The organism is Pseudanabaena sp. PCC 6802 (assembly GCF_000332175.1).
Lineage (GTDB): Bacteria > Cyanobacteriota > Cyanobacteriia > Pseudanabaenales > Pseudanabaenaceae > PCC-6802.
Window position 1 is genome coordinate 2466 of the sequence record NZ_KB235914.1, and the last position, 57671, is coordinate 60136.

At 47.7% G+C, this 57671-nt stretch carries 54 protein-coding genes, 1 tRNA gene and 1 pseudogene (1 of these 56 only partly in view); 32 read left to right on the plus strand and 24 right to left on the minus strand.

The genetic code is table 11. The features are described 5' to 3' along the window. Positions 1 to 825 (minus strand): annotated as a pseudogene (locus PSE6802_RS0105240) (transposase); the annotation flags it as partial. Between the two features lie 58 nt (positions 826 to 883). Between PSE6802_RS0105240 and PSE6802_RS0105245 the strand changes: the two are divergent. The 6 genes from PSE6802_RS0105245 (at position 884) to PSE6802_RS33165 (ending at position 6307) form a co-directional block, all read left to right on the plus strand. Further along, on the plus strand, positions 884 to 1612 hold the full coding sequence (locus tag PSE6802_RS0105245; protein WP_019499008.1) for an ATP-binding protein: 729 nt from the start codon (positions 884 to 886) through the stop codon (positions 1610 to 1612). 3 nt (positions 1613 to 1615) lie between these two features. Further along, a complete protein-coding gene (locus PSE6802_RS0105250) occupies positions 1616 to 2971 on the plus strand; it encodes a DNA double-strand break repair nuclease NurA (protein ID WP_019499009.1) in 1356 nt (451 codons plus the stop codon). 13 nt (positions 2972 to 2984) lie between these two features. Then, positions 2985 to 4130: a DNA methyltransferase gene (locus tag PSE6802_RS0105255; protein WP_019499010.1), complete on the plus strand. Its 1146-nt coding sequence runs from the start codon at positions 2985 to 2987 to the stop codon at positions 4128 to 4130. A gap of 28 nt (positions 4131 to 4158) precedes the next feature. Next, positions 4159 to 5199, plus strand: a complete 1041-nt coding sequence (locus PSE6802_RS0105260; protein WP_019499011.1) for an IS630 family transposase — start codon at positions 4159 to 4161, stop codon at positions 5197 to 5199. 119 nt (positions 5200 to 5318) lie between these two features. Beyond that, a complete protein-coding gene (locus tag PSE6802_RS30800; protein WP_019499012.1) occupies positions 5319 to 6152 on the plus strand; it encodes a hypothetical protein in 834 nt (277 codons plus the stop codon). Beyond that, positions 6149 to 6307: a hypothetical protein gene (locus PSE6802_RS33165; protein ID WP_156815436.1), complete on the plus strand. Its 159-nt coding sequence runs from the start codon at positions 6149 to 6151 to the stop codon at positions 6305 to 6307. Before PSE6802_RS30800 ends, PSE6802_RS33165 begins: the two co-directional genes overlap by 4 nt. Positions 6308 to 6334: 27 nt before the next feature. Here the strand turns inward: PSE6802_RS33165 and PSE6802_RS0105270 are convergent, their stop codons facing one another. After that, on the minus strand, positions 6335 to 7483 hold the full coding sequence (locus PSE6802_RS0105270; RefSeq protein ID WP_026103057.1) for an RNA-guided endonuclease InsQ/TnpB family protein: 1149 nt from the start codon (positions 7481 to 7483) through the stop codon (positions 6335 to 6337). A 51-nt stretch (positions 7484 to 7534) separates the two neighbouring features. Here PSE6802_RS0105270 and tnpA point away from each other — a divergent pair, with 51 nt between their 5' ends. The 4 genes from tnpA to PSE6802_RS0105290 are packed head-to-tail and all read left to right on the plus strand — an operon-like array spanning position 7535 to position 9420. Beyond that, positions 7535 to 7933 (plus strand): IS200/IS605 family transposase, encoded by a 399-nt coding sequence (tnpA, locus tag PSE6802_RS0105275; protein ID WP_019498839.1) that lies wholly within the window; start codon positions 7535 to 7537, stop codon positions 7931 to 7933. Between the two features lie 11 nt (positions 7934 to 7944). After that, entirely contained in the window at positions 7945 to 8310 is a 366-nt protein-coding gene (locus PSE6802_RS0105280) for a hypothetical protein (protein ID WP_019499013.1), read from the plus strand. Then, positions 8310 to 9074 (plus strand): DNA cytosine methyltransferase, encoded by a 765-nt coding sequence (locus PSE6802_RS0105285; protein WP_019499014.1) that lies wholly within the window; start codon positions 8310 to 8312, stop codon positions 9072 to 9074. Before PSE6802_RS0105280 ends, PSE6802_RS0105285 begins: the two co-directional genes overlap by 1 nt. 19 nt (positions 9075 to 9093) lie before the next feature. Beyond that, entirely contained in the window at positions 9094 to 9420 is a 327-nt protein-coding gene (locus tag PSE6802_RS0105290; protein WP_019499015.1) for a hypothetical protein, read from the plus strand. 49 nt (positions 9421 to 9469) lie between these two features. On the opposite strand, the gene PSE6802_RS0105295 is transcribed toward PSE6802_RS0105290, so the two are convergent. The 3 genes from PSE6802_RS0105295 to psbZ all read right to left on the minus strand — a co-directional run bounded on the left by PSE6802_RS0105295 (position 9470) and on the right by psbZ (position 10604). Next, positions 9470 to 9541: transfer RNA gene (locus PSE6802_RS0105295), tRNA-Gly, on the minus strand. 96 nt (positions 9542 to 9637) lie between these two features. Then, positions 9638 to 10189: a 6,7-dimethyl-8-ribityllumazine synthase gene (gene ribH / locus PSE6802_RS0105305; RefSeq protein ID WP_019499016.1), complete on the minus strand. Its 552-nt coding sequence runs from the start codon at positions 10187 to 10189 to the stop codon at positions 9638 to 9640. A gap of 226 nt (positions 10190 to 10415) precedes the next feature. Next, on the minus strand, positions 10416 to 10604 hold the full coding sequence (gene psbZ / locus PSE6802_RS0105310; RefSeq protein WP_026103079.1) for a photosystem II reaction center protein PsbZ: 189 nt from the start codon (positions 10602 to 10604) through the stop codon (positions 10416 to 10418). Between the two features lie 278 nt (positions 10605 to 10882). Here psbZ and PSE6802_RS0105315 point away from each other — a divergent pair, with 278 nt between their 5' ends. Together PSE6802_RS0105315 and PSE6802_RS0105320 are read left to right on the plus strand one after the other, a co-directional pair. After that, positions 10883 to 13123 carry a transglycosylase domain-containing protein gene (locus PSE6802_RS0105315; RefSeq protein WP_019499018.1) on the plus strand — a complete coding sequence of 747 codons (2241 nt, stop codon included), beginning with the start codon at positions 10883 to 10885 and terminating at the stop codon, positions 13121 to 13123. A 127-nt stretch (positions 13124 to 13250) separates the two neighbouring features. Then, complete coding sequence (locus PSE6802_RS0105320; protein ID WP_019499019.1) at positions 13251 to 14237, plus strand: CorA family divalent cation transporter; 987 nt, start codon at positions 13251 to 13253, stop codon at positions 14235 to 14237. Here the strand turns inward: PSE6802_RS0105320 and PSE6802_RS0105325 are convergent. After that, entirely contained in the window at positions 14205 to 15275 is a 1071-nt protein-coding gene (locus PSE6802_RS0105325; RefSeq protein WP_019499020.1) for a tRNA dihydrouridine synthase, read from the minus strand. The two genes, PSE6802_RS0105320 and PSE6802_RS0105325, sit on opposite strands and share 33 nt — an antisense overlap. Before the next feature lie 135 nt (positions 15276 to 15410). Between PSE6802_RS0105325 and PSE6802_RS27865 the strand changes: the two genes are divergently transcribed. Genes PSE6802_RS27865 through PSE6802_RS0105340 form a run of 3 tightly spaced genes read left to right on the plus strand, consistent with a single transcriptional unit; the run spans position 15411 to position 17341 of the window. Next, positions 15411 to 15800, plus strand: a complete 390-nt coding sequence (locus PSE6802_RS27865) for a cupin domain-containing protein (protein ID WP_019499021.1) — start codon at positions 15411 to 15413, stop codon at positions 15798 to 15800. Beyond that, positions 15800 to 16468: a class I SAM-dependent methyltransferase gene (locus PSE6802_RS0105335; RefSeq protein ID WP_019499022.1), complete on the plus strand. Its 669-nt coding sequence runs from the start codon at positions 15800 to 15802 to the stop codon at positions 16466 to 16468. Before PSE6802_RS27865 ends, PSE6802_RS0105335 begins: the two co-directional genes overlap by 1 nt. Positions 16469 to 16474: 6 nt before the next feature. Then, positions 16475 to 17341: a sugar kinase gene (locus PSE6802_RS0105340; protein WP_019499023.1), complete on the plus strand. Its 867-nt coding sequence runs from the start codon at positions 16475 to 16477 to the stop codon at positions 17339 to 17341. 429 nt (positions 17342 to 17770) lie between these two features. Here the strand turns inward: PSE6802_RS0105340 and PSE6802_RS0105345 are convergent, their stop codons facing one another. Then, entirely contained in the window at positions 17771 to 18571 is an 801-nt protein-coding gene (locus PSE6802_RS0105345) for an IS5 family transposase (protein ID WP_019499024.1), read from the minus strand. A 153-nt stretch (positions 18572 to 18724) separates the two neighbouring features. On the opposite strand from PSE6802_RS0105345, the gene PSE6802_RS35615 reads away from it, so the two are divergent. The 5 genes from PSE6802_RS35615 to dut all read left to right on the plus strand — a co-directional run bounded on the left by PSE6802_RS35615 (position 18725) and on the right by dut (position 22819). Then, on the plus strand, positions 18725 to 19045 hold the full coding sequence (locus PSE6802_RS35615) for a hypothetical protein (protein WP_019499025.1): 321 nt from the start codon (positions 18725 to 18727) through the stop codon (positions 19043 to 19045). Positions 19046 to 19452: 407 nt separating this feature from the next. Further along, positions 19453 to 19815: a VOC family protein gene (locus PSE6802_RS0105355; RefSeq protein ID WP_026103081.1), complete on the plus strand. Its 363-nt coding sequence runs from the start codon at positions 19453 to 19455 to the stop codon at positions 19813 to 19815. 222 nt (positions 19816 to 20037) lie between these two features. Continuing rightward, the gene (gene accC, locus PSE6802_RS0105360) at positions 20038 to 21393 is read left to right on the plus strand and encodes an acetyl-CoA carboxylase biotin carboxylase subunit (RefSeq protein WP_019499027.1); all 1356 of its coding nucleotides are present in this window, start codon (positions 20038 to 20040) and stop codon (positions 21391 to 21393) included. Between the two features lie 114 nt (positions 21394 to 21507). Then, positions 21508 to 22341, plus strand: a complete 834-nt coding sequence (locus PSE6802_RS27875; protein WP_019499028.1) for a dCTP deaminase domain-containing protein — start codon at positions 21508 to 21510, stop codon at positions 22339 to 22341. A gap of 37 nt (positions 22342 to 22378) precedes the next feature. Continuing rightward, positions 22379 to 22819: a dUTP diphosphatase gene (gene dut / locus PSE6802_RS0105370; protein WP_019499029.1), complete on the plus strand. Its 441-nt coding sequence runs from the start codon at positions 22379 to 22381 to the stop codon at positions 22817 to 22819. A gap of 21 nt (positions 22820 to 22840) precedes the next feature. Here dut and PSE6802_RS31720 read toward each other — a convergent pair whose 3' ends face one another. Continuing rightward, on the minus strand, positions 22841 to 24523 hold the full coding sequence (locus PSE6802_RS31720) for an LAGLIDADG family homing endonuclease (RefSeq protein ID WP_019499030.1): 1683 nt from the start codon (positions 24521 to 24523) through the stop codon (positions 22841 to 22843). Positions 24524 to 24870: 347 nt separating this feature from the next. Here PSE6802_RS31720 and PSE6802_RS0105385 point away from each other — a divergent pair, with 347 nt between their 5' ends. Next, positions 24871 to 25827, plus strand: a complete 957-nt coding sequence (locus PSE6802_RS0105385) for a late competence development ComFB family protein (protein WP_019499031.1) — start codon at positions 24871 to 24873, stop codon at positions 25825 to 25827. Between the two features lie 84 nt (positions 25828 to 25911). Here the strand turns inward: PSE6802_RS0105385 and hisD are convergent, their stop codons facing one another. The 3 genes from hisD to bioB all read right to left on the minus strand — a co-directional run bounded on the left by hisD (position 25912) and on the right by bioB (position 29717). Next, entirely contained in the window at positions 25912 to 27210 is a 1299-nt protein-coding gene (hisD, locus tag PSE6802_RS0105390) for a histidinol dehydrogenase (protein WP_019499032.1), read from the minus strand. Positions 27211 to 27303: 93 nt separating this feature from the next. Next, entirely contained in the window at positions 27304 to 28626 is a 1323-nt protein-coding gene (locus tag PSE6802_RS27890; protein ID WP_071592327.1) for a hypothetical protein, read from the minus strand. A gap of 122 nt (positions 28627 to 28748) precedes the next feature. Then, positions 28749 to 29717, minus strand: coding sequence for a biotin synthase BioB (gene bioB, locus PSE6802_RS0105400; protein WP_019499034.1), 969 nt, complete (start codon positions 29715 to 29717; stop codon positions 28749 to 28751). 53 nt (positions 29718 to 29770) lie between these two features. Here bioB and PSE6802_RS0105405 point away from each other — a divergent pair, with 53 nt between their 5' ends. Beyond that, the gene (locus PSE6802_RS0105405; RefSeq protein WP_019499035.1) at positions 29771 to 30556 is read left to right on the plus strand and encodes a class I SAM-dependent methyltransferase; all 786 of its coding nucleotides are present in this window, start codon (positions 29771 to 29773) and stop codon (positions 30554 to 30556) included. Positions 30557 to 30620: 64 nt separating this feature from the next. Here PSE6802_RS0105405 and PSE6802_RS0105410 read toward each other — a convergent pair whose 3' ends face one another. Beyond that, entirely contained in the window at positions 30621 to 31190 is a 570-nt protein-coding gene (locus PSE6802_RS0105410) for a biotin transporter BioY (protein WP_156815437.1), read from the minus strand. 221 nt (positions 31191 to 31411) lie between these two features. Between PSE6802_RS0105410 and PSE6802_RS0105415 the strand changes: the two genes are divergently transcribed. Beyond that, positions 31412 to 33715, plus strand: coding sequence for a PAS domain-containing sensor histidine kinase (locus tag PSE6802_RS0105415; protein WP_019499037.1), 2304 nt, complete (start codon positions 31412 to 31414; stop codon positions 33713 to 33715). A gap of 117 nt (positions 33716 to 33832) precedes the next feature. Then, complete coding sequence (locus PSE6802_RS0105420) at positions 33833 to 34093, plus strand: hypothetical protein (RefSeq protein ID WP_019499038.1); 261 nt, start codon at positions 33833 to 33835, stop codon at positions 34091 to 34093. Here the strand turns inward: PSE6802_RS0105420 and PSE6802_RS0105425 are convergent. Together PSE6802_RS0105425 and PSE6802_RS0105430 are read right to left on the minus strand one after the other, a co-directional pair. Further along, positions 34090 to 35298 carry a lipid-A-disaccharide synthase-related protein gene (locus tag PSE6802_RS0105425; RefSeq protein ID WP_026103084.1) on the minus strand — a complete coding sequence of 403 codons (1209 nt, stop codon included), beginning with the start codon at positions 35296 to 35298 and terminating at the stop codon, positions 34090 to 34092. The genes PSE6802_RS0105420 and PSE6802_RS0105425 overlap by 4 nt on opposite strands. Before the next feature lie 30 nt (positions 35299 to 35328). Next, positions 35329 to 36222 (minus strand): S1 RNA-binding domain-containing protein, encoded by an 894-nt coding sequence (locus tag PSE6802_RS0105430; RefSeq protein ID WP_019499040.1) that lies wholly within the window; start codon positions 36220 to 36222, stop codon positions 35329 to 35331. Between the two features lie 342 nt (positions 36223 to 36564). On the opposite strand from PSE6802_RS0105430, the gene ftsH reads away from it, so the two are divergent. The 3 genes from ftsH to PSE6802_RS0105445 all read left to right on the plus strand — a co-directional run bounded on the left by ftsH (position 36565) and on the right by PSE6802_RS0105445 (position 41275). After that, positions 36565 to 38463, plus strand: a complete 1899-nt coding sequence (ftsH, locus tag PSE6802_RS27895) for an ATP-dependent zinc metalloprotease FtsH (RefSeq protein ID WP_019499041.1) — start codon at positions 36565 to 36567, stop codon at positions 38461 to 38463. A gap of 162 nt (positions 38464 to 38625) precedes the next feature. Further along, positions 38626 to 40476, plus strand: coding sequence for a protein kinase domain-containing protein (locus PSE6802_RS33170; RefSeq protein WP_019499042.1), 1851 nt, complete (start codon positions 38626 to 38628; stop codon positions 40474 to 40476). Between the two features lie 4 nt (positions 40477 to 40480). Continuing rightward, entirely contained in the window at positions 40481 to 41275 is a 795-nt protein-coding gene (locus tag PSE6802_RS0105445) for a M15 family metallopeptidase (RefSeq protein WP_019499043.1), read from the plus strand. A 194-nt stretch (positions 41276 to 41469) separates the two neighbouring features. Here PSE6802_RS0105445 and malQ read toward each other — a convergent pair whose 3' ends face one another. The 5 genes from malQ to PSE6802_RS0105465 form a co-directional block, all read right to left on the minus strand. Then, complete coding sequence (gene malQ / locus PSE6802_RS0105450; RefSeq protein WP_019499044.1) at positions 41470 to 42984, minus strand: 4-alpha-glucanotransferase; 1515 nt, start codon at positions 42982 to 42984, stop codon at positions 41470 to 41472. A 16-nt stretch (positions 42985 to 43000) separates the two neighbouring features. After that, the gene (locus PSE6802_RS33175; RefSeq protein ID WP_156815438.1) at positions 43001 to 43138 is read right to left on the minus strand and encodes a hypothetical protein; all 138 of its coding nucleotides are present in this window, start codon (positions 43136 to 43138) and stop codon (positions 43001 to 43003) included. A gap of 154 nt (positions 43139 to 43292) precedes the next feature. Beyond that, the gene (locus PSE6802_RS30810; RefSeq protein WP_019499045.1) at positions 43293 to 45575 is read right to left on the minus strand and encodes a hypothetical protein; all 2283 of its coding nucleotides are present in this window, start codon (positions 45573 to 45575) and stop codon (positions 43293 to 43295) included. A gap of 84 nt (positions 45576 to 45659) precedes the next feature. Then, positions 45660 to 46877, minus strand: a complete 1218-nt coding sequence (locus PSE6802_RS30815) for a pentapeptide repeat-containing protein (RefSeq protein ID WP_019499046.1) — start codon at positions 46875 to 46877, stop codon at positions 45660 to 45662. A 220-nt stretch (positions 46878 to 47097) separates the two neighbouring features. After that, positions 47098 to 47889: an IS5 family transposase gene (locus PSE6802_RS0105465; RefSeq protein ID WP_019498649.1), complete on the minus strand. Its 792-nt coding sequence runs from the start codon at positions 47887 to 47889 to the stop codon at positions 47098 to 47100. A gap of 44 nt (positions 47890 to 47933) precedes the next feature. On the opposite strand from PSE6802_RS0105465, the gene PSE6802_RS0105470 reads away from it, so the two are divergent. Together PSE6802_RS0105470 and PSE6802_RS0105475 are read left to right on the plus strand one after the other, a co-directional pair. Further along, positions 47934 to 49010, plus strand: a complete 1077-nt coding sequence (locus PSE6802_RS0105470) for a hypothetical protein (protein WP_019499047.1) — start codon at positions 47934 to 47936, stop codon at positions 49008 to 49010. Between the two features lie 124 nt (positions 49011 to 49134). After that, a complete protein-coding gene (locus tag PSE6802_RS0105475) occupies positions 49135 to 52164 on the plus strand; it encodes an AAA family ATPase (RefSeq protein WP_019499048.1) in 3030 nt (1009 codons plus the stop codon). Between the two features lie 85 nt (positions 52165 to 52249). On the opposite strand, the gene PSE6802_RS35220 is transcribed toward PSE6802_RS0105475, so the two are convergent. After that, positions 52250 to 52378, minus strand: a complete 129-nt coding sequence (locus PSE6802_RS35220; protein ID WP_263970314.1) for a hypothetical protein — start codon at positions 52376 to 52378, stop codon at positions 52250 to 52252. Positions 52379 to 52450: 72 nt separating this feature from the next. On the opposite strand from PSE6802_RS35220, the gene PSE6802_RS0105480 reads away from it, so the two are divergent. Further along, positions 52451 to 53458, plus strand: a complete 1008-nt coding sequence (locus tag PSE6802_RS0105480) for a glycosyltransferase (protein WP_019499049.1) — start codon at positions 52451 to 52453, stop codon at positions 53456 to 53458. Between the two features lie 5 nt (positions 53459 to 53463). After that, entirely contained in the window at positions 53464 to 54504 is a 1041-nt protein-coding gene (locus PSE6802_RS0105485; protein WP_019499050.1) for a glutathione S-transferase family protein, read from the plus strand. Positions 54505 to 54537: 33 nt separating this feature from the next. Here PSE6802_RS0105485 and PSE6802_RS0105490 read toward each other — a convergent pair whose 3' ends face one another. The 4 genes from PSE6802_RS0105490 to PSE6802_RS27915 form a co-directional block, all read right to left on the minus strand. Beyond that, on the minus strand, positions 54538 to 54969 hold the full coding sequence (locus tag PSE6802_RS0105490) for a YciI family protein (protein ID WP_019499051.1): 432 nt from the start codon (positions 54967 to 54969) through the stop codon (positions 54538 to 54540). 43 nt (positions 54970 to 55012) lie between these two features. After that, positions 55013 to 55531 carry a VOC family protein gene (locus PSE6802_RS0105495; RefSeq protein ID WP_019499052.1) on the minus strand — a complete coding sequence of 173 codons (519 nt, stop codon included), beginning with the start codon at positions 55529 to 55531 and terminating at the stop codon, positions 55013 to 55015. 34 nt (positions 55532 to 55565) lie between these two features. Then, positions 55566 to 55976 (minus strand): VOC family protein, encoded by a 411-nt coding sequence (locus PSE6802_RS0105500; protein ID WP_019499053.1) that lies wholly within the window; start codon positions 55974 to 55976, stop codon positions 55566 to 55568. A gap of 264 nt (positions 55977 to 56240) precedes the next feature. Beyond that, positions 56241 to 56501 (minus strand): hypothetical protein, encoded by a 261-nt coding sequence (locus PSE6802_RS27915; protein WP_156815439.1) that lies wholly within the window; start codon positions 56499 to 56501, stop codon positions 56241 to 56243. 153 nt (positions 56502 to 56654) lie between these two features. Between PSE6802_RS27915 and PSE6802_RS0105510 the strand changes: the two genes are divergently transcribed. After that, positions 56655 to 57671, plus strand: the 5' portion of a protein-coding gene (locus tag PSE6802_RS0105510; protein WP_019499055.1) for an ABC transporter ATP-binding protein. The gene runs 72 nt beyond the window's last position; only the first 1017 of its 1089 coding nucleotides appear in the window; it begins with the start codon at positions 56655 to 56657; its stop codon lies off the right edge, out of view.

Genomic DNA, 57671 nt, shown 5'->3' on the forward strand with positions numbered 1-57671 from the left:
CGACCAGAATGAGTGTAAAGGGATGGTCTGCGGCTTGCTTTAAGTGCAGGTTTGGCCATCGACGAATTTGCAATCGTCCCAGTTTAGGCTCTGCAATTGTGATGTCTGCTTGGGGAATAGACCAAGTGTCAGAGTCTTTGAGGCTAAATTTCTCTCCATGCTTATGGGGTCGCCCATGCCCCTCGTAATCCTTTGGGGCATGATACAGAACCCGGTTGGGCGTAGCCTGAGCAGCTTGATACACGGGATGTCTGCTGTTTGCTGCAAAAATGGTGCGCACCCATACTCGCCATCCCCCAGGAAAAGCACAGTCCCAGGAATTTCCGCACAAACCAAGCGTAACTGACTAGCGGCTTTCTGAATCGGGTTCTCGAAACTGGTGATCCGCTCATGCCGCAACGGTAAGGCAAAACTCCCTTCTGACTCTGGAATCCAGGCAATTGTGCTGTATCCTTGCCCCACCGTAACAGGTTTGCTTCCTACTCCCGGTTGAGGTTGATGTTCGTAGGTGCGTTCTTGTAATGTCACCGCATAGGGACGCGACCAGGCTGTATGGTCGCCCGCCAATATCGTCACCTCTGCTGCCGGCATTTGCTGTATGTATTGCTTCATCAAGTCTTCACGTGGAGGATGACTATCTTGCAGTGCTTCATAGATACTCGACCACTCCCTCCGAAATAATGGGCTTAACGAAAGTTCCACAAACGATGAAACACTCCGACTCGTCAGTACCGCATCCATCAAGTCGAACAGCGCATCTCTCCCGTTCCCTATAATTTCGTACGTGTACTTGCGAAATTGCTCAAGTTTATCCAAACTAATCATGATGAAGCTGTTGATTTTATAGTCTTTTCAGCTTCCATCATCAAGCGGTCAGTCTGCAATGGCTGGCTGCTTTTTACCACTTTTTAGTCTAAACTCCAGTACTAAGACATACAAAGAGTTTGAAACTTGGTATATCACAGAACGGCCTAAGGCATCAGGAGACCCTTGGGCAGATGAAGATCTGAAGAAGATTTTAGAGATGTTTGGTTACGCAAATGGGGCGAGACAGATTGGCAAAGTGCGAAATCAACATACTGCTAGCACGACAGTTGATTATGCAGTAGAAATTTACGAACATTTAAAGGCTGGAAAGCTAGTAATTATCGATCAATCTAGCGGTGATCCAGAAATTAACCAGTCTTCAGCAGATAGGATTATGGGTTACATTTTTGGATCTCAACAAAGCATATTCCGTCAAGGAGCAACATCTATCCCTGACATCTTAATTTATGTTGAAGAAGCCCATAACCTTTTGCCAGCAGGTTCGGACATGGATTTAAAAAACATATGGGTACGTACAGCAAAAGAAGGAGCCAAATACAACATCGGCATGGTCTACACCACGCAAGAAGTGAGCAGCATTCAGAAAAATATTTTAAAGAATACTGCGAACTGGCTGATTGGCCATTTAAATAATACAGATGAAACAAGGGAACTCAAGAAATACTACGACTTTGAGGATTTCGAGCAGTCAATTCGCCGAGCCCAAGATAAAGGCTTTCTGAGGGTCAAAACCCTAAGTAATCTCTTTGTCATTCCTGTTCAAGTCAAAAAGTTTGAGGTGTAGCTTATGCCTTACGAAGGAGAATTTGCTGGTTATAGTCCCCTGCGAAGAATCGTTGAGAGCGAACGAGTAAAGAAGCTGTTAGGAAGTTACAAAGTTCGCAATGCCCCCGACAGTTCAGGCTTGTTGCAAATTCTGGAACCTATAAATATTCAGCCTAGTGATTGGATTCCTAAACGGCTAATTGCTATAGATGGCAGTCACGCTGAGGTTAGTATAAAAAATGGGTTTCCTGGTGCTGAAGCTTCTTACATTACTGTTGCATCGGTTATCCTTGACATTGCCAAGATGAAAGAACTCGATCAGCAACGTCCTGCCGATCCGAAAGAGTTTAGGAAAACTCAGACAGCAGAATCGATAGACTGCGCTTTACCTGGATGTAACATCATCATTGAAGGTGAAACATCAGCCGAAGCCTCTCTCAGAAAAGCAGTTTTTGAGGTTTTTGATGCAAGTAGAATGTCTGCCGATGGTGAGTCACTACTTGATACCTATGAATCTCTACCTCACTACAAGCCTAACACTGAGCGAACCCAAAAATGTCCTTATGAAGACTGTCCAACAGAGGAAGAGTACCAACGTGGCAAAAAACAGTATGCCTGTTCGTGCAATCTCTCACGCGCTCTTTATTCGACCGATGCTCTACGTTTTCATGAAAGGATGAATCCTGCGGGGACAAATGGAGCTATCTTCTCTGAAATCATGCAGGTACTTGAACGAGTCTGGGTTATTCATATCCTACGCACAATGGAAGCAAAGAGATGGCTTTCAAGTTTGCGTAGACTAGCAATTGTACTTGATGGACTCCTTGCCGTTTTTGGTCAGCCAGCATGGATCAGTCAGACAATTATCAAGGAGCTATGTAGGCTGAATAGGGAAGTACGCAAAGCTACTGGAGGCAAAGATATTCTCTTGATTGGGGTTGAGAAAACTGGAACATTTGTACAACATTTTGAAGATATTGACCGTAGTGCGGACGGCTCTACTGGTTTATTTCCTGCTCAAGCAGTTGGATTACTCACTGATTCTTACATTAAGCAAAATGTGATTTTTTCTGATAGTACAAGAGTATATGGCGACGCAACCTACTTCGGACGAAAATTTTTCTACAAAACAAAATCTGGAGCACGTTTGGTAGCTACTCTTCCATTTTTAGAAGAAGATCATAAAGACTTGACTCGTGCTGAACAATCCCAATATCCTCGCCTTACCGATGCAATTGGACTTCTCGATCAGCTCGTATCTTCAAGATTCCCTAATGCTTTTACGCCATTAGTCTTAGCAAATTCAGAAGCTGCTATTCCACTAAGTCTTGGCAGTAAAGTCTTAGAGAGTTTAGCAAGGGAGCTTATCGCTGAATGATGAGATGTAGAATATGACACACGAACTCTTGAAACTCAGCACAGCTACAGGTAGATGGTCTGGAGTAGGCCCCTATTATGCAATGTTCCCAAGAGAGTTTGCTTTTGATGTGGTTGAGCAATACTCAGAAACGGGACAATATATTCTTGACCCCTTTGCAGGACGTGCAACAAGTATTTATGCTGCTGCTGCTTTACAAAGATATGGTTATGGTATCGAGATCAATCCTGTTGGGTGGCTCTACGGTCGGGTAAAACTCGATCCTGCTCCTAAAGATAGAGTATTGTCGCGTAATAATAAACTTGGAGAGATTGCAAATAATATTTTAAAAGATGAGTTAACTACCCTTCCGGAATTCTTTTTTTCCTGCTACACCGAAGAAGTCTTGCGCTATCTTGTTGCAGCTAGAAAAGTTCTTAGCTGGAGAAGGAGCCCAACCGATGCAACAATCATGGCAATTATTTTAGTTCATCTACATGGTAAAAGAGAAACTTCTTTTTCCAATCAAATGAGACAAGGCAAGGCAATGCATCCTGACTACTCAATTCGCTGGTGGCAAGAGCGAAATATGCTTCCCCCTGATATTAATCCTGTGGAGTTCATGGAAAAGCGTATTGATTGGCGATATGCCAAAGGAATGCCCAAGTTAGAAAATAGTAAGGTTATATTTGGTGATAGCACTCTTAAACTTAGAGAAATCATAAAAATGGTTCTTTCTGGGGAGACACAACCTTTTAATCTTTTGTTTACATCCCCCCCTTATTATGGGATAACAAACTACTATTACGATCAATGGTTGCGCTTGTGGATGTTGGGAGGAAATGATAGACCAACTTGGACAGGAGAAAAGTGGAAAGGTAAGTTTGAATCAAAAGAAGATTATCATAGCCTGTTAAGCATTATTTTCCAAAAATGCGCTGAAGTAATGGCTAATGATGCAATCGTTTATGTCAGGACTGATGCGAGACCATTTACTCTTGAAACAACTAAAAAAGTCCTGGCTCGTATTTTCCCAAATAAGTCTATGGAAATGTTAGCACGCCCATTCGAGAAAGAAACACAGACTGCGCTCTATGGAGACAAAGCTGTTAAACCTGGAGAAGTTGATATCATCATGTATCCTTATTGCTTTGGCAATGAAAAAGAAAGCATAGGATAATAGAAGTAAAGGCACAAGGAGGTTTGACATGGATAAACCCGATGGCCGACACCTATCGATAGAGACGCAAAATTACCTTCGTCAGCAAGCGATCCGACTGCGAGAGCAAGGGAAACGAGTATGTGATATCAGTGAGTACCTGGGGATTCATCGTAACACGATTAGCGAGTGGTGGTGGGCGTATCAAGATTATGGAGAAGCAGCCCTGTTTCAGCAGAGACGAGGACGAGAGGTGGGGGAAGGGCGAACTTTAAGTGCGGCAGAGGAAGCAACCATTGCGGCGATGCTGCAGGGGCATAGTCCAGAGGATTACCAGATCGAGAGCGCCTTGTGGACTAGACGAGCCGTGCAAACACTAATCGAGCAAGAATTAGGAGTGGAGATGCCGATACGCACAGTGGGGGAATATCTCCAACGATGGGGCTACAGCCCTCAGAAGCCCATCGAACGTGCTTACGAGCAAGACCCCGCCGCCGTGAAACGCTGGTTACAGGAAGAATATCCCGCGATTGAGCGCCAAGCGCAAGCAGAAGGTGCCGACATCGAGTGGGGAGATGAATCGGGACTCAGTTCTGATGAGTATGGGGGGCGAGGCTACGCCCCCAAGGGACATCCGCCTGAAATTCGTCCCAGTAAACGCGAACGGACAAGGTTGAATTTCATTGCTAGCATCAACCATCAAGGTACGATTCAATTTATGCTTTACACCTGTACCTTGACGGCTCCAGTATTTATTGAATTTCTGCAACGGTTGATTGACAAGCGCTCAGCCAAACTGTTTTGGATCGTGGATCGTCATCCCGTCCACCGAGAGCGCCCCGTCCAGCAATGGTTAGAGCAGCACTCCCAGGAGATCGAGTTATTTTATTTACCTTCCTATTCACCGCAGTTGAATCCAGTAGAGTACCTCAATGGTGATGTTAAACAGCGAGTTCATGCCAAACCTTTGACGCGAAACCTGAGTCAATTAAAACATAGAGTGCTATCTCAACTGCAGAAATTGCAGAGATTGCCTGCCCACATTAGGAGTTACTTTAAGCATCCATCTATTATTTATGCTGCGCTATAGATTGCATTCTATTTTATTGCCAAGGCAATAACATTATGGTGATTTCCTAAGTTTGTCTCTCCATTCATCACTGGGATCGCTTTACTCAAATTGAAAATAACTTTTAGCGCGACGATCGCTTGTCCTTCCGCGCCCACGGCCTGCATACCTACCTACTCAGCTTCCCTCCAGACTGGCATTTCGATCTCAACTGGATCGCCGATCGCGTTAAAGATGGCATCTCTGCTATTCGCACCGCTATCAACGAGTTAATTAGTTTTGGTTACGTGCGCCGCGTCATCAGGCGATCGCCGTCGGGACAATTTTCATCCTGGGACTACGAAGTTTACGAACGTCCTTTGCCCATCGATCCTTTTCCCAAAGATCGAAAAATTCAGGAGCCTGAGCCAGTCGAGCAACTGAGCCTAGCACCTGCTACAGAACCACCTCAGCCACTTTCAGGTTTACCACAAATGGGCGAGCCATTTATGGGCGATCGCACGCATATAAATAATGAATTCCACGAAGAAGAATTTAAAAAAGATCTCTCTCTGTCTGCGCCAACAAAAAATGAGGAGAGAGAGAATTTTGAAAATTTTTCCAATCACTCAGAGAGTCCTGCCAAAACCTCTGTGGAATCCAGAAATCAAAGTAAATCTCGCGGCGGCGGCGCTTGGGCAAATCTGGATGAAACCTTCAAAAACTTTTGCTGGCAGCAGGTAGGCAAGCTCCCCAACCGCCCCGCCGATCCGATTGCCTGGATACTCTCGCGCCTCGAACACCTGGAAGCCGAGTACCACAGGCTCTATCCGCAAACTGCCTCACCAGACAGCAGATACGCCGAGTGGGAAGCGATCCTCACCGATCCGTTTAAGGGCATGACACACCTGCTCACAGTCGGCATAGACCAAACTTCACCTGAATACGAGGAGCGCTACCAATTTGCCGTTGCCTATCAGAGGAGGCGCAGATGAGCAATGACTCTGACCTGGAAATGCTGGTAGCCATCCCCGCTACTCCTCGAAGCGATCGCGATGTCCGTCCTCACTGGAAGTGTTTCTGTTGCTGTGACAGTGGGCTGGTCGATAATCCCTACCTGAGCCAGCTTTTGACATACTCACCGGGCTGAAGCCACGGTGATTCTTGACACATCATCTCAACTTGCTACCGAAGTAGTCTTACGGTCGATCCGTGCCCGTTTAGAGTCGTGGCAATGCCCTATCCCGACTTTGTTTATATTTCTGGCGGCATTCTCGTCTCTGTCGTGTTCCGCCCCGCAATTGATGCAGAGAACAGACCGAACCAAGAGATCCAGCTTGCCCCATTTGTAGCCGCAATTTGAGCAGATTTGAGAGGTTGGCTCCCAACGGTTAATGACATTGAAGACGCGACCCAACTTCTCCGACTTTGCCTCACACAACACCCGAAATTCCCGCCATCCCTGCATACTAATCGCTCTTGCGAGTCTGCGATTTTTGACCATTCCCGACACATTCAAATCTTCCAGCGTGATTACTTGGTTTTCGTGAACCACACGGGTAGACAATTTATGCAGAAAATCTTTGCGGGTATCTGCGATTTTGTTATGCAATTTGGCGATTTGAATCCGCGTCTTTTCCCGACGTTTAGAGCTTTTTACCTGACGGGCAAGTTGCTTCTGTTTGCGTCTCAATCGCTTGTCCAGCCTTGAGTAGTCTGGACTTTTCACCATTTCCCCGTTGCTCATTGCTGCAAAGGTTTTGATGCCCAAATCAATGCCGATGCTGTGGTTTTTAGCATCAACTTGAACAGGCTCAATCTCTACAACAAAGCTCAAAAAATAGCGATTTGCAGCATCCTTAATTACCGTGACAGAGCTAGGCTCTGATGGTAATTCTCTTGACCAGATGGGCTTAACGTCGCCAATCTTGGCAAGGTAGACTGCATCCCCTTTGATGGAAAATCCGCCCATCCTGAATCGTGCCGACTGCCGACCAGCCTTCTTTTTGAACTTGGGAGAACCGACTTTTTTGCCTTTCCGCTTGCCCTTGAGCGAGTCGAAAAAGTTCTTGTAGGCAACACCTAAATCGGAAACCGACTGCTGCAATGGAATATTAGAAACGGTTGCCAGCCATTCCCGACCCTCTGTCTTCTTGGCTTGAGTGATGACCAACTTTTGCAAGTCGTTGTTGCTGGGCAGTTTTTCAGCCTGCTTACAAATAGCTAAGGCATCATTCCAAACCACCCGCACACAACCAAACACCTGAGCGAGACTCTGGCGTTGTTGGTCTGTCGGGTAAAAACGGTATTGATACCTAGCTTTCATGACTTATACTAGAATTGGTCTGTTACTTGATTATAGATTGGTCTACACCAAATGGCAACCCAATTTCGGAGAGAGCGGCATAGCGTTACAGACCTTAAGATTCACTTGGTCTGTGTGACGAAGTATCGTCGGTCTGTGTTCACAGCGAAGGGGCTTGATTTGATTGAGAAGTCGTTTCACGAAGTTGCCAAGAAAATGGATTTCCAAATTCTTGAATTTAATGGGGAAGGGGATCATGTCCACGCCTTGATTGAGTATCCACCTAAGCTGTCTGTGTCTCAAATTGTGAATGCTCTGAAGGGGGTATCCAGCCGTCGCTATGGCCAAGCTGGATTACCAAAGCCTCACAAGGAAGCGCTTTGGAGTCCCAGCTATTTCGCGATAGCCGTAGGCGGTGCGCCGCTGGAAGTACTTAAGGAATACATCAGGAACCAGGAAAAGCCGTCCTAGAAGGACGGGGCTTGAATCCCATATTCTCGGTCATTGGCAAGAACGGTAGACCCTTCATCTGCCAGCGACTTGATTGCGCGACAGGGGAAAAGTTCAGGAATGCCTACTTTGCCACTGATATTCAGAGACAGGAATATGCCCAAAAGTACGGCGGCGAAGCCATGTCAAGCCGCGAGTATCAAGCTCAGTGGGACATGCGCCTTACTGCCGCTCACTGCGAGCAGATGCACCTGTGGCACAAGCAGCATTGGGATAAGTGGGCACAAGAGCGCTCCAGGCATCTCAACTACGGTCAGGATTTCGATGAGTTGCGCCATCAAAGCGCAATTTCTGACCTGACGCAAAAGCTATCTATGCCAAATGGCAAGGAATCTTGATGAAGCATCTCGATTTATTCTCCGGCATCGGTGGATTTAGCCTCGCCGCCCAAGCACTGGGCATTAAGACAGTGCAATTTGTCGAAATCAACCCCTACTGCTGCCATGTTCTACAAAAACACTTCCCCACCATCCCCATCCACAGAGACATCAGGACTTTCCATGCCAAGCCCAACCAATTCGACCTCATCACAGGCGGATCGCCCTGCCAAGACCTCAGCCTCGCTGGCAAAAGAACCGGAATTTCAGGTAACAGTTCCGCACTCTGGTTCGAGATGCTCCGCGTCATCGAGGAAGCAAAACCAAGATTCGTCATCTGGGAAAACGTCAAAGGAGCTTTCTACACGGGAGGACTATCGGAAGTTTTGCACGGACTCTGCCAACTGGGCTATCGCTTCGATGTGGAAATCCTATCAGCAGCGGCAGTCGGAGCACCCCACCTGCGCGAACGTATCTTTGCGGTTGCCTACACCCGTAGCCTATGCGGGCAAGCGCCGTCCTGGGCAGACCAAATTAGATCGCAGATTGCGGCTGTTGCCAACCCCGACGGCATCGCAGGGATTCGGTCTGGTAAAGGAAATCAAACCGTACTTGCCCCCTGGCGAGGTGTTGAACCCCCAATTTGTGGAGTGGCTCATGGGCTTCCCAGAAGGTTGGACAGACTTGCAGCACTCGGTAACGCAGTTGTCCCTGCCGTAGCGGCGATCGCCCTGCAACGAGTTCTCTATCTCGAAAGTCACCGCCATAAATCGAAGCTGAATTGATTGGGTAGATGAAATCATCATGCCGATCGAAGTTACAGACCAAGAATATCAAGCACTCAAGCTACTAGGCATTGGCAAGCTGACGAATTCAGTTTGGATAGACAAACATCAAGCAGCAAGAATTATTGGGAAGTCTACCGAAACACTTAAAAAACTGCGCGAGTCAGGTAAGTTGTTGGCTGGCATTCACTACCAGCACACTGGCAGAACCTCTATTCGATACAATGCCTATTTATTGCAAGATTGGGTGGCAAATCAGCACGATCCTAATTCCCATTTACAAGCTATCGAAAATTGGCAGAGAAGTCTGCCGAGTAACCAAAGAAATTTTAATAACCCCAAATGAGTTTGGGTAGAAATTGGGTAGATGAATAGAAGTAATTTCCTCTAACCTAAGCGGGTGAAGAGATTCGAACTCTCGACATTCTCCTTGGCAAGGAGACGCTCTACCACTGAGCCACACCCGCATTTTTGCGCTTTTCTATATTGCCAAACTTGGGTTGTAATGTCAACAACTTTTCGGTAATTAGGAATATATCAGCAAACTCGATCTGCGCCAAAAACTAGTCAGTATTGCTAGCTGCGCCGATCGCGTTAACATTCTTGCCCTTCAGCGTTAAAGGCGTGCCGGGATCGCTTATGTGAAGCTGACGCATCAAGTTAGCCATTTCGATCGCGTTCATGGCATATTCCCAGCCCTTATTGCTCTTGATACCTGCTCGTTCCAGCGCCTGCTGCATGGTGTCCGTAGTAATAATGCCAAAGATAATTGGCACGCCGGTTTGCATAGATGCAGCGGCAATGCCCTTCGATACTTCCGCTGCCACATAGTCAAAATGTGGTGTATCGCCACGGATCACCGCACCTAGGCAGATGATGGCATTGTAGCGCCCAGTCAGTGCTAACCTGTGGGCAACTAAAGGGATCTCAAAGCTGCCTGGTACCCAAGCATAATCCACCTGAGCGCGATCGCCCTGAGTAATGACTCCATGTCTTTGTAAGGCATCCTGACAGCCCTCTAACAAGCGCGTCACAATCAAGTCATTAAACCGACCGATAACAATCGCGAATTTCAGATCGTCAGTGGGGCTAAAGTTTCCTTCAAAAGTCGTCATGTCGGTACAAATTTAACTAGCTATCAGCTTTCAGCTATAGCGATCGCAAATGGTTTGTGAAAAAGGGGTGTGTGGGGCTGAGCCCCACGCAGGGTAGGCAAGGCAATCCTGGGGGTTTCCCCTAGAGCCACTGCCGTGTTCTACCCCTGCACCCCGTTCGTAAAAGCTAATTTTTAAAGTGAGGGCTAAAAAGGTCAAATGCTCTCAGTTCTGGGCATAAGTTTTGTTAGGTAACCAGGCTATTCAACAAGCCAAGTACGATCACCAAAACTGCCCAAACGATCGAACCAAGAAATAGTAAGGGTTTGGTCTGATTCCAGTTGCTAGGCGAGGCATAGGCAACAGGCACTGCTATCACCATCACAAACGAAAACAGCACAAAAGCTGCTAGTAAAAGCTGAAATATAATTGTCATTTTTAAAAATTTCTCCCAAAGATCGTTAATCCCTTGAGTCCAAATTAGCAGAAAATGCACCTATTTTATCGCGGTCAGCAGTTTTAGAATGCAACACTCCGGGGATTCCAACCGTCTTTAGCTGGGAGTATTTTAAGCGAAAATCCCCCTAGAAGGAGGACAGGGTGGAGCGATAGAACCTCTACTTGGTGCCTACCTCCACATCCCCAGACCAAACCAGGTTTCTACTGCTATATTCTGAAAAAACAAGGAGCTAAAAATTGGGCATAATCAAATCTATGACCAAGCAAAAGCCAAATTTACTGACTCAGCTCACCCAAGTGGTGAAAAATATTCCTGCGGTAACAAAGCTACGAAGTAAGGGCTTACTGAGAACAAATGCGAGGGTGCCTAAACTAGAGATCCGGCTCGATAATAACCAAAAAGCTGAGGTTTATAGCTTGATTGCCGATCGCTACATTATCGGTCGTAGCAGCAGTAAGTGCGACATTGTGGTCTCTACTCCTTTGGTAAGCCAGGTTCATGCGGAAATAGTGCGAGATAGCAGCAAAGCTAGGGCTCGCTTTGTAATTCGAGACAGAGATTCCACCAATGGTATTTATCGTGGCAGGCAGCGACTCAAATCAACGCCTCTGCGTCACAAAATGAAGATATCGTTAGGGCCACCCGAACTCAAAGATGCTGCCACACTGCGCTATCTCGATCCGCCACCCTGGTATATCAGGGGCTTACAGTATACGGGTATTGGGCTAGCTAGCTTAGTAGGGCTGCTGGTCGCGGCGATCGCGGTTGAATTCCAGCGCGTTCCAGATGTCAGGCCGCTTCCCGTCACCGATCAAGGGCCAGTAGAAGTATTGGCCGGAGATGGCGTTACCTCAATCGGCCCCGCTGACGTGGAGAAACACACCGAGCTATCGAAAGTCTCGGAGTTTGGCCCGTTGCTACCCAAGGCAGCGATCGCCTCTGAAGATACTTCTTTTTACTGGAATGTGGGGGTCGATCCACTTGGGGTGCTGCGGGCGATCGTCACTAATGTCAGAAGCGGACAGTTGCGCGAGGGTGGCAGCACGATTACGCAACAGCTCGCCCGGTTGTTACTAGGACGCTCTTATGTAGGTACGGATGATTCAGCCGGGCGCAAGTGGCGCGAGGCGGTGGCGGCCATCAAACTTACGCTTAACTACAGTAAGGACGACCTGCTGACCATTTACCTGAATCGGGTTTACTTGGGTAATGGGGTCTATGGTTTTCAGGATGCGTCCAAGCTCTATTTTAATAAAGATGCTTCGCAGCTAGACCTCTCTGAAGCTGCTACCCTAGCGGGGATTTTGCCCGCACCGAATGCGATCAATCCCTTCAAAAATAAGAAATTAGCGATCGAATATCGCGATCGCGTTCTCAATCGTATGGCAGAACTGGGTTTGGTCAAAGAAGAAGAAGCCGAGCGCGCCAGGCGATCGCTTCTGCGTTTAAACGAAGAAGCTAAGAGTAAAGTACAGGGTACGGTTGCCCCATACTATTACAGTTACGTTTTCGACGAGCTACAGGAGGTATTGGGAGACAACCTGGCAAAAGAGGGCAACCTGATTGTCGAGACTAATCTGGATTTGAATATGCAGAAAGCTTCTGATGCAGCATTACGTCGCGCTGTTGCCGATAAGGGTAAAACCTTTGATTTCAGTCAGGGGGCGATCGTCACGCTTGATGTCAGCAATGGCACCATCCTGGCGATGACGGGTGGGGTAGATTTCCAAAAAAGCCAATTTAATCGGGCAACCCAAGCGCAAAGGCAGCCCGGATCGACTTTTAAACTATTTAGCTATGCCGCCGCGCTCGATCGGGGTATCTCTCCGTTTACAACTTTTTCCTGCGCTCCCCTTAGTGGCGTAGCTGGTTGCCACAATGGCGGCAGTGGGGACATAGATATGTATCGTGGTTTTGCACTTTCTGAGAACGTGGTGGCAGTGCGCGTCGCCCAAGCTGCAGGCTTAAGTAACGTCGTGCGGACAGCTCGGCGGTTTGGCATCACCACCCCCTTACAGGAGTCTACCAACCTGGTTTTAGGTGGCTATGAGGTAACCATGCTGGAGATGGTGGGAGCTTACGGTACGATTGCCAACTCTGGGGTGTACGTTCACCCCCATGCAATTAGGCGCGTTCTGGATGGACGCGATTGTCAAAATCCCAAGGATGTTCGCACCTGTCGCGTTATTTTTGATGACAGGCGAGACCTACAACCGCGTCGAGTTGTAGAAACTAGCCTTGCCAATACAATGACGGATCTGATGCGCGGCACAGTGGAATATGGTACGGGTAGGGCTGCCGCAATTCCGCAGGCGACAGTTGTAGGTAAAACTGGTACCACTGACGCTAGTCGGGATCTATGGTTCATTGGTTTCTTGCCGCAAAGAAGCTTACTAACGGCAGTTTGGCTTGGCAATGATGAGGGCACAACAGGTGGCAGTAGCGGTCTTGCTGCCGAGGTGTGGGGTGCTTATATGCGCAAAGTCGTGCAGTAGCGATCGCCCGCATCAATCAAATAGTTGGTAGTGGTACAGGTATGGCGTATTAAAGTGGGGTTGTAGGAGCTGCGCCCCTACAACCCCGTCAATAAGACCTGTTCTCAATTGAAAACGCTATAGTGAGATGTCGAACACCGTACCGGACAATCAAGGATTGATATGCGGATTCCTTCTGAACGCACAAGCGCCGGTGGAGCATTTCCTATGGGATGCAGTATCCCAAGCATGTATTAATGAGTCCACCATCTGGCTTCATTTCAATCTTGTAGATGCCCGTGCGAGAAAATGGATCGCTCAATGCGATCGCATCCCAGAATCCGCAAGAGAGGTACTGCTCTCCGACGACGCTCGCATCAGTTTAGAGATCGTAGACGATGGCATCGTTGGAGTCTTAGGCGATCTTCACTATGAGTTCTCAGACGATCCAGACGAACTCGGCTTGTTGCGGGTTTACTTTGACAATCAGATTATCATTACAGGGCGCACCCACCCTCTCAAAATAATCGATCGATTGCGTCGAGAGTTGATGGGTGGAGAGTGTATTGAAACTCCCATGCGACTTTTAGTTTACCTTTTGGAACGTTCGGCTGAGGCATTTGATGATGTCTCATTTTTCTTAAATGATAAAGTCGATAATATCGAAGATCGTATTTTGAAGGAGTGGGTACAGGATAAAGGTGGAGAACTCGGACGCGTGCGTCGTCTCCTGGTTCGCCTGCGCCGACATGTCAGTGCAGAGCGCAACGCCCTGTTTTATATCAGCACGCGCATGCCAATTTGGTGCAGTGAAACCGAGCTTTTATTATTACAGCAAGCGATCGAGCGGTTGGATTCCGTGGCTCAAGACTTGGGCGTTATTCAAGAGCGCGGTAGATTATTGCACGAAGAGATTTCCAGTCAACTAGAAAGAGCGACCAACCGCAACCTCTACGTTCTGTCTATGGTGACAATTGTATTTCTTCCGCTCACTCTAATCACAGGTATTTTTGGGATGAATGTAGGAGGACTGCCTTGGGTTGAGGATAAATTTGGCTTTACCTGGACGATGGCGAACATGGCAATTACTACTGCTGTCACGTTATACATTCTGCGGCAACGACAATTTTTCTGACTCGCAACTAGGGCGTGCTACTAAGCCTGGGTAAGGTTCTAGGGCAAATTCTCTCTCGGGATTGCTTAGCAAATAACGATCGCATACATCAAACAACTCGGCTTCGCTACGAGTAAGACGCATTTCGCTGAGGAAAGCCCCGGCGGCATCTACTCCCTGACCGATGAAGTTGAGGTATTTCTTCATGTTGTTGACGCGCGATCGCTCGTAGTCCGTTTGGGTTTTCACCATTTCGTACAGGCGATCGATGTAGTCGCGCACATCGGCTAAAGTTACGATCGCAACGGGTTGACCGTTTAAATGCTGGCGGATTTGCTGAAAAATCCAGGGATTGCGAATGGCGGCTCGACCGATCATTACACCGGCTGCACCTGTCTTCGCTAAAATCGTCGCTGCTGACATTGCCGACGAGACGTTGCCGTTAGCCAAGACCGGACAATTTAACCATTCGACTGCATGGGCAATGCGATCGTAATGCACGTCACCTCGATACATTTGTTTCACCGTGCGCCCGTGCAGGCTGAGCAGATCGATATTGTGTCTGTCGATAAGAGTAAGGATGCGATCGAAATTGGCAGTGTCCTCAAATCCAATTCGCATTTTTACCGTGAATAAACCAGGGATAGCAGAGCGCAACTCGCCCAGAATCCGATCTACCTTGTCGGGATCGCGCAGCAGGCCACCACCAACATTCTTGCGATAGATCCTGGGGGCAGGGCAACCCATGTTCAGGTCGATGCCCGCGATCGCATATTGACTCAACTCTTGCGCGGCACGCACCAGATCGGGAATGCTCTCGCCAATCAACTGCGCGAAGATAGGGCGATTGGTGTTGTTTTCCGTAATAGAGCGCAGGATATGCTTTTCGAGGCGCGACCCCACATAGACGCGAAAGTATTCCGTAAAGAAATAATCGGGACTGCCATAGTGCGCGATCGCTTGCATGAAGGTCAGATCCGTAACGTCCTGCATCGGAGCTAAAGCTGTGAGGGCTAATTCTGGTTGGATGGCGGTTGGCAGGCGATCGGTAAGTGACATTTGCGCAATTTTTGGGGAAATGAGTTGCTCTTCTAAAGGGTTTAACAGTTAATATACTGAGAAATCTTAGGTAAATCTTAGCTTTTGACAATAGCTGGAATTAAGTTCGCTATCGATCTTTAGATCTTGAATGCCATGAATATCTTTGATTTACCGCCTATTGCACCACCGCAGGAGTTGTATGAGACTCTTGTGTCCAGTCATGACATCTTAATCGAACGAATTATTTCTAAAGGACATACTACGCCTGTGGGGGAATGGTACGACCAGGAACAGGACGAATGGGTGTTGCTATTGCAAGGTGAAGCAGTACTTGCATATGCTGATGGTTCCCTTTCGATCGTTAAGAAAGGGGATTTTGTATTTATTCCTGCCCGCACACAACACCGCGTCGAGTTCACCAGCACGGAGCCACCTTGTATCTGGCTGGCCGTACACGGCAAAATGCAGAACGATCCAGTCGATGCAGTAAATCTAGAATTAGAAGATAGTGCCGATCGAGCGGTAACCGAGGAGTCATCTTGATGCAACGCATACCAGAACCTGAGGTAATGGATTCGCCCGCAGAGGCGATCGCCTACGATGCTATGGACTTTACCGAGGTAAATACTGCATTTGCCCAAAGCGCGATCGCATTGGGGCCAAACCAAGGATTAGTCCTGGATGCAGGTACTGGAACTGCTCGCATTCCGATCGCCATCTGCCAGATGCAACAAACACTGGGATCTCGATGGCAAATTATTGGCATCGATCTAGCAACCAGTATGTTGGAGTTGGGCGCGCAAAATATTCAGCAGGCTGGCCTGTCCGCCCAAATCCAGCTAGAGCGCGTCGATGCCAAGCAAATGCCCTATCCTGATGCCTACTTTGATATGGTCATTTCCAATAGTATCGCGCACCATTTGAGCGACCCGCTGCCATTTTTTCGAGAGCTACAAAGGGTACTTAAGCCCAACGGCGGTATATTCCTGCGCGACCTTACCCGCCCTGACAATCCTGAGACGCTTCATGCACTGGTTAATAGCATTGGCGCTGAGTACGATCCAGAACAAAAAAGATTGTTCCGCGATTCTTTGCAAGCGGCGTTTACAGTAGCTGAAATTGAGGCGATCGCCACTGCTGCTGGAATAAGCGGTGTCAAAATCTACCAGTCTTCCGATCGTCACTGGACGATGGAGAGAGCGTATTTATAGCAACCTATGCTCAAACATGGTCTTTTTGTCGGCTTAATTACGTTGGATACCATCTATCTCGCCCCATCTCCTCCAACCCACAATCAGAAGATGGTTGCCACTGACTTTACGGTGGCAGCGGGAGGCCCTGCCACCAACGCTGCCGTGACATTTGGGCATTTGGGCAATAAAGCCACATTGCTAGGAGCGTTGGGCTGTCACCCCATTACTAGCTTGATAAGAGCCGATTTACAGGTCTATGGAACAGAAATTGACGACTTAACTCCCGATCGCTCTGAATCTCCACCCGTATCTTCCATCGTAGTGACCGAAGCAACAGGCGATCGCGCCGTGATTTCGATTAATGCTAGCCGCAACCAGCCAGCACCCGCACAGATTCCGGCCAAAGTTTGGTCACAGTTGAAGTACGTCGATATCGTGCTGGTAGATGGGCACCAAATGCCTGTAAGTATCGCGATCGCCAGACGCGCAAAGGCAATGGGTATTCCAGTCGTACTGGATGGTGGTAGCTGGAAGCCCAATTTAGAAGAGTTGTTGCCACTGGTCGATTATGCGATTTGTTCTAGTAATTTCTACTCACCACATTGCGATCGCGGAGATCGAGTGTTTACTTATTTAGCCAACCTGGGCATTCTCCATATAGCTGTTACAAATGGAGCTAAGCCTATTCAATATCGAACGCACGATCGGGTGGGGGAAATTGCCGTACCGCAGGTTAAAACGGTTGACACGCTGGGGGCTGGGGATATCTTACATGGTGCTTTCTGCGATCATATTATGCGATTGGATTTTGTAAATGCACTCAGTGCTGCGGCAAGTGTTGCCGCCAGCTCTTGCCAGTTCTTCGGCACGCGGCGCTGGACAATTGGCTAATTTATTTATTCACAATGTGCGGGCAACCAATTCAGTTACTGCATCAAAACATTAAGCAAGTTGTATAAACCCAAACTCAAAATATAAAGAATTTCTTAAATTTTGAGATTTCTATTTCTGACGGATTTTGCCTCCCTTAATAATTTCTTAAGATTGCCGATCGGCAATTACTCCAGACGGAGGAGGTTTCTTCTAATAGGATTTGAGGCAGGGGATCATGATAGGGAGAGGGTTTTAATTTATATCAATTAACAATTTCTTTACTCTAAATCTCAGGTCGATCGTGTAACATGAGATGTTATTAACCCAAACCGATCTGAGCAAATATATACAAACATGCGATTGCAGATCCAAACTGTTAAGGCAAAATAAAATCCCTTTTATTAAGAAAAATTCATTAAGAACCTGTTTGAAAAGTTTTAGGATAGCCTAATCAGTATGAGTTTTAGGCTCTAATCGGCGCACCATCAAATGTACCATAGCTGCAAACAGCATCATTTCGCTAGTGGTGGGCAAAAATTCATAGTCTTTACTTAAGCGCCGATAATGTCCAAACCAAGAGTAAGTCCGCTCCACCACCCAACGCTTAGGAATGACCTGAAAACCAGACTCCTCATCGGTTCGCTTAAGATGTTCTAACTTCCAACCAAACTGTTGTGCAATCTTCGCCATAAATTCCTTGCCAGCAAAGGTGCTGTCTATCCAAATCACTTGCAGGCATTGCCACAACCAAGCCCAAAACGTGGCGATTAAAATCATCCCGGCATGGTCAGAACGTCCCGCACTATGCACACAGACCCCCAGCAGCAGTCCCATCGTATCGACCAAGATAGTGCGTTTGCGTCCTTTGACCTTCTTGCCGCCATCAAATCCGATTTCCTCACCCCCACTGGCTGTTTTGACCGATTGACTGTCTACACTGCCTGCACTCGGCTGAGCGTTGCGTCCCGCTGCCACTCGGAGCTGGATGCGTAAAACGCTGTTGAGTCTCTCCCAGGTGCTGTCGGCTTCCCAAGCCCGAAAATAGCTGTAAACGCTTTGCCAGTTGGGTAAGTCGTGGGGCATCGCTCGCCATTTAATCCCATTGGCCAGCAGGTAAAAAATGGCATTGAGGACTTCTCGCATGTCGAGTGTACGAGGCCGTCCGCCGGGTTTAGCTTCAGGAATCAGGGGTTTGAGAATTTCCCACTGGGCATCGGTGAGGTCAGTGTCGTATGCTAGTCGTGTCATTATGAGGGTCTACGAGAAGACCCTCTTACCTTACAATAGCCTTGTCACAGAGGCTCAAAGGCGTTCTGAATACTTTTCAAACAGGTTCTAAGACAGTTTAATAAATTTCACTTTCTATTGCTTTATATCAAACTTAGCTAAGGACAAAAAATTATGGCTATTATCGAAGCTGTCCGATGTCCTAATTGTGGATCTTGGGCAGAGCGTCATCATCTCTCGTTTTTAGCGCAGGTTAAAACTGAATGTGACAGATGCGATTACTTGATGGTTACCTGTACTCGCAGCGGGCGTGTAGTTGAAGCGTATGCTCCAGGACTACCATTTGAAACCGTGAAAATTAAGAAACTACCGCCTCTGCCTTTGAAACAACTGACTGAGGCTCAGCCAGAGAAAGTCCAGGAGCTGATGCCAAAAGCGAGCTTCTTCAGCAGTAAGGAAGTTAACAAACAAGTTAGTAGGCAAGCTATTTCCTAGAAAATTTCGATCTTAGTGTGAGGAACATGAATAGAGTTTTTGCTTCTGACCCCCCAAATTAATTGGGGGGTCAACTTTCGAGTTCAACTCTCACACACTAGTGTTGCAAATCATAAATTTTGCAACATGGGGGAATGGGGGCAGAGCCCCCAGAAGGGGATTTCACCCCCTCCAAAACTTTTGTTTTGGTGTACTAGCTATAGTGGTTTTCACTTGAGAATGGGTTTTATTGACGGGGTGAAGGGGTGGAACAAGCGGGGAACCCCCAAGACCGCTCTGCCTCCCTTGCTTGGGGGCATTGCTCCCAAACCCCCTGCTCACCACCGATCTGAAAACCGCTATAAGATAGATGCATGGCAATTTTATTGCCATACCCTCACAAAGTCGTAACGAGTTCAAACATCGATATGCAGCTAAAGCGTTTGGGGCATGTAGCAGTTTGCGTTAAAGATATTCCAACTTCCGTGCAGTTCTATCAGAATCTGGGGATGGAGCTAGCATGGCAAGATAGCGATTGGGCTTATCTAAAGGCGGGAGAAGATGGCTTAGCCTTGCTCGGCCCTGGCTATAGTCAAGCGGGGGCGCACTTTGGCTTTATCTTTAGCGATCGCGCCGAACTGGAAGCTCACCACGCGCGTTTAACCGAGAAAGGATTTAAAGTTGGCAAAATTCACGAACATCGCGACGGTACCGCCTCGTTTTATAGTAAAGATCCAGATCGCAACACGTTTGAGTTTCTGTACGAGCCACCAGGAGGGGTTGGGGACTAGGAGTTGGGTGATGAAGGTCGGGCGATCTCTCGGGCTAATGGTTATGGAGCGGTTAAAGATAATCTCTTATTCCCTAGCCCCCCTCACCTATTAGCGATCTACTGCAGCGATCGGTAATAAGCGATCGGTTATCAGCAATAATTGATAACTGGCAATGTTTACTATGCACTTTTTGCAGTTCGTAGATCGTCTGCCGCTATTTCATCATCACTGTCTCCAAATATGGCTCCCATCAACAAGTTGCTGATTGCTAATCGAGGCGAGATCGCGCTTCGCGTAATTCGTTCCTGCGAGGAGTTAGGCATTGCTACCGTAGCAGTCTACTCAACCGTCGATCGCAACTCTTTGCACGTGCAACTAGCAGATGAAGCCGTTTGTATTGGCGATGCTCCCAGCAGCAAAAGCTATCTGAATATTCCCAACATTATTGCGGCGGCGCTCACGCGCAATGCTACTGCTATTCACCCTGGCTACGGCTTCCTCTCTGAAAATGCCCGCTTTGCCGAAATTTGTGCCGATCATAACCTGTTGTTTGTGGGGCCGAGTCCGGCAGCAATCCAGTCAATGGGCGATAAATCCACCGCCAAGAAAACCATGCAAAGAGCTGGCGTACCCACGGTGCCCGGTAGCGATGGGTTGATCGAATCGGAAGCACACGCCGTTAAAATTGCCGATAAAATTGGTTACCCCGTCATGATCAAAGCCACAGCAGGCGGCGGTGGTAGGGGGATGCGCCTGGTTTACCAACCAGACGATCTGGTGAAGTTACTCAAGGCTGCCCAGGGCGAAGCGGAAGCTGCCTTTGCCAATCCGGGCGTATATATTGAGAAATTCGTCGAAGATCCCCGCCACATTGAATTTCAGGTGCTGGCCGATGGCTATGGTAACGTGATTCACCTGGGCGAGCGCGATTGTTCCATTCAACGCCGCCACCAAAAACTCCTGGAGGAAGCTCCCAGCATAGCGCTAAATCCTAAGTTGCGATCGCAGATGGGTGATGCTGCCGTCCGTGCTGCCAAAGCCATCAATTACGTTGGGGTCGGCACCGTAGAGTTTTTACTCGACAAGTACGGTAAGTTTTATTTCATGGAGATGAATACCCGCATTCAAGTCGAGCACCCTGTCACTGAAATGATTACGGGTATCGATCTAATTGCGGAGCAATTACGAGTAGCCCAGGGTGAAAGACTCAAGCTCACCCAAAAAGATGTGATTATGCGGGGTCATGCGATCGAATGTCGCATTAATGCCGAAGATCCTGCCCATAATTTCCGTCCCAATCCCGGACGAATTACCGCTTACCTACCGCCAGGTGGCCCAGGCGTGCGCATGGATTCCCATGTCTACACCGACTACGAGATCCCTCCCTACTACGACTCGCTAATTGGCAAGTTAATCGTGTGGGCAGGCGATCGCCCCTCTGCAATCCTGCGCATGCAGCGCGCCTTGAATGAATTTGCGATCGCGGGCATCCCCACCACCATCGAATTTCACCAAAAAATCCTGGAGGACGAGGATTTCCAACGGGGTCACGTATTTACTAACTACGTACAGCAACTGATGGCGAAAAACCTCTAAAAATTAGGAGTCTGGAAGTCTATGAATTTATATTGTGTTATTTTTAATCAAAATTCAGCCTAATTGACCTATTGAAACTGGTCAATTAGCTGCCCCTAAAGTTAATACTAGATTATGCTTAGTGATGTTGATATAAAACGAGAACTCGGGACGGGCATCCTAATCTATCCTTTTAAGGAAAGTAACCTTAAAGGAGCAAGTTACAACCTAACTGCTAGTAGATTAGCTTGGTGTATAGGTAACAGTAACAGTCAATATAACAAAAAGAGTATTTACAATCCGAGTAACGACAAAATAATTATCCCCGCAAGAACGACCGCTCTTATAGAAACTTATGAGGCTATTTGGGTGTCACAAAATATATGTGGGACATATCATTCACGGGTAGGTCAGGTTTCACAGGGTACAGGGCATATTGGGACTACTCTCGATCCTAACTATATTGGACCGTCCTTAATAGCTGTTCATAACCACAGCGATGAGCAGGTTGAGATTACTCCAGAAACAGAACCTTTTGTAACTCTAGCTTTTCAGTATGTTTGCACTAAATCTTCAGTAGAGCAGCATGGTAACTCTGCGGGGAGAAGAGAAATACTTATGAAATTAGGGATACAACTTACTCTCGATGAAAATACTTTTCTAGATGAAGCTTACCTTAGTAATAAAGACTTACTGAAAAAAAGGTTGGAAGAATGCGAAGACTACAAATTAATAAAGAGCAATCGAGAAGAGAAGGCTTCTAAAAATTCTTTGAAAAATTTGTACGTTTTGCTAGCTTTAATTACAGGTGTGCTGATAATTGTAGATGCAGTTTTAACTCACTATCAGGGGTTGAAACAACTATCCTGGTACGACCCTGTTTACTTTCTTGTAGAGAAATCCATAGAAGCTACTATAGTTGCGTGGATCGCAATATTTGTTTCAAGACTAGAAAAGAAGAATTCTTGAATAACTGTAGCAAGCCAAATCAAGGTTAGTAATTATTATGAGATTAAAAGTACTAAGGCTAAATGAGGAGGCAGTTATCCCTAAATATGAACATGTTGGGGATTCTGGAATGGACTTGGTCTCAACTGAAGAACTAGTGATTCATCCAGGTGAAAGTAGTCTTGTTCATACTGGTATTTCTATAGAACTACCACCGGGTACTGAGGCTCAGGTGCGCCCCAGAAGTGGCCTAGCTCTAAAGCATCAAATTACAGTTCTTAATACACCAGGAACAGTGGATGAGGGATTTAGAGGTGAAGTTTGTGTAATTCTGATTAATCATGGCAAAACTAACTTCACAGTTACCAAGGGTATGAAAATTGCCCAAATGGTAATCGTGCCTGTAATTCGTGTGGAACTAGAAGAAGTTGGTAGCTTAAACGATACCTCTAGAGGAAAAGGGGGGTTTGGTTCTACGGGAATAGTTACCCAAGTTTAGGAAATCAAAAACGTATGTTTTTTAAACTCGTGCTAGCGTAACCGCTTCGATTTGATCTTGGTACTTGCCCCGTCGATCTTCGTAGCTGACCGCACATGGCTCGCCTTCGAGGAATAGGAGTTGCACCACACCTTCGTTGGCGTAGAGACGGCAGTCGGCACTGGAGGAGTTAGAGAATTCTAAAGTCAAATGACCGCGCCAGCCCGCCTCGGCTGGTGTCAGATTGGCGATTACACCAGTACGAGCGTAGGTAGAGTTATGGACGATAAAATCATTGGCAACGAAGTTTTCTAGTTGAGGTACGGAAATGTCATAAACTTCTTCCAGCCCCACCTCTTCTATAGTTTTTATCGCATCCCATAAAATGCGATCGTGAATTTTTTGCTTTGGTTTTGTTGCCAAGAGAATTGAGTGCATTTTTTCTTCAAATTTTCTTTGCTTCAGAGAACCCGGCCAAAAACCTATTTCGTTAAAAAATCGGAGAATGGATTCTGAAGATTGAAACGATAAAGAGTAAGCGGTTTTACCTTTGTCAGGATATCTAGAGCGAATTTGACTGGGGATGCCAAACCGTAACAACAAATGGTGAACGTCGCGGATGAGTCGTTCGCTAGTAGAACAATACTCAACAGCCAATGTTGGCTTTGCTCTCGTAGATTCGCCAACAATATAAACACTGCCGTCTCCAGAAAATAAAGCGCGGAGGAAAGCAGCAATTACAAGCCTTGGCGCGGTAAAAACCCGTTGTGGCACAAATTTTTGACTTGCACCTACATTTAAGTTGTAGGATTTGAGCCATAAACTGGTGCGATTATGACGGACAATACCGCCTCTCCCTGCTTGGTTTACCAGGCGATATCCGTAGCCCTGACCTTTAGAAGTCACTACTTGCTCGACTACTGTTTTTGCGCAATCTCTTAATACGCCAACTAGCACCTCATCTTCGGAACTAAAGCACGGACTGTTCCCAGGTGTATCGCATTGTCCCTCAGAAATCATCAGGCCCAATAAAATCGCTTCATCAATGGTTAGATCGCCATTGCCAAATACTGGAATTTCTCGCGGGGTTGCTATTTTATCGTTGGTTTTTAGTTTTTCCAGCGATCTCCATCCTGCTTCGGTTAAAAATGGATGATTTGCAGTTGCCTTAATAACGGCTCCTTTTTGGGTCACGACCTTGAAAACGGGTTTAACCCCTTGTGCGATCGCAGGACTGGCAGGTTGTTTGATAATTCCTTGCAGTTTACTGTAGCTTGCGGTAGAGCCCCCCTGGAATTCTTCGATCGGCAAATAAGCACCAGTTGTAGCATCAACAATTCTCGTGTCTCCGGTTAAACATTTGCCAATGCAAATTACGGTTACATTTTCTGGTACAGCCAGTCGTTCGAGCGCTACGCCCAAACCATAGGAATGGGCAGGCAGAATAAAGAAGCTGCCATTGTCATCGCTATGTAATTCCGATGCTTCTAGATTCTTAGAACTAAAGTTCTTGGGGTCGATCACCGTGCCTGGTACGTGGCGAAAAATGCGAAAGTCTACAGGTGAAAGGCGAATATCGTAGCCATAGGATGATAATCCGTAGCTAATTACAGGCCGCAATCCCGAATTAGCTTCTACTTTTACCTGTCGGATCAAATTAGGCTCAAATGGCGAAATCATGCCAGCAGATGCCATCTGCGTAATCCAGGTGTCATTTTTGATCATTACTTTGCTTTCTTAAAGAGCTTGTTTTGAAAATACATGCCGCTATATTTTATGCTGCTTCCGTCCAGATATATCTATAGCCAACAGGCTTAGGACGGGGTGCAGGGGTTCCACCCCTGCGTGGGGGCGCAGCCCCCACACCCCCATGACCTAACAGATCTGTCTATGGCTATAGAAAGCTTTGGGGTGCTAATGAATTAGCATGGACAATTGGCATTAAACCAGATGGTTTAGAGCGATATGCTAATTCTTGCAAAGAGGGTGATTATTTTATTGCCCTCTTTATGGTTTGGGTGGTACTTTAAGCCAATCAGTTCAAAGGGTTCTCTTATAGTTCCTGTAAAGAGATGGGATACTGCCGCAATGTAATCGAAGAGTTAGTAATCGAAGAGGTTAAATCTCAGATTAGTAAACTTGCTGCTGCTATGCGCAAACAGGTGAGCTTAAGTGAAGCGATCGCATATTCGCTCAACCGTCTCCCTCCTATGTATGCTACGACACAAGCTGGCTGGTCGCGGCAAATCAAGCGCGCGCGTGGCGAGTTGAGTTCGCAGATCCGTAATGTGGTTTCCCACGCCCTGGTTAGCGTCCGCCCCGATCCGTTGCGCGTTTCCGAACCCCTTCCAGAATCAGAGCTAGAAGGGCACGCCAGATCGCTAGCACGGCTCCAACAAATCCTGGATAAACCAGATCTAAGGTGGAGAGATGTCCCGGCTACATTGCTAGCAGCAATGTCAAACGTGCGGATGAAGCCAGGCACCTCGACAGTCGCTTCGGGCAGGATGGGTGCGGTAGATGTCAAAGCTTATCTCCAGCGTTCCAAAGTCCGCACGGCAAAACCTGGAGTTAATGTGTCGGAAACGGATTTGGAAGCGAAGGAATTTGCTGCCTATATGGCTGGTGCTGGTTTCGGTTATAGCAATATTCTGGAAAAGTTGGTGGCATCGATCGCCACGCGACAACTGGAACGCCTTAATCCCGAAATAGCCGATTCCATTCCCATTGAAGAGGTGGTGGCCTATACGCTAAACCGCTTACCCACTATGTATGCTACTAGCGATCGCGGGTTTAAAGCGCTGCATATGCGTGCAAAAATCGAGCTGGCCAATCAGATTATCTCAACCATGCGTCAAGCAATTATGAAGGTCAGCCAAACTCCCTACAAGTCGGTTCCACCTCTCCCCTTTGACAAATTTAACCTGGAGCTGAATATGGCATTAGCCGATCTAAAGCAGCTCCTGGGACGGGAAGACATTACCTGGCGCAATGTCCCCGATATTGTCGAAAGCGTATTAGAGACTTAGTAGGTCCCAATTGGTTGAGGGCAGGCACGGGAGCGCTTCTCCTACAGTTATCGGTAAATTCTTTTGTGGAAATTGCCTCAACACTTAACGATTCTCCGTACGGAACTTGACGGAATCGCCGTGGGATGGCAATCCCTCAGCTTCAGTCAGCGCTGCAATTGCTCCGGCAACTTCATTCAACGCTTCGGGGCTGTATTGAATAATGCTGGAATGCTTCATGAAAGTTTCTACACCTAGAGCAGAGGCATAACGGGCAGCTCCGGCTGTTGGTAACGTGTGGTTGGGGCCAGCTAAGTAGTCACCCACAGCCTCTGGGGTAGAGTGCCCCATAAAAATAGCACCAGCATGGCGAATTAGTTCTAGTAATTCCCAAGGCTCTTCAACTTCCAACTCTAAATGTTCGGGGGCAAAAAGATTAGATAGATCGGCAGCAGTTTTAAGACTGTCTACGACAATTACCAGTCCGTAGTTGGCAATGGCTTTCTCTGTTAACAGGCGACGAGGATGGTTTTCCAGTAGCCTTTCCACTTCTTCTACGACTCGACTTGCCAGGCGCGAGTCAGTGGCGATCAATATAGCCGCAGCCATAGAATCGTGCTCGGCCTGTGCCAGCATGTCTGTCGCAACATACAATGGGTTCGCGCTACGATCTGCAATTACCAACACTTCCGACGGCCCCGCCAGGGAGTCAATGCCCACTCGACCGTAAACCTGCTTTTTGGCAAGCGTGACGTAGATGTTGCCAGGGCCAGTAATTACATCTACTGATGGAATAGTTTCTGTCCCATAAGCTAAAGCGGCAATTGCTTGCGCGCCACCCACACGATAGATTTCGTCTACTCCGGCAAGCTGTGCTGCTACTAAAATGGCCGGATTGACCGTCTTGTCTTTGCCAGGAGGAGTGACCATCACAATGCGTTTTACTCCAGCTACTACAGCGGGAATGGCATTCATCAACACGGTACTGGGATAGGCAGCACTGCCACCGGGTACGTAGATGCCCGCTGTATCAATTGGGGTATAACGTTTGCCCAACACCACTTCTTTCTCTCCGAAATGTACCCAGCTCTTGGGGACTCGCTGCCGATGAAATGCCTCTATGCGTTTATAGGCGAGTTGAATTGCTTGTAGCAATTCGGCTGAAACTTGCTGGAAAGCAGCATCAAGTTCGGTGCCGCTCACGCGCAGATCCGCCTGAGTGATAGTTTGACGATCGAACTCAGCCGTGTAGTGCAGCAGAGCGAAGTCCCCCTGTCTCCGTACAGCCTGAATCACTTCGCTGACTGTGGCTTCTTTATGGGTTACTCGATCGTCATGAATGCGATCGCAGATCCGTTTCAATTCGGTTTCTGCTTCAGTCCGCTGAGTAATGATTCGCAGCATAGGTTTGGCTAAAGAAGCAATGATTAATCCTAGCTTAACCTATCATAAGTGCCTTATATATTGGATTGGGGACTGCCGATTTGATAACTTAATTTAGGGAGTACCGCTAAATGGAGCGGGCTGGATTGCGAAAATTGATTGCAGTTCTTCGTACAGCTTCTTCGCTAGCAGATCGTTGGCGCGATCGCTGAGGTCGATCGGATTGTAGAAGGCTTGTTCCTTAAAATCTTTGTAGATTCCATAAAGATCGATAACTCTGACATTGGCGAGATCTTTCTTGGGTTCTTTTGGTTTTAGTGCCGCCTCCAATTCTGAGAACGAATTTTCCACTCGAGCGGAGTATTCCGTACCTAAGTCCTTGAGGATTTTTGATTCCTCAGCCGTGAGCGAATTCTTTTTCGCAGTGATCTCGGGCTGAATTGCCACAATTGTCTGCGCGCCAGATGTGAGTTTTGCGACTTGACGCAGGTTGTAACGGTAGCGAGCAATTCTCCGTTTTAGTTCTTCGGTATCGGAGGAAAACTGATTAGCTGAAAATGCGAGGCTGCCTCGATCGATGCTAGGGAACACCCAGCGACGCGCAGCTTTGACTAAATAGAGCGAGCTGAACCATTGATCGAATTGCTGGGAAACGTAACGCCAATAGTGTTCGGTGGGATTTTGCAGTATGCGATCGAAGTTGACAACTTCTCTGGCGACCTCGGTACTGGGCGATCGCAGATCTTCATAACCATTCAGAATAATCACAACGTCAGGACTAAATGCCATAACGCGATGCACCAATAGGGCAAGCTCGTTACCAGAGGTATAGCCCGGTACCGCAGCAGCGATCGCGCGATAGTTGCCTTCCTTTAGTCGATCTGGCAATACTTGGATTGCTTCGACTTGTTCGGCGAAGTAAGGGGTTTCTGTCGGCTTAAACTTTTCAGGGTTTTTAGCCTGTGCCTTCAAGCGTTCCTGGAGTAGGGTTTGCAATTTAGCTGCCAGAGTAGCCTGGTTGCTAGCTGCCATTTGGCCAAAGGCAGTGGAATTGCCAATGACAAAGATGCGAATTTCGTTTTTGGGCTTACTGAGTTCTAGATCGCCGGTTTGACGGAACCCATGGCGATCGATTTGCCACAATTTATTATTTTGATTGGGAACGAGTTCGTACCCCAAGAGCGGACTGCGCCGTACTTGCAACTCGCCGGACAAAGATGTCAAGCCAGGATAGGGGTTACCATGGGCATCTTCTAGTCTTAGGGCATAGGCTGATGCTACGGATCCGCCCAAAGACTTTTCTAGCTGGTTGGCAGTACCTGTAACAAATACAACTCCGCGCACCAAAAGCTCCAGGAGTAGCAAAAGTATGGGTATGCCGACGAGGACGACTAATAATCCCGTACGCAGCCAGGATCTTGGTTGGGAACGTCCCATCGCATAAGATGAGTAATACTTACTTTTTCTCGGCATCATTTGTCGAGGCTAAAAAACCACTGCTTAGGCTAACATAGAACGTTCTATACGTCACATCAGAATCAAGTAGGAAGTTTCCTATTCTAACTCTCTGTGGCTACTACTTGGCGATCGCCTATGTTATTCCAGGGTGTTAGTCCTAATTGCTCTAACATTTGACTATCGGCATCAAGTCCGGGATTGGGGCTGGTCAGCAGCCGCTCGCCTGTAAAGATAGAATTAGCACCTGCTAGAAAACATAATGCCTGTTCTGCAACGCTCATTGCCCGTCGTCCCGCTGACAAACGCACTACGGCAGCGGGGATCGCAATTCTAGCCGTGGCAATCGTGCGTACCAGTACTAAAGGATCGACGGTGGAGAGATCGCCTAAGGGAGTGCCCTCAATCGGAGCCAGGGCATTAATCGGCACCGACTCTGGTTGGGGATCGAGATTGGCCAGGACGTGGATTAACTCGATGCGATCGCGATCGGTTTCGCCCAAGCCAACGATACCGCCGCAACAGAGTTGAATTCCTGCTTGTGCTACAGCTTTAATCGTATCGAGGCGATCGCTGTAGGTACGAGTGGTAATAATTTCTGGATAAAAGCTAGCTGAGGTATCGAGATTGTGGTTGTAAGCGGTTAAACCCGCTTTTGCCAGACGTTGTGCCTGATCCAAACGCATCATACCAAGCGTGACGCAGGCTTCCATCCCCAAACCGACAACTGCTTCCACCATCTCGAGGATGCGTTCGAATTCTGCGCCATCCGGTACCTGCCGCCAGGCCGCACCCATACAAAATCGGGTAGAACCGTTAGCTTTTGCCGCTTTTGCCTGCTCGACTACATCTGCTAGGGGTAGTAGCGGATAGGTTTCCACATCGGTTTGATAGCGAGCGCTCTGCGCGCAATAATGACAGTCCTCGGGGCAGCGCCCAGACTTAATATTTGCCAAAGTACATAGCTGTACGCGATCGCTCTGGTGATATTGGCGGTGAACGGTCTGCGCTTCAAATACCAAAGAGGTAAGCGGTTGGTGGTAAATCTGCCGAACGCGATCTAGTGAAATCAAAGGGACACCTGGGTAATTGGTATTAAAATGGGTTCGGTTCCAAATTCTACATCATGACTAATCAAGCCGATCGAACTAACCAATCTGCCCAAGCTGGGAATGCTCCAAATCCCACAGCAAGCAAGCCTAAAATTAACTACGAAGAAGCGTGGGACACCTACGCCCAAAATTGGGATCGCATACACCCTGACCTCGATGGCGGTCATATTGGCGATGAGTGGATTGGTAAAGGCGCGGGAGCCGCACAATCCCTAGCTGAGTACGAAGCCCTGATCGAGCAAAAATTTATCCAGCCCTATATTACCGATCGGGATACGGTACTGGAAATTGGTGTAGGCGGTGGCAAAACTGGAGCTTTATTACTAAAACATTGCGATCGCCTGATTTGTGCCGATATTTCCGCCAATATGCTCGGGGCAACGCGAGAGCGTCTGGGTGTAGAGCGCGTTAGTTATGCCAAGCTTGACGGTTTGACTTTAGATAGCATTGATACGGGAGCGATCGACATCTGTTTTTGCTACGACACCATGGTACACATCGAACCCAGAGATATTTTTAATTACCTGACCCGCATACCCAGGTTGATGCGCGGCAAGCGTCTCTGTCTGTTTCACCACGGTAATACGCTTAGTGACTTAGGTTGGCAAAAGTTTTTGAGCGAATGGGAGTACAACTTGCAAGGTACTAGGGGCGGTACTGCCTTTTCGGTGATGACAGATACGATTATGGAAAAGTTTTTAACCCATCTCAACTACGAAATAATCCTCAAAGACCCGCATACCGTGCCCAGAGATTGCGTGTGGGTGTGCCGAGCACCGGAGGTGGGCATTAAGCAGTAGGCTCGGGGCTTGCTCCCCTCTCCTTCGAGGAGAGGGGTTGGGGGTGAGGTCTGTAGAACTGACGCTAGTAAAATAACAGGCGACGCGTCAGCGTCGCCAGGACGATCGTGCCGCATACGACCACTAGCTGACCCGGCAGTAACTGAACGGAATAATGCCACACAGATTGCTGGATTAGTGTCAAGTTTGGTATGCCCAGAACCAAAACGTAAATAATGCCAACCAGATGAATAGCTGCTAACCCAAACAGGCAGCTAATTGTGATTTGCTTCATGCTCAAGGGGCGCAGAAACGCAAGATAGCCGCACAACCAGGCACCAGGAATAAAACCTAACAAATAACCAAAAACTGGCGATCGCAAAGAACCAATGCCACCGCCGTGGTAGAACACGTTAAACCCGCTCAGACCAAGGAAAATATAAGCAACTTGAGCCAGCAAACCCGCACTTTTACCGCCCAAGCAGCCTGTAATTAACACCGCACCAATTTGCATGGTGGCGCTTACCTGTTGTACTAAAGCACCTTCAGCATTACCAGGTAAAGGTGGCAGCAAAATTGCCGGCTGTAAAAATGTACTGCCAATTGTGAGCAAAAGTCCTGTCACTGCCCACATAACTTCTAGAACCGTAGGCACAGGCTTACTTCCATATATCCTCTTAGTCTTCATGCAGAGTAATGATACTCCGAAGTCTCCACAAATCGATCGCAGCTTTTCGATCGCTACTTTACCTTAAGCAAAACCAAAAGCAGGATGTTGTTTAACCCAACTTGTGGATATATTAAATGAATAATAGGTGATTTTTACATGCGGATGGTCAGCTCGATACTGCTTTTTTACATCGCTTGTTTGTAACTATGCTTGGCAAATCAACAACTGGAGAAACAGACTACCTGCTAGCCCTTGAGGATTGTTGTCGCGATCCGGCTGCTTTTGCCAAGTTAAAGCAAATCCTGAGCAACCTCCAGGAGCGTCAGAACTCTCTGGCAGCTAGCCTGCAAGAGAGAGAGACCCAGGTACGTCAGACCAGCTCTAATTTACAAGCAATATTTGAAGCATTTCCCGATTTGCAGTTTCGGCTTGATGCCGATGGCACCGTACTCGACTATCATGTTGGCAGTACTACCACACTATACATTCCCCCAGAACGGTTCCTGGGATGCAAGGTTCAGGATATTTTACCTCCTCCTACTGGAGCACAGGTTGATGCTGCCATATCCCAGGTAATTGCCACTAAGTCGCTTACGATTGTCGAGTATACCTTGCCTGGATCGGAGGGGGAGACGATCTTTGAGGCCAGGTTATTACCCCTCCCAGACGAGCAAATTATTGCGATCGTCAGGGATGTGACGGAGCGCAAACAAGCCGAGCAGGCTCTGCGCCTATCAGAGGAAAAATTTGCCAAAGTATTTCATTCTAGTCCTGCTGCGATTACGGTATCGACTTTTAAAGAAGGTCGCTACTTAGAAGTGAACGATACATTTGAGCGACTGAGCGGCTATACGCGAGAAGAAGTAGTCGGGCATACTGCTGCCAAACTCAAGATCTGGGCCGATCCTGAAGACGCATTGCATCTTCGAGAGATGTTACTACAGCGCGGCAAGGTGCAAAATGTAGAATATCGATTTCGCATGAAGTCGGGCAATATAGGGGTGTTTCTGGTCTCGGCAGAGTTGATTGACTTTGCAGGAGAACAGTGCATTCTCGCTACGACGAACGATATTAGCGATCGCAAGCACGCAGAAGCCCAATTACAAGCAGCACTGGAGCGCGATCGCCTGTTGGGAGAAATCGCTCTTCGCATTCGCCGCTCTCTCAATCTCGACCAGATTTTACACACCACCGTGAATGAAATCCGCCAATTACTCCAGGCCGATCGAGTCATCATCGGTCTAGCCGATCGGGATACAGTTGGGAGAATCGTAGCAGAATCCGTCGATTATAATTACCCCTCCATTATGGGTTGGATCGCTGATGAGAGCTATATTAGAGAAATGGAGACAGTTCTAAAACAGCAAAATGCGATCACGATCGGTAGTATTGCGGAGATTGACATGGATTCCAAGCGCTACCAACTATTTCGGCAATATCAAATCCAAGCAGCACTGATAGTACCGATTTTTTTAGGGGACGCGTTGTTTGGCGTTCTGGTGGCACATCAGTGCTCACGTCCGCGTCACTGGGAACAACAGGAGATCGATCTATTGGAGAAATTAGCAACCCAAGTAGCGATCGCGATCCAACAAGCACAACTCTACGAGCAGGTACAGTTGCTCAATTCTAATCTAGAGCGCCAGGTACAGGAGCGCACGATGGAGTTACAGCAAAAGGTTGAAGAACTGCAAGAGTTATCGCGACTTAAAGACTTTTTTCTCCATGCCGTCTCCCACGATCTGCGCACTCCAATTATGGGTATGCTCTTAGTATTGAAGAATTTCCTACATCCCAAGGATAAGCCAGTCCACCATACAGAGGAGCGATCGTCGAAGCGTCGTAGGAGATCCCATTCTCATGCAACTGCATCTAATGCTGCGAGCAATGGCACAAACCTCGCGACAAATTGTACTGTCGATCGTGCCCCCGCCACCGTGGAGATTCCACTTGCTTTGCTGGAACGCATGATTCAAAGCAGCGATCGCCAGTTGGAAATGCTCAATCTACTCTTGGACTCCCACATTACAGACGCGCAAGGTAGCAACCTGCAAATAGAGCCATCCAGCCTGCATGCTCTTTTAGAGAGAGCGGTGTCTAATCTGGAATCGTTGCTAGCAAAGAACCAGACCGAGTTAGTCAATCTCCTATCTCCCAATTTACCTGAAGTGAATGTCGATCCGATGCAAATTAATCGACTATTTGAGAATCTCATTGTGAATGCAATTAAGCATAACCTCCCAGGACTGCAACTCACCATTAACGCTACTCAAGAAGGTAATATGCTGCGCTGCACCTTACAGCATAACGGTCAGGGGATTGAGGAATGCGATCGCCTGTTTGAGTTATACGTCAAAGGAACGCATACCAAATATTCTGCCGGTATTGGCTTGGGCCTGTACCTCTGTCGTCAAATAGTCACAGCCCATGGCGGTCAGATCGGTGCGTTTAGCCAATCTAACCAAGGGGCAACTTTCTGGTTTACACTACCTTTAGCAACATGCTGCTGAAGCAAGTAAAATCCTACAAATTAGCCCTCTAAATCGCCTAATTCTGCGCGATTTTGGTTTTGCTCCTCCACAATTAGGAGGCTGGGGGCAATTCGGATCGCTAAACAGGACAAATCTATGCCACAAATTAACCCCTTTACTCTCCGCCTCCAGGTCAGCCGTCTAGTCGAACAGGGACAGCCCATGTTCGCTGAGATTAAAGTGCAGGACTGGCTCAAAGAACGCGGTCACGATTCCAAGGACTACGACATCATTCTCAAGCGCAAAATGCCAGAACCAGGCTCTAAAGCAGCTAGTCTGGTGGAAATCGAATTGCGCCGCCGTGACGGACAGCCCGTAGATGAGTGGTTGCAGGCAGAAGTGAATCGTCAGACCTAGGCTGCCAGATATGCTGCAATGCGTTGAGCTGCACCTGGAGTGCCCATCCGCTCCTGGCCGTTGGACACTGCCGTTTGAAATGCATCCGGATCGCTCAGAATATCGTTTAAAGCCTCGCCAGCTAGCGTAGGCTTATCGATCGTAACTATGGACGACCCCAGTAGATATGCTTGCTCTTGGGCAAATTTACTCGTGAACTGTGGGCCTTTGCCAGCGATCGTAATTACGGGCTTGCCCAGGCCGACTAGTTGTTCCGTTGCCGTACCTGCCATTGCCAACCCCAAATGACAGGCATGCAAGCAGTCGCCAAAACCTTGTTTTACCAACTGGAGGTAGGTTACGCCTTGCTGAAATGTCAGGTCGGCTATGTGCGTCCAGCCTTTTTCAACCAGGATTTGCTCTAATTTATCTAAATCTAGAGAGGATGCGATCGCTGCCAAAAACAGGATCTTATTGGTAATTACCCCAGCAACGCTTTGGGCAGCCCTCAGGAGGCAGGCCCAATTTTCATAGGCTTCGGGGGGACGCGAACCAGGCAGCAGCGTAACGATCCACTCATCTTCCTTGATATCAAAATCCAGACCCTTGGGTTCCAAACAGTCCATCATCGGATTGCCTAGATACTGAACCGACATGCCAAAGGATTTATTTAGCACGTCGGCGGTGAGTCGATCGCGCACGAAAGCAGCCCTACAGCGACGACTCCGCATCAGCGCTCGCTCCCACGGGAAGAAAATCGAGCCGCCCCAGGGCTTGCGAACCTCAGGTAACTTGCCACTGCGATCGCGCCAATAATACTCAGATTTGGCTGTAGCGAGGAAGGCAAAATCGCACCCGCCAAATACCGAAGGCAACCAGGCGAACAGTAAAGGTACGATATCGCCGACCGCCAGGATTAGCCTGTCACCGTAGCTCCCGCCCTGCTTAGACCACCGCCACGCAAACTTTAACTGCTTCATCGTCAGCCCAGCTAACCCCTGACGCATATCGCCCCACAGATGCCGTCCGTCCATGCGCACAAATCCGCCAGATGGCATGGTTTGCGCGATCTCTTCAGCGATCGCGATGTTAGCGCTGCGATAGGCATGGCCCATACCGACAAGCGGTAGTGCCACGACCGACATACCTAACTTTTCCAGTTCTAGACAAATGGTTACGGCAATCTGGTCTTCGCCGTGACCGTTACTGATACAAAGAATCTCCATTATTAAAGGTTGGGTGATGGGGGAATGGGGTTAAGTGTTCCAGAGTTTTTGAACGTTCTTCTCCAACCGCGCTTCGGCTTCGGCAAAGACCTGTTCGCGGTTGTCCAGCATCTCGCCTGGGGTGAGTTCGAGTAGTTTGGTGGAAAGCGATATGCGATCGCGCGATTCATCCACATCAATGACGACAGCGGTAACGGCATCGCCGATCGCAAATACGCTGTTAATGTCACTCACGTATTTCTGGCTGATTTCCTTGACATGGAGCATCCCGGAAACGCCGTCAAAGTCAACAAAAGCGCCAAACGGTCTGAGATTGCTCACGATGCCGTTAATTAGCAGACCGCGCGAGATTTTGCCCATGGCAGAAGCTCTAGCGGCAAGGCGATGGGACAGCACCAGCTTGTTGCGAGACTCATCTAGCTCGATAAATGTTACTGGTAAGGATTGACCGACTAGCCCGGCCAGATTATTTTTCTCGACCAGGTGCGATCGCGGAATAAAGCCGCGAATACCTTCAGCATCGACTGTGACTCCACCTTTATTGGTGCCAACTACGCGGCAATTAAAAGTTTGTCCTTCCTCTTGGTAGGAACGTAAGATTGCCCATGCCTTTACCATCATGAGCTTGCGGATCGATAATTTGACCTGTCCGTTCTCGTCCTGCTCGCTGACAATCGCGAATTCGCGTTCGGTGTCATCTATGGGTAGTTCCGCCGCCAAATTTGCAGCGGAGCCAATGAATGCCTCCTCGATAGGTAAAAAGCCTGGTGACTTACCACCAATGTCAACATAGGCACCAAAGCTGTCATGGGATACGACTTTGCCTTTTACAATCTGACCGCGCTTAAACTCATAGTCATGGCGAGCTAAGGCATTGGCAAAATCATCGGCAGAGAACGACTTAATAGTCTGTTTAGCATTCATGGAAAGATCGGCAGGATACTGGATAATTAAGTACCATATGCTCTATAAAACCTCAATAGAACAATGGGGACTTGAGGAACAACAGTTAGTATAGACTGTCTATCCAGTTTAGCTGGTTTAAGTTCTATCCTTATCTACAGGTATAGATTGCTCGCGGCTATATTGATGATGCATTAAACTAGTATCAGTAGAAGATCCGAGTCAGTCCATTTTGTTCCTGCTACATTTAAATCGCTGTTACCGCTATCTCGGGGGAACCAAGCAATATCTGATAGTAGGAAGCATCAAAATGGTACAAGCCATACAAGCAATATTTAGCGATACCCTAAGGAGCGATCGGCAGTGAAGCCTTCTGTAACCAAGCCTTTAACTAAGCCTTTAGTGCGGCGATTTCAGGTTCTTTTAGTTAGTCTGTTTGCCTGTCAGGGTCTAATTAGTACTATCCCCGGTGCGGCTAACGCACAAAGAGAGGGCGATCCTAGTAAAATGACTTACACGGAGTTTCTCGACAAAGTTAAGTCAGATCGAGTGCAGAAGGTCGATCTTGACAGTAGCGGACTGACTGCTGAAGCAGAACTCAAAAATGGGCAAAAGGTAAATGTCGATTTGTATGCCAAGGACGGCAATGCTGAATTAGTCAAAACGCTCAGAGAAAAGGGCGTTGACACGGCTCTCTTGCCCGCTAAACAGCCAGCTTTATTTTGGCAAATTGCTAGCACGCTCTTCGTCCCCGTACTGCTGATCCTGTTGCTGTTTTTGGTACTCAAGCGGGTTAGCAATGCTCCTGGCGGCCCGACACAAACTCTTAATTTTGGTAAATCCAGGGCAAGATTTTCCCCAGAGGCCAAGACGGGCATCATATTCGATGATGTGGCTGGGGTTGACTCTGCCAAGGAAGAACTACAAGAAGTCGTCACCTTCCTCAAACAGCCCGATCGCTTTACGGCTGTAGGTGCCAAAATTCCCAAAGGCGTTCTGCTAGTCGGCCCACCTGGTACGGGTAAAACCATGCTCGCTAAAGCGATCGCCGGTGAAGCAGGCGTGCCATTTTTCTCGCTCTCCGGCTCGGAGTTCGTGGAAATGTTTGTGGGGGTCGGGGCATCGAGGGTACGGGATCTATTTCATAAAGCCAAAGAAAATGCGCCTTGTATTGTATTTATTGACGAGATCGATGCCGTAGGCAGGCAGAGAGGCGCAGGTATTGGCGGGGGCAACGACGAACGCGAGCAAACCCTAAACCAACTACTGACTGAGATGGATGGCTTCCAGGGCAATACGGGCGTAATTATCATCGCTGCTACCAACCGCCCCGATGTTCTCGACAGCGCCTTGCTGCGTCCTGGGCGCTTCGATCGCCAGATTGTGGTGGACTACCCCAGCTTCAGCGGTCGTTTGAAAATTCTGGAAGTCCACGCTCGTAATAAGCGCATAGCTGAGGGCGTTTCCCTGGAGGCGATCGCGCGCCGCACTCCTGGCTTTGCCGGTGCCGATCTGGCTAATTTATTGAACGAAGCAGCAATTCTGACAGCACGACGACAAAAAGAGGCAATTACAGAATTAGAGATTACCGATGCGATCGACCGCGTATCGATCGGTATGCCCTTGAAGCCCTTACTGAATAGTGCAGAGAAGTATAAAACGGCTTATCACGAAATCGGACACGCTTTAGCAATAACCCTTTTAAAAGATGCCGATCCATTAAATAAGGTAACAATTGTTCCTCGTTCGGGCGGAACTTTGGGGTTTGCTTCCTGGGTGCCATCTGAAGAAATGGGGCTGGAAACGCGCTCTAAACTTCTGGCGACCATCACGATAGCACTGGCTGGTAGAGCTGCCGATGAGATTGTGTTTGGTGCTTCGGAAGTAGATAGAGGTGCTTCCAGCGATCTAGAACAAGTAACAAAGATTGCCAGACGGATGGTTACCCTGTTTGGGATGTCTGATATTGGACCAATGGCTTTAGAAAGCATGAATAACGAAGTATTTTTAGGTCGAGATTTAGGCTCCTCAAGATCGGAGTATTCCGAAGATATTGCCAGACGAATTGATGCTCATGTTCAACGTATTGCTAAAGAGTGCTATGAACATGCTAAGCAAATTATTATCGACAACCGCAATCTTTGCGATCACTTGGCAGAAAAGCTTTTGGAAATGGAAACCATAGAAGGCGATTTATTTCGTGAGATCGTGGCAGAGTATACGGAAATCCCCGTGAAAGACAGAGAAACAGTCAAGTTTTAAATAGCTAACAGCTAATAGCTAATAGCTAATAGCTGTTAGCATCGTCGGGCGTTACGTTTGTCAGCTTTTTACATCTTGCGATCGCGATCGCTGCACGGCGATCTATTCAACACGTACACTAATGCACGGTAGCAGGCACAGATTTGACTAGAGGAAAGAAACATGATCGGTCAATTGCTAGACGGTCGATACCGTGTAGTGCGCAATCTTAGTAGCGGTGGATTTGGGGAAACCTACGTCGCAGAGGATACCAAAATTCCTGGTAATCCTATCTGTGTAGCCAAACACCTCAAGCCTGCCAATAACGATCCTAGCTATCTGCAAATTGCCACTCGCCTGTTTACCAGCGAAGCAGAAACACTGGCTAAGTTGGGCAACTACGATCGCATCCCCCGCCTATTGGCTTATTTCACTGAAGGGCAGGAATTTTTCCTGGTAGAAGAATTCGTGGCCGGTAATACGCTGGGCAAGGAGTTGCACCCCGGACAGCGCTGGAGCGAGAGCCAGGTAATTCAATTCCTCGACGATATTCTCACAACCCTAGAATTCGTGCACGGTCACGGTGTCATCCATCGCGATATCAAACCGGACAATATTATTCGGCGAGAAAGCGACGGCAAGCTCGCCCTGATTGACTTTGGTGCGATTAAACAAATGCAAAACCAGTTGGCAACCCAAATGGAGTCACTGGAACCCACCGTCAATCCTACGGTAGCTGTCGGTACCCCAGGCTATATGCCGATCGAGCAGGCCAAAGGCAGACCCCGTCTCTGTAGCGACATCTACGCCTTGGGCGCGATCGCAGTCCAGGCAATTACTGGAGTCAATCCTCGCCAACTGCACGACGACCCAACGACTGGCGAAATTCGCTGGCAGCATTTATCATCTGTCAGCGCGCCACTGACAGCGATCGTTGCCAAAATGACGGCATACCACTTCAAAGATCGCTACCCTACTGCCAAAGAAGCCAGACAAGCCCTCAGTCAACTCGTCCAATCACCCAACCTCCATCGGTTGACGGAACCGATAGGTTTAGGGCAGGCACAAATAGGACAGGCACAAGGCATTGCCCCTACAGTTCCCGCGACCACACCCACCAATCCTCAGCCCTCAATCCCCAACTCAATTGAAGCCTCCTTCCCACCCACCCAGGCATCTAACCCACCTTTCGACCCCACCGCTGAAACCATAGCCACTCTTCCCAACCCCCAACCTCCAAAAACTCCTGCCCAGAATATCCCTTCATCCCCACCTACGCAGCCTCTACTCCAACCCCAATCCTATCAGCCAGTCCAGCCAGTCCAACCGATCTCCCCACCCCCCAATTACTCCCCCAATCCAACCCAAACCCCAAATTCCCAATCCCTCCCTGGCAATAAAGGTTTAGCGATCGCTCTGTGGGCTGCCGCTGCGATCGCCGCCATTGGAATTGGTGCTTTAGTCGCAAGCAAAGGCTCCTCTTTACTGTCAGTATCCATCACCCCCACCCCCACTTCTACCGCTAGATCGACCTCCACCTCTACTTCCACCACTACATCGACTTCTACTTCTACTTCTACTACACCGACCCCCAACCCCCAATCCCCAACCCCCACAGCCACTCCAACAACAGATTCCCAAGTCCCAATTCCCACTTTGACTGAAACCGAGGCCGTACAACGGGTCAGGGATTTAGTAGAAGCAAAGCGAGAAATGTTTGCGCCACCGTTTAACCGAGAAATACTAAGCCAGGTCGCGATTGGGGAGGAATACGAAAAACGTAAAGGTTCGATTGACTGGTTGCAAAAAAATAATGCTTACTATAGCTATGGCGAGTTTGAGATCGCACCATTGGGGCAGTTCAACTTGCAGGGCGATCGCGCCACTGTCGATGTAGAAATTGCCGAAAACCCAACCCTATACGTGAACGGTCAGGTCGATCCATCTCTATCCGTGCCGTCACGCGCTCGTTATCGCAGCACTTTGCAACTCGATCGCCAAACTTGGAAAATCGCAAACTTAACTAAGATTTAGACCTATGAAGCAATTCAAAAAGGTGCGTCGCTATTATCGTTTAGCATTCATCACTTTGCTGGCAGCCATAGTTCTATCTATTAGCTGGGTTGCCATCTCAGCCGTTGCCAAACTTTTTGCTCCTGGCCCTGCAACGGCACCTCCACCAGAAGCGATCGCGGTTTCAACTGCAACCCCCTCCGCCAGTCCATCGCCAGAAACAGCGATCGTCAAAGCGCCGGAAAGCGATCGACAGCCGAAGTTAGGCCATTTCCCCTACAGTGAAAGCCAGGATCTGGATATGGTTTATATCGGCAGTTATGCGGAGAAAGAGAATCAGAGATTCGAGAAGCTATCGCTTGAAGCAGCCCTAGCACTAATGAAGCTAATCTACGCAGCAAGAGACGATAACACCTGGATTGTTCCCGTGTCAGGCTTCCGCAGTATAGAGCAACAGGAAAAACTCTATAAGGATCAAATCCAGCGACGAGGTTCTGAAACAGAGGCAGCAAAGATTAGTGCGCCCCCTGGCTACAGCGAGCACCATACTGGTTATGCCGTAGACCTGACCGATGGCAATTCTCATCTCACCGATCTAACATATAAGTTTGCCGAATCCGATGCATTTCGATGGCTGAGCCAGCACGCTCGGGAATACGGATTCGAGCTATCTTTCCCACAAAATAACTTCCAAGGCGTGAGCTACGAACCCTGGCATTGGCGCTTTGTCGGCTCGCCCAAGGCAGAGGAAATATTTAAGCAAGCCAGGGCAGAATCTCATCAATTAGATCGCAAAAGCAATGGAAAGGATGTGCTTTGAGCGCTGTTGATAGGTATAGCGGTTTTCAGATGAAAACGAGAAGGGGGTTTGGGGGCGTTGCCCCCAAGAAGGGTAGGCAGGGCGGTCTTGGGGGTTCCCCGCTAGAGCCACTGCCGTGTTCCACCCCTTCACCCCAAAAATAAAACCCGTTCTCAAGTGAAAACCGCTATATAGCGATCGCCGCACCTACCTGGCTACCGACTGTAAAGCTGTGTTAGCGATAGCAGCCGTTCCTGCAAATCCTTGTTTTGTGTCAGGATCTCGGAATTGCTATACCGCCACCGCCAGTTATTCTCGATCGTTCCCGGCATGTTCATTCTCGCCGAATTATCTAATCCCAAAATATCCTGAAGTGGAATTATCGCGCGATCGGCTACAGTTGATAAAGCCAGGCGGATCAACAGCCAGTTGATTTCTTTGATGTCATCGACTGAATCGTAGCCCAGATATCGCACGAGCAACTTCCTCTCATCTTCCTCTATGCGCTGCCACCAACCAACTGTAGTATCGTTGTCGTGGGTGCCGGTGTAAACCAGGCTGTTGCGGACGAAATGATGCGGTAAATGGATATTGCTGGAGTCGCCGCCAAAGGCAAAGAGGAGGACGCGCATCCCAGGGAATTCAAACATATCCCGCAGTTCCTCTACTTCCGGCGTAATCACGCCCAGATCCTCTGCCAGGATTGGCAGACTTCCCAACGTATCGCGAATTGTTTCAAACAACGCAACTCCTGGTGCAGTTTGCCACTCGCCATTCATCGCGGTTTCCTCTCCAGCCGGAACTTGCCAGAAGGCTTCAAATCCTCGGAAGTGATCGATCCGAATCAGATCTACATACTGCAGCATGAAGCTGAAGCGCTCGATCCACCAGGCGAATTTATGCTTTTCCAGGTAGTCCCAGTTGTAGACGGGATTGCCCCAAAGCTGACCCGTTTCGCTGAAATAATCTGGCGGCACGCCTGCCATCAACGCTGGCTCGAAGGTTTCGGGATCGAGCATAAAATTCTGGGGATTGGCCCAAACATCGGCACTGTTATGGGCTACGTAGATGGGAATATCGCCAATAATTTGAATCTCTTTTTCGTTAGCGTAGGCTTTCAGCTTCGACCACTGTTCAAAGAAGACGAACTGCAAGAACTGATGAAATTGGATGCCATCCTGAAGTACTTTGGTTTGCGCGGCGATCGCTTTAGGATCGCGTGTAGCAATGGCAGGTTCCCATTGATTCCACGTCTTTTCGGGATCGGTGTCCGACATTGCCATAAAGAAAGCATAGTCGTTCAACCATTTGGCCTCTAATTTTAAAAATTTCTGAAATTCTTTCTGAAATTCTTTCTGGGGCGATCGCTTGAAATTCTCGTAGGCAACCCGCAGTAGTTGCATTTTGTAAGGAATTACCCGATCGAAATCTACTGTATCGGTTGGGAAAATCTGAAAGGTTTCGCTGAGATCGTTATGGGTAAGCAGACCCGCTTCGACGAGCAGATCGGGACAGATGAGGAGGGGGTTACCCGCGATCGCGCTAAAGCTCATGTAGGGTGAATTACCATATCCGGTTGGCCCAAGCGGGAGTACTTGCCATAATTTCTGACCGCTTGCGGCGAGGAAATCGATAAACTCGTATGCCGCCTTGCCCAGATCGCCAATGCCAAAGCGGCTTGGGAAGGAGGTCGGATGCAGCAAAATGCCGCTGGAGCGTTGAAAAGGCATAGAATTCCTATATAAGCTACTTGTTAAATTTACCAGAAAAGGTCAAGAAGTCTTTCATCCACGCGGCTTCAGCCAGTGGGTGAAAGACTACAGATTCCTGCACTGCGATCGCATCATGCCCGAGCGATCGCAAAACTTTTAGGTAATGTCCCAAATTTGTGGGCTGACATTATGAAATTAATGAGGGCAGGACTTGCAAAGAAACAGTAACCACAGATTCAGTGCACTAACGACTTGTGTGTACGCGGCAGCCCCTACAACCCCTCTGTAAACATTACTTGCTATACCACTACCGTCAAACTATCTGCCTAAGGGATCTTGAGTTGCCGTTTGATGTAATCAAGATTGCTGTAGTTTTCTAAAATGGCGATCAAATCGCCGTTGTATGCAATATCGATGTTTGCTCCTGCTTGCGTTGCAGAGTAGCTGCTGCCAAGATTAAGGGTTTGAAGACTATCCCCTGTTTTAAAGCCTTGAATTAGAGCGTAGTCCGTAGTTCCACCACCGACCCAAAACACGCTGCTGTAACCCAGTGCGAAATTGGTAGAACCAGCAGTAGAACTAACTAAAGTGTCTATTTCGCCTGCCCCAGGATTAGTGCCAAAAGCTTCAGCACCTATTAAGAAATTACCGTTGCCATCAGCTTTTAAGTAATCATTGCCACTACCACCATCTAAGGTGTCGTAATCACTTTTAGCTGTGAGCGTGTCATTGCCTGAGTTCCCCCAAAGGTAGTCGCGTGCAGTGTTACCAATCAGAACATCATCACCAGCATCGCCCGAGGCAGCTATCCCACCAGTACCTGCTTCGATGGTGTCATTGCCATCATTGCCATTCGCCGTATTACCGTTGAAAGTAGTATTCGATCCACCTCTAATCGAATCGTTGCCAATACCGCCATGCATAAAGGCTTGCCCGCTTTGAGCAACTATAGTATCGTTGCCGTCACCACCATACATGGTAGTTTTATCTGCGGTGTTCGTTCCTCCTAGAAGGGTGTCATTGCCAATCCCTCCATCAAGGGTATCTTCACCTGCGGTGTAAGCGCTACTGGGTAAGTCTTTCTGAGTGACGGCGAAAGCGATATTCGCAACTAAAAGATCTTTGCCGTCTCCACCTAAAAGCGTGTCACTTCCAGAAGTTGTTTCTCCTTTTGTTCCGCCACCATAGAGTGTATCATTGCCTTCGAGTCCCTCCAGGCGATCTGCGTCATTGCCACCTCTAATAATGTCATCACCTTTAGAACCATACAAGGTATCATTCCCATCCGATCCAGCGGCAGCCTGACGATTTTCTACATTGATAACGATAGGATCGTTAGGATCGATTTTTACAGTATCATTACCCTTCCCTCCATCAATTGTGTCTTTACCTGGGCCACCATCGAGGTAATCATCACCATCTCCTCCAACTAAAGAGTCATTCCCATAGCCACCATATAGCGAGTCATTCTCATCACCAGCATTTATTGTGTCATTGCCTGAGAGAGAAGAGAAACCAAGATATTCATAATCACCATAAAGAATATCTTGGCCTTTATCTCCGGTAATTTTGTCATTTCCATTACTACCGAGAATGGTATCATTTCCCAATCCACCAGAAATAACATCATCACCATCTTCCCCCGAGACTAGATCATCTCCACTTAAAGCATCAAGAGTATCTGCCGCTGAAGTAGAAGAAAAAATATCATTCGCCAGAGTTCCTTTTGCTTGATTGATAGGGACTCCTGAGTTACTGACTTTGTAGCCTAGTGATGCTAACACTTTCAGATTATCAGTTGAGGGTGCGAGAAATCTCCCCCCTGTAAATACTTGAACAACAGCATCATCTACTGACATCAGATCGTATGGTAACTGCCCGCTATCAGCAGCATGAAAAAGATCTTTAGTAGATAATGGAATCTTAATTGTGGTATCATAAACTTTAAAAAAACGCTGAGGAGGATTATTTAGATCGAGTTTTGCCTTGTAAGCAGGCGAATCATTATATCCAAGAACATGTCCAATTTCATGAAGAGCAATACTATAGAGATCGACATACTTATTCAGTGAATAGGTCTGATTAGAGACAGGGTCAAAGACTGAAACTTTTTGGCTTATGTCCACTGATTGAGTACTATCGACCCACCATTTATTAGGCGTTGAGGAAAGATCCTTAAAAGAAATTGTTGATATAAAAGGTTGATACGTCTGCTCGCCTCCAAGCCTTGTTGTAAAAGAAGGACGAGCTGAAGCACTTATAGGTATTACTCCTACATATGTTCCTCCCAGATTAAAGAGAGAGTTGTTTGCTTCTGTGCCAACATAGATCAGAATATCATCGATATCTGAGGATAATGTAACTGGGGTGAAGTTAAAATTAGCATTAGAACCTACATTGGTTGGATTAACAACCTTAAATTGACGGTTGGTAGTGTCGCTTTGCGATTCCTTCACAGAAATATTAGTAAATTCCTCGTTTGTGAGATAGCTTTCCCATTTAGCTGCGGCGGCTACAACTGCTGCTCGCGCTAGTCCACCATCAGTCGTGTTTTTATCAAATAATGGAGAATTAAATTGATCGAAGTTAATCTTTATATTCAGTGGCATTTTTGTATCCTCAAAGATAGAATTGGTGAATATTCTCAGCAATATTGACGTGCTTAGTTCCTATCAATAAGTTTGATAAGATTTCTATTTCCCTCTTAAACGGAGATACCAGTTTGGAAATGGGCCAGTAGGGTTTGGATTTACGCAATCCATTTCTGCTTCGATATTTTTAGGGAGAATGGCGTAGCAAATACCTAAAGAACCCGCAGTTATAGAGGGATTTAGCTTTCTGCCTTTAGTAACCATAGTTCCTCTAAGATCGGCACCAAGTAAGTTAGCTTTTGAAAGAGTTGCACTTCTTAAATCTGCCCCTCGTAAATCTGCCCCTCTCAAATCTGCCCCTTGTAAACCTACATAGGGCAAACTAGCATTTTGCAAGTTAGCTCCTCGTAAATCTGCCCCTTCCAGGTTTGCATAGAGCAAACTAGCATTTTGCAAGTTAGCTCCTCGTAAATCTGCTTTTACTAATTTTGCTCCTGGTAAAAAAGCTCCTTCGAGATTGGCTTTTTGCAAATTGGCTGCCACTAGATTTGTTCCATTCAAGATAGCATTCCTTAAATCTGCTCCCATGAAGTTAATGTTACCCATGCTTGCAAGGGTCAAATTAGCAAATCTCAGATTAGCGCGTGACAAACTAATGCCCCTAACAGACCTACGAGATAGGTTGGCAGAGCTAAGATTAGCTGAGCTTAAATCTCCTATGTCGTTATCTAGTATGAGTTGAGAGCAGTTACTGGCAGAGGGGGACGCACATTCGTCTATAATCTCAGAAGACCAAGAAGACAAAGTCAAATCTGCTCCTCGCAAGTCACATCCAGGACATTTTCGCTTGGTTTTAAGCTGCTTTAAATCGTCGGGGTTAGGCTTAGGGATAGGAAACTTTCGTTGTAAAGCTGTAAAGTATCTCAGATCCGCCTCATGAACTAAACGTCCGATGCCCACTGATGCAGCCTTTTTTGTTACTTCTTCTTTACAGTTATTTAAACTAGCTGCAAAGTTTTCCTTTTGAGATAAGTCCGAAGTCCCTATCCAGCAACCATATTTTTTAGGCAAAGAACTCATGAACTTTTGCTCTTCTACGGAAACTATGCTGTCATTTCCAGCAAATGCTGGAAATGCTAGGAACAATAAGCATACTGAAAACAATAAGTTAATGCTTTTCACTATTTTTACCTCAAGATATTTCTTCGCGATACCTTTTTGATTAATGAGATAGCAAAGCTGTGGGTTATTATCATGCCATTGGTTAGACTTTACCCCTCTAATGGCAAAAGCGATCGCCCGATTGGGTGAAATGTACATTACAGTTGTGATATCAACAAACAATATATCGAAATTGAGAACAGTTCATAAACCTCTCAACCCGCAAGTTGCCAGAATTATGATGTTTTACAAAACTTTTCACCTTGGAAATACGATCTTCCGTCAGATCTTGACTATCAAAGCAACAAGTTTCTTCATAGTTATAGCTTTTGCGTCTTGTATCACACCATACACCCTTGCCGGAGATCTAAGAACCCATTTAGGAAGTCGCAGTTGCCAGATTTCTTAGCATTTTGCGGATTAAAGCCAAGTAAATAAACGATTCAGACATTTGCTCATAAAATTCATAATCCTTGCTTAGTCTACGACAATTACCTAACCAAGCAAAGGTTCGCTCTACCACCCAACGCTTTGACTCCACTACAAAACCTTTCTGATTGTCTGCCCGTTTGCTAACTTCCCAAAGCCATCCGAAGTTGTCGTTGACCCATTGTGTGATTTCATCACCAGAGAATCCAGCATCAACCAGAATTTTCTCTAATCGTGGTAATGGAGATGTGAGATTCTGTAACAACTGCTTAGCTCCTGCTCTTTCACCGATGTTAGCTGCACACACCAACACCTTTACAACTAAGCCCAAGGTGTCAACCATAGCGAAGCGTTTTCTGCCCTTGATTTGCTTACCGCCATCAAAACCTCGACTGCCCGCACTTTCTGTTGTCTTCACACTCTGGCTATCGATACTCACCAAGCTTGGGGTCGCCTCTTTACTAACCTTTTCCCTAAATTGTTGGCTCAATTTGCGATTAATCTCCTCCAGTAGCCCAGTTCTTTCCCACCTTTGCCAGTAGAAATAGACCGTTGAGTAAGGCGGAAAGTCATGGGGTAGATTCTGCCATGTACAACCATTTTTGAGTATATAGAAAATGGCATTCAGTAACTCTCGCATATTTGTTTTGGGTGGCCTACCCCATTTTGATGGTTTGGGTAGCATGGGTGCGATAATTTCCCATTCTTGGTTGGATAAATCGGTATTATAGGATCGGCGCATCTCTTCAGGTTTATACTAGACTTCATCAGTATTTATACCTGCTTTTGGTGCGCCTTTTACTTCCTAAATGGCTTCTAAGTTCCTATTGCGTCGTCAAAGATCCTAAACCAAAGCAAGAACAAGAATACAAGCCTTACCAACTAAATATATCAGTTGATGGGAAATCGCTTTATATTGACTCATCAACTGATAAAGTATACCTAAAGAGGCGTTTAGAAGATACGGAATATCTCTCATCTGTGCCTGCTCGACAACGTGAGTTTAATATTGAATCTCTTGCTCTGGGCAAAAGTGGATGGCTGTGGATCGATGGAGCAGATATCGACTATATGGTTAAAGTTAATACCAATCCGCCTGCATTTGGAACGCCAGTGGAACTGCCCGATCTTAAAGATGAACCATGCTCGTACCTGTGGAATTTCTTTGGCTTCTGCAGAAGCGTAGGAGCAACTTATAGTTCGACGCTCGATCGCGCCTTTATTACTGGGTATCGCCCCACACTCCTGGGGTTCCCAGACCAAGTCTCATTTGAGATGGTAGCAGGGGAACTCAAAAATCTGCCTCCAGAGTTAAAAGGGTTTAGATGGGTTCAAGATGTTTTAAACCCTCGCGGCGTTTTGTTTACAGATAATGCAGGCAAGTATCTTTTCTATGATGGCATTACTCTTACCCCTCTCATGGCTGAAGCTCGCAATTGGAGGATTTATGGTGAAACTGGTAGTCTGAGGACTTTTCTAGCTAAAAATCAAGACCCAAAAGCAATTTTTGAATTAAAAGCAGGCCCCACATTAGTTCCGATCGCAGTTCCAGAGGAATTAATGAATCATGTGTGGCAATTATTCGCCTTCCCAACTGACTCCCAACAGCTATGGATTGTCAAAGATAAAAGTATCGCTGTAGCATTTAAAGGCAGATTCCGCCCCGTCGTGACCGTACCCAAGGAATATTCCATTGGAGTAAGAGAATTAGATGGAAGCCTGAATTTCACAGTAGCATTATTTTCGGGAGACCTTGCTAATTATTCCATTGTCAAGATCTCGCCAGATGTTAAGTGCATAGCTAAACTAAACCCTGATAAACCGATACTGCTCGGCATTGGCAATAATAAATTTCAGAAATAGGATGAAGCGATCTTGTCGATAATTTGCTATGGCGTGACTACACCACCGCAAATTCGATCGATTATCGTAAAACAAAGAAAATTTCTGCTACACCAAATTTGGTCAAAGCGGCTATCATAGCCTCATGATTCCTCAAAAGCTGACGATTAGAAATTTCTTAAGCTACCAGCAAGTCACTTTAGATTTTGCGGGATTGCATACTGCCTGTATTTGCGGCATCAATGGGGCGGGTAAGTCATCTTTGCTCGAAGCTATGACCTGGGCAATCTGGGGGCAAAGCCGTGCCGAATCTGAAGATGACATCATTTATGTTGGTGCCAAAGAAGCACAGGTAGACTTTACGTTTCTGTCGGGGGGGGAACTATATCGCGTTATGCGCACGCGCCCGAAGGGTAGCGCCAGTTCCTTAGAATTTCAAGTTAGAGCTGACGGCAAGTTCCGATCGCTAACCGAACGCGGTCTGCGGGCGACGCAGCAGGCGATTTTGTCTCATCTCAAGCTGGACTACGATACGTTCATTAACTCTGCTTACCTGCGGCAGGGACGGGCGGATGAATTTATGCTCAAGCGTCCCAGCGATCGCAAACAAGTCCTGGCTGAAATTCTGAATCTCTCCCAATACGACGATCTCAGCGATCGCGCCAAAGATATTGCCCGTACCTGTAAAGGCGAGGCGCAGGCGCTGGAAAATTCCATTGCTAACCTGCAATCCCAAATTAATGATGGCGAAGCGATCGCTCTACAGCTAACGGAGTTGCGCGCCGAATTAGCAGCACAGCAACAGCAGGAAAAAACGGAGCGATCGCAACTGAAATCTCTAGAGCAACAGCAACAGGAACGCCAACGCCTGCAACAGCAAATTACCTGGCAGCAGAGGGAGCGATCGCAGTTGCAACAGGAGAGCGAACGGTTGGCTCGGCAAGCCCAACAGCAAGAACAGCAGGTACAGAATTTAGCAGCGCTTCTGGCGCAAAGCGATCGCATTCAGCAAGACTACGAGCGCTATCAGCAGTTAGTCGTACAGGAAGCCAACCAGAATCAGAAATTGCAGCAATATCAAAAGCTGACGAAAGAACACAGTGCGATTGCACAGCAGGTGACAGCGCTTCAGAGCGAACTGAAAGGACAACTGCGCCACTACGAAGCACAGATCGAATCTCTGGTGCAACAGCAGCAGGAGTTACAAGGGATTCTCGCCAAAGCGCCGGAAATTGAAGCGGCACAGGTGCAACTACAGGCAGCGAGGGAACAACTTAAAATCGTCGAGCAACTCCAGACTCAATCCGCGCCATTACTGCAACGTCGGCAAGCATTGCAGCGACAGATCGATCGCGATGCGGCAAAGCTGAGCGCTCGCCTGGACGAACTGCAACACCACCGCCAGCAATTGCAAACCCAGTATCGCAACCAGTCGCAAATTATGGAGACGGTACAGGCACTAGAGCAGGAGATCAACCTGTTACAAAAGCGGCAGGTATATCAGCAACGAGTCCACGAGAAAGGATTGGAACGCCGCGACTTTTTAGAACGGCTCCAGGAACGTGCCTTTGCCTGTCAGGAGAAGTTCGAGCAAGTTCATGCCAAGCTCGGTCAACTCAGCGCTCCGAACGCCCCCTGTCCGCTCTGCGATCGCCCGCTTGACGAAGCGCATTGGGCAGTGGTGAAACAAAAACACGAGTCGGAACACGAAGAATTGCAGGCGGAAATGTGGCTGATTAAGGAACAGCAGGCGGCATCTGAATGCGAAATCAAAGTTTTGCGCGAAGAATATCGCCAGCTCTCAATCGAACTCGCACCTTTGAATCGCTTGCTAGAACAGAAAGGCAATCTGCAAGCTCAATTGCAAGCCAGTCAGGAAGCAAGGCTCACACTCGAACAAGTCGAAGCTGAAATCGCATCTCTGAGCGATCGCCTCGCTCGTCAGGATTTCTGCCCTGAAGCCCAGGCGGAATTGGCGATCGTAGATCGCAATCTGTCGCAATTCAACTACGACGAGAAAAACCACGCTCTTGTCAAAGGCGAAGTGGAAAGATGGCGCTGGGCAGATATCAAACTATCGGAGCTAAGGAATGCGCGACAGAAACAGTCCAGTCTCGCACAACGGCTGCCCGAACTGCAAGCAAAGAGCCTCAAATTAGCACAGCGACTGGAAACCAACGCTATCGATCTGGAATTGCAACAGAAATTGGAGCAATGCGATCGCAACTTGCGCCAAATTAACTACGACTCCGCCACCCACCAGCAAATTCGCACCCAAAAGGAGAAAGCACAACCTGTTCTACTGCGGCATCAAGAGCTTAGCTCAGCCATCCAGCAGCATCCCGCTGCTATCCAACAACTCCAGCAAACTCGCACTTTACTGAGCGATCGCACGGCTGCAATCCAGGCGATCGAGGCCACTCTATCCGATCTGGATCGACAAATTCGTCAGATTGCACCGCAACTGAGCGATTTGGAATTAAATACTAAAATCCAAAATCTGCAATTACAACTGCAAGAGCGGCGATCGCATTTAGATCGCTCGATCGGTCAGATCGGGCAGCTAGAGCAGGCATCGCAGCAGATTGAGAAACTGAAAGCACAGGAGAAAGCAACAGTTGTCCAACTCGAACAGTTGCGCTATCGCCAGTTTATCCATCAAGAACTCGCTCAGGCATTTGGTAAAAATGGCATTCAAGCTCTGACCATTGAGAACGTCCTACCTCAAATTGAGGCGGAAGCAAATCAAATTCTGGCTCAACTGACCGAGCATCAGTTCCACGTGCGATTCATTACCCAGAAAGCCGGAAAAAAAGCCGATCGCCTGATTGACACTCTGGAAATCGAAATCGCTGACAATCGCGGTACGCGCCCCTACGAAACCTATTCCGGTGGCGAGGCATTTCGGATTAACTTCGCTATCCGTCTGGCTCTGTCGCGGGTGCTGGCACAGCGCAAAGGCGGAACCTTGCAGACTCTAATTATTGATGAAGGTTTCGGTTCTCAAGACCGCGAAGGTTGCGATCGCCTGGTGGCAGCCATCAACGCGATCTCGTCCAACTTCGAGTGCATCCTGGTAATTACGCATATGCCGCATCTCAAGGAAGCCTTCAGCGCTCAAATCGAAGTCACTAAAACCGAGTCAGGCTCCAGGATCTTACTGCAAGGAATATAGGTATTGCTTGCAATGCTAATATGAGCCTTTACCTCGCTAGCTACGCGGTGGGGTGAGAGTTTCAGGATCTTCCGCATAAGGTGAGTTATTTAGCGATCGCGCACCAGAGCAGTCTGGATATAACGCCTGTCGGTGCAGCTACTTTGAAATTAGCTGATGAGGTGCTGGTAACCGCAAAGTTCTGGTTGCTGTTGCCGATTAGTCTTTTAGTCATTCATTGAAAGAATCGTGTAGTATTAGCACCTGTGGACGAGTGTAGCCTCTAGACATGTCGAGCAATGGTGTAATGCGAAAACTGTACTTTTTGGTGCCTGGAACGGGCGGTAAGTTTGCCTGTGGTGGCCTGTGGGCGGAGTTGAAAACCTTAGAACTAGCCAGACAAATCTGTAGTGCGGAAGTGGTAACGTATCGCCAGCGGGAACAAGGCAGATTATTCCTTGACGATCTCTTGGGGGAAAGCGAACTAGATGATGCGATCTTTGTCATTAGTTGGGGCTTTGATGTGGCGAGACTGGCAAAAAGACTAAAGTCTTACCATGCAATCTATCACGCTCACAGTGCTGGCTATGGGTTTACCCTCCCAGCAAATATTCCCATTATTGCGGTGAGTAGAAATACGATGGGATATTGGGGACAGCGATCGCCAAATTCCCCGATCTATTACCTTCCCAACCAAATTAGCGATGAGTTTCAGAATTTACATCGCGATCGCGATATTGATGTTTTGGTGCAAGCTCGAAAATCCTCCACATATCTGATGCGCGAGTTAATTCCCACCTTGCAGGAACATTGTCGGGTCTATGTAGTTGACTCCTATGTTGAGGATCTAGCAGGCTTGTTCAATCGCGCCAAGGTATATCTCTACGATTCCGCTGAATATTGGGCAACTCAGAGAGTTAGCGAAGGATTTGGACTGCAACCGATGGAAGCGATCGCCTGCGGTTGCTGGGTTTTCTCCAGCGTTAATGGGGGATTATCCGATTACCTCGACCCTGGATTCAACTGCGATAAAATTGCGGGCTACGCCAAGGAGTACGATGTCCAACGAATTTTGCAAGCAGTTGCTAAAATGGAGAATAACACATCACCCTCTTTATCAACAGAGTTTATAGCAGAATATCGCGCTGAAAATATCGTGTATCGGCTGAACGTTATCCTGAAAGAAATCGATCGGTTTTTCGATCGCGAGCAACACTACGGCTCACCTATCCCTAATTTGACTCCTATGAGGGTGATGCAATTAAAAGCACAAAGACTATTCGCACAGATAAAAAAGAAGATTGGCCTGAGGTAAATACCATGAACCCAGAATCTCCCGATCGTTCCCAAGAACAGCATAAAGAGCTGCACCATCCTCCAAACGAAACTGCACCCAAAAAGAAAGGGAAGTCTTTACCACCCAAGCCCCTGATTAAGCTAGTTAGATTTGGTTGGACGAGCCTCTGGCGAGTCATGATGTCAAATCTAGCACCGCGCGATCGCTCCGGTGCATATATTCGCCCTACTACCCAGTTTCGCGATCGCATTAGTTCCGACACAGATAATCCCTACCAGCCAGCTACGGGTCGCTATCATCTCTATGTGGGTATGAGTTGCCCCTGGGCGCATCGAACTCTGGTGGTGAGAGCGCTCAAAGGTTTAGAAGATACCATATCAATTTCAACTGTCTCTCCTTCACCGGAGTCCGGCGGTTGGATATTCGATCGCGTTGAAGAGGGTTGTCGCAGTCTGGCGGATTTGTACGAGCTAGCCCAGCCTGGTTATACGGGACGCTGCACCGTACCAGTGTTATGGGACAAGCAAACCAAAAAGATCGTAAATAACGAGAGCGCGGAGATTATTGTCATCCTGAACTCGGAGTTAAACCAATTTGCCAAGCACCCCGATCTGGATTTATACCCTGTGGAACTGCGCGAACAGATCGATTGCCTGAATGACAAAATCTACCATGCGGTCAACAATGGCGTGTATCGCTGCGGCTTTGCCCAAACGCAGTCAGCTTACAATCTCGCCTGTCGGGAATTGTTCGCTACCCTGGATGAATTGGATGAATTACTTGGCCAGCAGAGCTATCTCTGCGGCGATCGCCTCACCTTAGCCGATATCCGCCTGTTCACAACACTATTTCGATTTGATATTGCCTATTACGGCTTATTTAAGTGCAATCTGCGGCGCATCCAGGACTACCCGCACCTCAGTGTCTATCTGCGCGCTCTGTATCGGCTCCCAGGCGTAGCCAGCACCTGCGATCTCGAAAGCGTGAAGCGAGATTACTATGGCAATCTTTTTCCACTCAACCCTGGCGGAATTATTCCCCTAGGGCCAGATATCCATATATAGTAACGCTCGCTTCCTTGCATTGATGCAGACAATCTAAGAGTTTCTCAGCTTTTCAGTCGCCTCGCGGATGCGATCTTCCTGTTCTCTAAGTTCGGCTGTGAATTCTGCACCGAAGTCATCTGCTTCAAAAATTGGGCGAATCTCGATTTCAGATTCTCCTGGCATCGGGTTTGGACAGCGCTTCACCCATTCAATCGCTTCTTCCATTGACTGTACGCGCCAGATCCAAAAACCAGCCACTAATTCTTTTGTCTCAGTGAAGGGGCCATCGGTGACACTCCGATTCGCGCCTGAGAATCGAACTCGCACTCCTTTGGAACTGGGATGCAATCCCTCACCATCAAGCATAATCCCTGCCTTCACCAGCTCTTCGTTGTACTGACCCATTTCAGTCAAAAGCTGTTCGCTGGGCATCACGCCCGCTTCAGAGTCTTGGGTTGCTTTAACCATCACCATTACTTTCATTGTGCAATCTCCTTAAAATCCTTTGTTACAGCCAAACTCACTGCTATCCAGCATACGCCCGCTCTAGTTCCTTGATGTCGATCTTCTTCATTTGCAGCATTGCTGTCATTGCTCGTTGGGATTTTCCCGTATCGGCATCATCGAGCATCTCGAACAAAACTTTGGGAATGATTTGCCAAGAAACACCGTATTTATCTTTGAGCCAGCCGCACTGCTGTGCTGTTTTATCTCCGCCCTCAGAAAGCTTCTCCCAGTGATAGTCCACTTCTGCCTGGGTCTCGCATTTGACTTGGAATGAAATGGCCTCGTTGAATTTGAATTGTGGGCCGCCATTGAGGGCTGCAAACGCCTGTCCATTTAGCTCAAATGAGACAGCCATTACGGTTCCTGGCGGTTGTCCGTGAACTTCCTGCCCAGCTTCTCCATAGCGAGATATATTGACGATCTTCGAATTTTCAAAAATCGTGGTATAAAACTTTGCCGCCTCTTCAGCTTGGTCGTCAAACCACAAACATGGGGCGATCTTTGCTCGAATCGATGCTTTATCTGTCAGATCTGCCATACATACCTCCTTTGTAACAATGTGGAATTAGATTTTAAGCTGCTTGCTCGATCGCACTGGGTTCCATGAAAAAGACTTCCCAAATGTGCCCATCTAAATCTTGGAATCCATGCTGATACATAAAACCGTGGTCTTTTGGCTCATTGTAAGTGCTTCCACCCGCAGCGATCGCTTTGGCAACGATGGCATCGACTTCGGCGCGACTCTCAAAAGATAAAGCTACAAGTACTTCTGCACTTTTGGTTGTGTCGCAAATTTCCTTGGGAGTAAAGGTCTTGAAATATTTCTCAACTAGAAGCATCACAAATATATCCTCAGCCACAATCATGCAAGTGGCATTCTCGTCAGTAAATTGGGGATTAAACTCATAGCCGAGTTTAGTAAAGAACTGCACAGATTTGTTGAGATCTTTGACGGGTAGGTTCACGAAGATTTTAGTAGCCATTGTTTTCTCCTTTGGAAATTCATTTGAAGTTCTAGGCAGGATTTTGATTCAGTCAATTGACTTTGAATCCTTGCTCTACCATTTAGTCGAATAGATGTTCGCGCGATCGACAAGTCGGCAAAATTTTTTGCTTTTGGGTTCAGCATTGTTCTCTAGTGCGGGGTTGAGTTAGCCGCCGAACTTACCCATCAACACACGACTTGGAAGGTTAGCACTCAGTTACAGGGCTGAAACCCAGTATCCTCGTTGAAAAGGCTAAAGTGCTCATCCTCTGAGACCCTTATTTGGTAAGGTTTTCAAAATAACCTTCCAAGTCGTGATCAACACTGTCTTATCAACGAGAATGCCGTCAACGACGCTAACCAGGCGATCGATTCGCAGCGTTTCGGTACCTTCAACAACAAACAGTTCTTCTTGTGCGCGATGAAGGCGATCGGGGCAGACGCGCTTACCGGGGGGAAAAATATCAAACGAGGTGCCGAGCTTTTTTGCCGCAGTGCCCATTGAGAGTTTTGAACGTTGCACCCCGTCCTAAGCCTATTGGCCATAGCTATATCTTGACTCACCTGCGATCGCGACACTTAACGTTTAGCTCTGAGCCAAGAACTGGAGTTCTTGGCTTATTTCAGTGCCATTCTGCTATGGTTGCTACAATGGCGAAAACTATGAGAAAGCAGCATGGCGCAGGTACGGCTAGAGAAAATTACCAAAAGATGGCAAAGTACTGACGTTATTGAAGACATTAATTTAGCCATCCCCGATGGCGAATTTTGGGTGTTGGTCGGCCCATCGGGTTGTGGTAAGTCCACCATCCTGCGCACGATCGCCGGATTGGAAGCCCCAACATCTGGCAATATTTATATCGGCGATCGCCTGGTGAACCAAATTCCCGCTCGCCAGCGCGATGTTGCTATGGTGTTCCAGAACTATGCCCTCTATCCCCACATGACCGTGGCAGAGAATCTGGCATTCGGCCTGCGCATGCGCCGAGCCGAGCCGCAAACCATTGACGATCGCGTCCTCTCTGTTGCCAAGTCGCTAGGGATCGACCATCTCCTCCAGCGCAAACCCACGCAGCTATCTGGCGGACAACAGCAACGGGTTGCCCTCGGTCGAGCGATCGCCAGAAACCCACAGGTATTTTTGCTAGACGAACCCCTATCCAACCTTGATGCCCAATTGCGCGACGATACCCGTGCCGAACTCAAGCTCCTGCATCAGAATCTTGGAATTACGATGATTTACGTCACCCACGACCAAACTGAAGCCATGACGATGGCAGATCGGATCGTGGTACTTGACAAGGGACGCATCCAGCAAATTGGCACGCCTATGGAAGTCTACGAGCAACCCCATAACCTTATGGTTGCCACCTTTTTGGGTAGCCCGCCGATGAATATCATTACAGCCACATGCAGGCACGATGCTTTTGCGATCGGCGAGCAAACTATTCCCTGTCCGGAAGCATGGCAATCGCTCCTGAGATCGGCTCAGGAAAAAACCGTCAAACTAGGCATCCGCCCCGAACATTTATGCTTTAGTCAATCCAATTCAAACGCCATCGCACTATACCTAAAAGCGATCGTAGTAGAACCCCTGGGCAGCGAAACCCTAATCCGAGCCTGCTTGCCTGACGACCCCAGCCAGATTCTGCAAATTAAAGTGATGGGCAATCTCCCCATCCGCCCCAACGAG

Bases quoted from the DNA above. Each gene is read 5' to 3' on its own strand.
- accC (WP_019499027.1), top strand. From the start codon at position 20,038: ATGGCTCCCATCAACAAGTTGCTGATTGCTAATCGAGGCGAGATCGCG.
- PSE6802_RS0105495 (WP_019499052.1), bottom strand. From the start codon at position 55,531: ATGGCAGATCTGACAGATAAAGCATCGATTCGAGCAAAGATCGCCCCA.
- PSE6802_RS0105490 (WP_019499051.1), bottom strand. From the start codon at position 54,969: ATGAAAGTAATGGTGATGGTTAAAGCAACCCAAGACTCTGAAGCGGGC.
- PSE6802_RS0105290 (WP_019499015.1), top strand. From the start codon at position 9,094: ATGCCGATCGAAGTTACAGACCAAGAATATCAAGCACTCAAGCTACTA.
- PSE6802_RS0105420 (WP_019499038.1), top strand. From the start codon at position 33,833: ATGCCACAAATTAACCCCTTTACTCTCCGCCTCCAGGTCAGCCGTCTA.
- PSE6802_RS0105285 (WP_019499014.1), top strand. From the start codon at position 8,310: ATGAAGCATCTCGATTTATTCTCCGGCATCGGTGGATTTAGCCTCGCC.
- PSE6802_RS0105355 (WP_026103081.1), top strand. From the start codon at position 19,453: ATGCAGCTAAAGCGTTTGGGGCATGTAGCAGTTTGCGTTAAAGATATT.
- PSE6802_RS0105430 (WP_019499040.1), bottom strand. From the start codon at position 36,222: ATGAATGCTAAACAGACTATTAAGTCGTTCTCTGCCGATGATTTTGCC.
- malQ (WP_019499044.1), bottom strand. From the start codon at position 42,984: ATGCCTTTTCAACGCTCCAGCGGCATTTTGCTGCATCCGACCTCCTTC.
- PSE6802_RS27865 (WP_019499021.1), top strand. From the start codon at position 15,411: ATGAATATCTTTGATTTACCGCCTATTGCACCACCGCAGGAGTTGTAT.
- PSE6802_RS0105315 (WP_019499018.1), top strand. From the start codon at position 10,883: ATGACCAAGCAAAAGCCAAATTTACTGACTCAGCTCACCCAAGTGGTG.
- PSE6802_RS33170 (WP_019499042.1), top strand. From the start codon at position 38,626: ATGATCGGTCAATTGCTAGACGGTCGATACCGTGTAGTGCGCAATCTT.
- PSE6802_RS0105335 (WP_019499022.1), top strand. From the start codon at position 15,800: ATGCAACGCATACCAGAACCTGAGGTAATGGATTCGCCCGCAGAGGCG.
- PSE6802_RS0105270 (WP_026103057.1), bottom strand. From the start codon at position 7,483: ATGAAAGCTAGGTATCAATACCGTTTTTACCCGACAGACCAACAACGC.
- PSE6802_RS0105345 (WP_019499024.1), bottom strand. From the start codon at position 18,571: ATGACACGACTAGCATACGACACTGACCTCACCGATGCCCAGTGGGAA.
- PSE6802_RS33165 (WP_156815436.1), top strand. From the start codon at position 6,149: ATGAGCAATGACTCTGACCTGGAAATGCTGGTAGCCATCCCCGCTACT.
- PSE6802_RS0105255 (WP_019499010.1), top strand. From the start codon at position 2,985: ATGACACACGAACTCTTGAAACTCAGCACAGCTACAGGTAGATGGTCT.
- PSE6802_RS0105485 (WP_019499050.1), top strand. From the start codon at position 53,464: ATGAACCCAGAATCTCCCGATCGTTCCCAAGAACAGCATAAAGAGCTG.
- PSE6802_RS31720 (WP_019499030.1), bottom strand. From the start codon at position 24,523: ATGATCAAAAATGACACCTGGATTACGCAGATGGCATCTGCTGGCATG.
- PSE6802_RS30815 (WP_019499046.1), bottom strand. From the start codon at position 46,877: ATGTACATTTCACCCAATCGGGCGATCGCTTTTGCCATTAGAGGGGTA.
- psbZ (WP_026103079.1), bottom strand. From the start codon at position 10,604: ATGACAATTATATTTCAGCTTTTACTAGCAGCTTTTGTGCTGTTTTCG.
- PSE6802_RS35220 (WP_263970314.1), bottom strand. From the start codon at position 52,378: ATGACTAAAAGACTAATCGGCAACAGCAACCAGAACTTTGCGGTTACC.
- ribH (WP_019499016.1), bottom strand. From the start codon at position 10,189: ATGACGACTTTTGAAGGAAACTTTAGCCCCACTGACGATCTGAAATTC.
- PSE6802_RS0105415 (WP_019499037.1), top strand. From the start codon at position 31,412: ATGCTTGGCAAATCAACAACTGGAGAAACAGACTACCTGCTAGCCCTT.
- PSE6802_RS0105500 (WP_019499053.1), bottom strand. From the start codon at position 55,976: ATGGCTACTAAAATCTTCGTGAACCTACCCGTCAAAGATCTCAACAAA.
- tnpA (WP_019498839.1), top strand. From the start codon at position 7,535: ATGGCAACCCAATTTCGGAGAGAGCGGCATAGCGTTACAGACCTTAAG.
- PSE6802_RS0105340 (WP_019499023.1), top strand. From the start codon at position 16,475: ATGCTCAAACATGGTCTTTTTGTCGGCTTAATTACGTTGGATACCATC.
- PSE6802_RS27890 (WP_071592327.1), bottom strand. From the start codon at position 28,626: ATGGGACGTTCCCAACCAAGATCCTGGCTGCGTACGGGATTATTAGTC.
- PSE6802_RS0105325 (WP_019499020.1), bottom strand. From the start codon at position 15,275: ATGTCACTTACCGATCGCCTGCCAACCGCCATCCAACCAGAATTAGCC.
- PSE6802_RS35615 (WP_019499025.1), top strand. From the start codon at position 18,725: ATGGCTATTATCGAAGCTGTCCGATGTCCTAATTGTGGATCTTGGGCA.
- PSE6802_RS27875 (WP_019499028.1), top strand. From the start codon at position 21,508: ATGCTTAGTGATGTTGATATAAAACGAGAACTCGGGACGGGCATCCTA.
- PSE6802_RS0105260 (WP_019499011.1), top strand. From the start codon at position 4,159: ATGGATAAACCCGATGGCCGACACCTATCGATAGAGACGCAAAATTAC.
- PSE6802_RS0105480 (WP_019499049.1), top strand. From the start codon at position 52,451: ATGCGAAAACTGTACTTTTTGGTGCCTGGAACGGGCGGTAAGTTTGCC.
- PSE6802_RS0105475 (WP_019499048.1), top strand. From the start codon at position 49,135: ATGATTCCTCAAAAGCTGACGATTAGAAATTTCTTAAGCTACCAGCAA.
- PSE6802_RS0105250 (WP_019499009.1), top strand. From the start codon at position 1,616: ATGCCTTACGAAGGAGAATTTGCTGGTTATAGTCCCCTGCGAAGAATC.
- PSE6802_RS0105385 (WP_019499031.1), top strand. From the start codon at position 24,871: ATGGGATACTGCCGCAATGTAATCGAAGAGTTAGTAATCGAAGAGGTT.
- PSE6802_RS0105445 (WP_019499043.1), top strand. From the start codon at position 40,481: ATGAAGCAATTCAAAAAGGTGCGTCGCTATTATCGTTTAGCATTCATC.
- PSE6802_RS0105245 (WP_019499008.1), top strand. From the start codon at position 884: ATGGCTGGCTGCTTTTTACCACTTTTTAGTCTAAACTCCAGTACTAAG.
- dut (WP_019499029.1), top strand. From the start codon at position 22,379: ATGAGATTAAAAGTACTAAGGCTAAATGAGGAGGCAGTTATCCCTAAA.
- PSE6802_RS0105320 (WP_019499019.1), top strand. From the start codon at position 13,251: ATGTCGAACACCGTACCGGACAATCAAGGATTGATATGCGGATTCCTT.
- hisD (WP_019499032.1), bottom strand. From the start codon at position 27,210: ATGCTGCGAATCATTACTCAGCGGACTGAAGCAGAAACCGAATTGAAA.
- PSE6802_RS0105405 (WP_019499035.1), top strand. From the start codon at position 29,771: ATGACTAATCAAGCCGATCGAACTAACCAATCTGCCCAAGCTGGGAAT.
- PSE6802_RS0105425 (WP_026103084.1), bottom strand. From the start codon at position 35,298: ATGGAGATTCTTTGTATCAGTAACGGTCACGGCGAAGACCAGATTGCC.
- PSE6802_RS0105465 (WP_019498649.1), bottom strand. From the start codon at position 47,889: ATGCGCCGATCCTATAATACCGATTTATCCAACCAAGAATGGGAAATT.
- PSE6802_RS30810 (WP_019499045.1), bottom strand. From the start codon at position 45,575: ATGCCACTGAATATAAAGATTAACTTCGATCAATTTAATTCTCCATTA.